The sequence below is a fragment of the Paenibacillus sp. MAHUQ-63 genome, from assembly GCF_028765165.1.
Lineage (GTDB): Bacteria > Bacillota > Bacilli > Paenibacillales > NBRC-103111 > Paenibacillus_E.
The window spans coordinates 115344-173014 of the sequence record NZ_JARADB010000002.1 but is presented as its reverse complement, the minus strand read 5'-3'; the positions used below and the strand labels follow the sequence as shown (position 1 = coordinate 173014).

Here is a 57671-nt window from a genome sequence, read left to right as displayed (position 1 = left end):
GAGACGCAGCGTATGAATATCCTTCAAACGTTCAAAATCCAGATCCACGTCTACCTCCAAACTCTGGTAGCGCTCCCTCTGGATGTGAATGTAGTTGAACATGTGCCGGATTTCCTCAGCCAGTGAAACGGTGTCCTCCGGATTGTCGATGCTGTAGCGGAATAGATCGGACAGCCATACCGTCATCTGACTAATCGGTTTGACCTTGGCGATGATCGCATACGCATTGATAACCCCCAGTGTATTATATAGAAAATGGGGATTGATTCTCGCTTGAAGCATTTGCAGCTTGGATTCTCTTTGATGAATAGCCATTTCTTTTTCCTTAAGGTGGGAGGTATGGATCATATCAATCAACCGGTTCAAATCCTCCAGCATCAGGTTAAACCCTCTGTTTAAGCTTCCAATTTCATCTTTGCGCAGCGGAGCACGTATACTCAAGTCGCCCATCTCCACTTTTTTCATCAAATTCATAAGGTGTGAAAGCGCACGGGTGATGGACAGAGAGAAGCTGAGAATCGTTACGAAGGCCAATACGATGAGCAGCAACGCAAAGCCAAGGGTGAGATTTCGAAAATAAATCAGATCCTCCATTAACTCGCGCAGCGGAACTTCGGACACGATCGTGAGTCCCGTCGATGCTGAACGGTTATACACGACAATGGTCTTACCCGCGCCAGATCCGTTCGTAAAGTAAGGTGAGTTGCGTTCTGCAAAATGGCTCTTATAGATGTCTGGCAGCTGCTGCTGTCTTCTATCCGAATCAGGGTGGTACAAATACCGGTCGTCCGTGTTCACGATGGAGATTATCCCTGTTTTGCCAAGCTGAGCTTGATTAATAATGTCGGTCGTTCGGTTCAAGGACAAATCAATGATGAGATATCCTGCCGTTACATACGTAACATTATCTATAATTCTTCGAAATACCGTGATCACCTCGGTGCCGTCGCCCGTCTTGCTGATGCCCAGAATCCGGAAGTTATCCTTGGAGTTCTCTGATAATTCTTTCCTGTATTTGTCTACCCGATCGGAGAAAGCGATATTGCTATAATAAGGACCTTTCAATGAAATGATGGACAGTCCATAGATATCATCTCGATTATATACCGTATTGGGAATGAGATCCGATTGAATTCGGGAGCTTAAATCGTAATAGTCATATTGATTATTCGGGTTTATTTTGACGAATTGCTGTACAAGAGGTTGGGTAAGCAGAGGGAGGGTCGCTTTCTTGATATCCGAAAAGTAAACATCAAGATTGTAGTTCATTTGACGCATAAGCTGCTGGCTATTATTAATGGCATTATCCTCAATGGTTTCCATTGAACGGTCATACCAGAACTTGCCGAGAACTAGAAACGGCACACAGAAGAAGCCGAAAAAGAGCAGAACCAGCTTTAACTTGATCGTCATCGTCTTGATTCGCATCACACATACCCCTTTTTCTACTTCCCTCTGTGCTTCTTAGATGTTGTATTTCATTATCTTAGCTTATTTATCGTGATCAGGGAACCCTACTGCTATTCTTTAACCGACCCCAACATAGCACCTTTCACGAAGTGCTTTTGCAGAAGCGGATAAACGATAAGAATCGGCAAGGTCGCGACTAACACGATGCCCGCTTTCATCATTTCCGGCGTAAACTGCGTGCTCAGCTGAAAATCGCTCATGCCGGTATTGGCGCCATTGTCTACGATGAGGTTACGCAGAAGAACCTGGAGCGGATATAACTCGCGTGAACGAATATAGATCGTTGCCGAGAAATAGGAATTCCATTGGCTGACGGTATGAAATAAGGTGATGGTAGCCAGTACAGGCATGGATAACGGCATCACGATTCGGGCGTAAATGCGCGACTCCCCGCACCCGTCCATTTTCGCAGCTTCAAACAATTCCCCGGGTACTCCTTGGAAAAAGGTCCGGATGATGAGAACATAGAAAGCACTCATCGCCCCGGGAATCATGAGTGACCACAGGGAATTCATCATGCCTAGCTGCTTAACCAGTAAGTAACTGGGGATCAAGGGTACAGGAAAAACAAACGTAATGACGATAAGTTTCAAAATGATTTTCCGCCCCGGCATCATAGGCCTTGTAAGTGTGTAGGCCAGAAGCGAACAAAGGAGCAGCGTCACAAGCGTTCCGACGACCGTAATATAAATACTTACGCCCATCGCCTGCCATATGTCATCTAAGACAAAAATAGATTGATAGACATCCAACTGCATGCCTTTGGGCCAAAGCCCTACCAATTTGGCATTCGCATATTCCGGAAGGCTTAGCGACACGGCCAATAAATGAATTAAGGGCGCAATCATGCTCAAACTGGCTGCAGTCAAGATCACGACATTTACAACTGAAAACCATTGAAAGGAACGAGAAATTCTCAGGTCAATCCCCTCCTGTTGTCTAGTAAACACTTTCTCCTGTTGTTTTCTTGCTGAGTGTATTAACGAAAGTTAACAGAATCAAACCGATGACGGATTTAAACAAACCGATTGCGGTGGAATAACTGTATTGACTGTCCAGCAAGCCGACTCTATAAATAAATGTATCGAATACTTCTCCGACATCTCGTACAAGCGGGTTAAGGAACATAAGCATTTGTTCAATGTTAGCATCCAGTAAATTCCCTACGCGGAGCAGCAGCAGAACAATGATGGCCGGCATAAGCGATGGCAGCGTAATCGACCATATTTGGCGAAGCCGGCTGGCTCCATCCACGGTAGCGGCTTCATACAAACTCGGATTGATTCCGGCTAGTGCGGCCAAATAGATAATGGTCCCCCAGCCGATCTCTTTCCAAATGCTAATGGATATAATCGTTCCCAGGAACGTTGTGGAATTCCCTAGAAAATCAAAGGGGCCAAGACCAATGTGCGACAGCATTTGGTTCATCCAGCCTTTAGCGTCAAGCAAATTGGAGAAAATACCGCCTACAATAACCCAGGATAGGAAATGCGGCAAATATAGCATCGTCTGTAGCGGACGTTTCAACCACATCACCCGCAGCTCATTCAACAATAAGGCCAGTATTAAAGGTGCCGGGAAACCGAATGCGATGGAGTAAAGCCCCAACTTCAAGGAGTTACGCATAATAATCCAGAAATCGTCATATCGGAACAGCGTAAGAAAATGATCCAAGCCGACCCATTTGCTGTGCAAAAAGCCTAGAAATAAGTTGTAATTCTGAAAAGCAATGACGTTGCCAACGAGCGGGATATATTTGAAAGTAAAAAAGTAGGTTAAACCGGGGATGGCCATAAGTATAAGCACCCAGGATTCTTTGAGACGGAACTGTGCAAACAGAGCGGTTCCCCCCTTATCTCTTATGAATTCGAATTGAATGGGTGGATCGAGCAGTACGAGCTTGAAGTCGGACGATGACTCGATCCACGCTTGGCCTGCGCCCGTTTACTTACTATTAAATTTGTTATACCACTCTGTTGCTTCTTTAATTGCTGCATCGCCGCCGCGCTTCTTCCACTCGGCCACAAAATTATCAAACGCTGAATCCAGCGGTTCGCGTCCCGTCAGCACTTTAGCGAACATGTCCAAGAAAAGCGTACCTTGGGCAGCGCCAATATTTAATTCCGGATGACTAGCGAGCGACTCCAGTCGAGGCATGTATTTAGCCTCATTCGGAATTAAGCTCTCTTTGGACGTGGCATATCCCTTTGTAATTTTGTCGGATTCCGGCAGCGCTTTAAGCACTAGCGGGGCTGCGAATCCGATCTCACGAGGGTTGAGAGAAACCTGATACATTTGGAAGGCATTCTTCTCAACGTTGACCGGCTGATTAATATCGTATTTAATTTGACCGTTTTCTTCCGTATAGTTCTGTCCCTTGATGCCATAAGCGAAAAATTGATCGGCTTCCGGACTGCTGTAAGCCCACTCCAAATATTTAATGATGTTCTCCGGATTTTTGGCTTTGGCCGGGATCACCCATACGAAATAAATCTCATCCGATTGCAGGGCCATTCCTTTATCACCACGAGGGCCTTGTGGAGGAGCAATCATGCTGACGGAGGCGCCCGGTTGGTTCAGGAACGTTTTTTGCGCATTATCCTTACCATACCCAGCTAAGTATTGGTAAACGGCTGCGCCCCAAACCCCAACTTCCCCTTTGGCAATCGAAGCATTCTGTTCATCTTCTTTTTTCACAAACAGATTGGGATTGATGTAGCCTTTGTCATATAGCTGCTTATAGAAAGCGATCGCTTCCTTCATTCGAGGATCGATGATATCTGGCGTGAGCTGTCCGTTCTTGAGGCTCCATTTGTTCGTATGAACGCCGAAGGCAGGCGTGAAAATGTCCGTCCAGATAATATTGTTGAACATCCCTAAACCATACTCATCATTGGGATCGCCATTCCCGTTCATATCTTCTTTCTTAACCGCCTCGAAGAAGGCCAAGTACTCCTCAAGCGTCTTAGGAGCGTCCATTTTCAGTTTATCCAGCCAATCCTGGCGAATGAAAATGGAACGGTCCGCCGGTACTCCGCGTGTAACAGGGATACCGTAAATTTTACCGTCCTTGGAAATTCGCGGGCTTTTCCAGAACTCTTCAGGTATTTTCTTCTTTAGGGTAGGCGCATATTTATCGATGAGGGGACCGAGTTCGAGAAATACACCTTGATCGACAGCACCGCTGTGAATGGTCGATACGATGCTGTCCGTCCGGATCAAATCGGCAAGATCGCCGGATGCGAAGCGAAGCGATAGCTGCTGGGCATAATCACTATGCCCCAAGAAGTCATACTTCACATTGAAGCCGGATAACCGGTTCAGTTCTTTCTTGTAAATATCGTCTTCTTTGGCTTGCTTGGCATAAGCAAATTCGGAATGCGACAAAAGGATATGAATAGGCTCAGAAGCGGATGAACTTGAAGTGGAAGTTGCTGTCGGTTCATTGGCAGAATTCCCGCATCCAGCTAGCATGACAACAGACATCAAAGCGCCGAGCATGGTGATAGCGCTATGCTTACGGAAGATACGGGAGTTTTGTGAAATTGCTTTCAAATCTTTCAACGGAAGTAGCCCCTCTCTATAACGTTATTATCATAGGCCCATGATAGTCTCCATTATATTGGCACTTCCCGTAAATTCACATGTGTTTTTCGTCAAAAATATGTGTTTATTCAAATAGCGTGACGTACATACAAATAGCCGCAATGTACGCAGCCTTGGATGAGAGTCCGAATGGAAACAGGGAGCAGTTCATGGTGAACGGCTCCCTGCATCGTATTAATCGTCCATTGCGCGTTATTCTTTGACCGCTCCGATTGTCAAACCTTGTACGATATAGCGTTGGAAAAAAGGATACGCTACAACGATTGGCCCTGTAGCCAATACGACCAGCGCCATTCTCGACGTTTCCTGAGGCATATTCTGTAGAATTGTCGTACTGATGGAAGAATTCGAAGCGTTCTGCACGATGAATTGCATGCTTGTCTCAATTCGCATCAGCATCGATTGAAGCGGTACGAGTTCGGGATCTTCAATATAAAGCAATGCATGAAACCAGTCATTCCAGTAAGCGAGTGTCGTGAATAAAGCGATCGTCGCAAGCCCCGGCATAGACAACGGCAGCACAAGCCGGCTTAGCATCTGAAATTCGCCCGCTCCGTCGATTTTGCCCGATTCGATAATCGCTCCAGGCACCATTGTGCTGAAATAGGTGCGCATAATTAAAATGTTGAAGGCGTTGACCGCCATCGGCCAAATCAGCGCCCAGACGGTGTTTTGCAAATGAAGCAGCTGCGTAACGACGATAAACGTCGGGACCATGCCGCCATTGAACAGCAGCGTGAAAACGGCGAAAAAGCTGAAAAAACGGCGATAAGCAAAGTTGCTGCGGCTTATCGCGTAAGCATAAAGCGTGGTCATCGCCACGCCGATCAGCGTACCTGTGACGGTAACGAAGATCGTAACGCCATAAGACCGAAGCAGCGCTTCGCCTGTTTGGATAATATAGCGGTATGCTTCTAAACTCCACTTGTCCGGCCAAATCCGATAGCCGTCGCGAGCCAACGTGAGCTCATCCGAGAAGGAAAGAATGATGACGAAAAGGAAGGGGAACACGCAAGCAATGGCAACTATAGCAGCCAATACATGCAATAAAATATTAACCCCTGGCGATACTTGATGAACGCTGCGGATGTTCATCGGCTTCGAATTCATACGATCTCCTCCTCCCTAGAACAACGCGTTGTCTTTGTTCAACTTGCGGACGACGTTATTGGACAACAAGACAAGCACAAAACCAACAACCGACTGGTAGAATCCAGCCGCCGTGCTCATACCGATTTCGCCCGTAGTTTTCAAACCTCTATAAACGAATGTGTCGATAACGTTCGTCGTTGAATACAACAAACCGGAATTTCGCGGTACTTGATAAAACAACCCGAAATCGGCGTAAAATATTTTTCCGACGGCCAGCAGCGTTAAAATCGTCATCAGTGTGGAAAGCTGCGGGAGCGTAATATGAAGAATTTGCTTCCATTTCCCGGCCCCGTCAATCATGGCCGCTTCGTACAATGAACGATCAATCCCCATAATGGCAGCCAAATACATCACACTGTTATATCCGACAAATTTCCATAAATAAATGATAATGAATAGATACGGCCAGTATTTCGGTTCGTTATACCAGTATATGGGTTCCAACCCTAACCATCTCATAAGCTGATTCAGCAAGCCTTTGCTAGAGCTCAGAAAACTGAAAACGAAGTAGCTAACGATAATCCAGGATAAAAAATAAGGCATGAGCATCGCCGTTTGATACGTCCTGGACAGTCGTCTGCTCGTTAGCTCGACCAGACAGATCGCGAGCGTAACGGCGGCAACAAGACCGAGGACGATAAAAGCGAAATTGTACAAAATTGTGTTACGCGTAATCATCCAGGCATCGTTAGTCTGAAACAAAAACTTGAAATTATCGAAGCCCACCCACTTGCTGTTCAAGATGCTGGCAAAAAAACCGTTTGAATCATAGCGGTATTCCTTGAACGCGATAACCGTTCCGATCATCGGCAAATAAGAAAACAGAATAAACCAAACGGCAGCGGGAAGCACCATGAGAAGCAGGGCCTTGTTGCGATTCAGCTGCTTAAACCATCTCGACGACATGATAAGACCTCCTCTGCAAAAGCAGAAAGGGCCGGAAGTTTGCTTTCGACCCTTCACGCTTGATGCTTATTTTCTGGCTTTCCATGCGTTAATCTGCTTTTGCGCTTCGGCGATAATCTTGTCCAATCCCACCGCCTTGAACTTCTCAATCGCCTTCGGTAAGTACTCCTCGGGATCAACCGTTCCCGTCATAAGCGGATACCAGAATTCTTCTTTAACGTTGGTTACTGCCGCAAGCTCGGTCGCTACATTCGTGGTATCGAAGTTGAATCCAAGCATCGGCGACGGCTTGCCCGCTGCATTAAACGTCTTAAACTCATCCCACTTGTTGTCAGGGTCACCCGGATTTAAGTAGGTCAGCATCACATTGCCTAGCGAAAATGTCGGCATGTCGTAGTTTTTCGCATCCGGCAAGTTTTCCATTTTGTTGTCGCCGACTTTCTTGTAATGCACGCCTTCGATTCCGGAATCGACCATATTGCGCAACACCGGATCGGTATTCAACAGATTCAGGAACGCCATCGCCTTTTCCGGATGCTTGGAATTCGCGGAGATGGCCTGCATGGAGCCCATTACCGACCAGTTGTAAATGACCGATTGGCCGGTAGGTGTGGATACGACCGGATAGCCGTAGGCCGTCGTCCATAGGTTGTCGGCAAACGGCATCATGGTTGAGCGGTTAACGAACCACTTGCCCGACTTGATTTTATCGTCCAACGCTGTTGTCGTCGCCACTTCCGGCGAGATGTAGCCGGCCTTGTAATAGTTGCGCATGGTCATTAGCTCTTGCTTTAATTCAGGCGTTTCAAAAATGTTGACGACCTTGAGCTCCGTGGAGTCCAGCTTGACCGCCATTGGAAAGTTGGTAATCAAATAGTCGTACGGAACGAGCGGGACAAAGGATTTATCCATCAATAGCGGAACAGTATCCGGCTTTTTTTCTTTGATTGTCTTTAATAGCGGTTCCAGGCTAGCGAGCGTCGTTGCCGACTTGATATCAAGTTTGTAGTCGTCGGCGAGGTTTTTGTTGAATTTCCATACTTCCTGCGCCGGCAGCTCTTTGTTCGCCGGAACGCCGTAGTTATGGCCATCGACCTTTGAGCCTTCGAGGAAGGCGGGATTCAGCGTCTTTACAATGCCTTGACCGTGCGTTTTGAGCAAATCGTCAATTTTGTAGAATGCCCCTTTTCTGGCATTTTGCACATAGTCAAATGCCCAAGAGGAGGTAAACAAAATGTCCATCGTCGTTCCCGAAGCGGTTAGCACCTTCATTTTCTCCGAATAATCTCCCCAGTCGATTTGGGTCATTTTCACAGTAACGCCTATTTTGGGGGCTGTATACTTGCTCACTTCCTCCATCACTCTGTTGATGTCCTTCTGCGGCGTGCCGATCGTGTACCAAATCAACTCAACCGGTTGCTCCTTCGTCATCTCCGGCGAAGAAGGAGAGCTCTCCTTCTTCACCTTGCTGCATGCGCCAAGCACAAGCGCGCAGATCGTCAGCACGACAAGCGAGAGAGCAAGAAATTTTTGTTTTATACCCATAACTACCCCTCCAATTCAATTGTAAGCTTGCTTTGTTGTAGCAGGTCTAAGTTAACATTAACGAATGTAAGGGCTTTCTTCTAGAAAAGAAACTAAACCAATCCTGTCCAAATTAAACAAAAAACCTCTTCAAGGAAGAGGATTTAACATGGCTTTGAACTCAGCGGGAGTGACGCCGACATATTTTTTGAACTGTTTATAGAAGTAGCTCGGTTCCCAGTATCCAACTTGCCTGGAAACCTCATTAATTTTGCAAGACGAATTGGCAAGCAGAGCTTTTGCCTTATCGATCCGAATTTTGTTCAGATATCCGGTGAATGCTTCATTCGTTTCTTGTTGAAATAAACGGCCGAGATAGACGGGATGAATGTGGTATTTGTAACCGAGCAGCTTGAGAGATAACTCTTCCGCATAGTGGGTTTCCAAATATTTGAGCACCTGATGGATGATGGGGCTTCCTTCCTCAATCGTCAGATCGTCGGCGTACATCTGAGCCGACGTTTTCACGAAGGCAAGCAGTTCATTTAAATCCGATGCTCGGGCCGCTTTGGCGACAAGCTCTTTATGAGACTTAACGGTGAATTGCCCGGCATGCTTGAATTTCTGCGTTTCGAGCTTCATCCTCATCATCGCTTCAATCGCCATGCCGCGTAGGATTTCCGGCGTAATGCCAGGCATCGTCTGCAAGCGGCGAAAGTCGATTTCGATTCGTTCGTACAGCTCCTCCATTTCTTTGGCCAGCAGCAATGCGCCATATTCGGCCCAATCGATTTCGCTCGTTGGCGCGTCACCCTCTCGCGCCGCAAGCAATTCGAACTGCGCGATCTCCGATTTAGCCAGCAAAATTAAAAATTCCTGCGCTTTTTTGGCGTTCTCGTAGCTATGTCGCTCCCCCCCGCCCGTTCGTTCGACGGAGCCGAGTGATAGGCCGCATTGTCCTGGCGGCAGCGCATCTTTAACATTGGACATGCACCGGATCGCCCGCTGCCTGCACGCCTCAGGGGTTGCGCCCAAAAACGCAAATACGAAATCGCCGTCCATATCCCGAAAGGGGATCACATAGTCATCTTCATTGGCTTGCCGCTTCATCTCTCCGTACAGATGCTCATGTCCGTGATGACGGACAATTCCCGCCATCACATAATCCACTTTCAGATTTATGCCCAGCAGCTTGGTCCGTTCATCCAGCTGCTCTGCATTGATTCGGTTCGTCATCCAACGGAACAGCACATTATCCCGCAAAATATCAATCTCCTCATCCGAATAGTCCGATGACTGTCGGCCGGCGTTCAGCTTCTCAACCGTATTACTCAACGTGCTATACAACTCCTCGAAGTGGATCGGCTTGAGCAAGTAGTTTTCGATCCCGAGCATCATGCCTTCCTTCAAATAGTTGAATTCATCATATCCGCTCAAAATAATAACTTTCAGTTCAGGACGGATTTGGCGCGCGCAGCGGATCAGATCCAGGCCGTTCATTACCGGCATAGAAATATCCGTAATCAAAATATCCGCCGGAACCAGCCTCAATTGATCCAACGCTTGCCGGCCATTATCAGCCGTGCCGCATAGTTCAAGACCGAAATCGTCCCAATTTACGCCATTGCTCAAACCTTCTACAATCAAAGGCTCATCGTCAACCAGAAAGACGCGGTACATCCGTCTCCTCGCTCCTCTCTATCGCCGGAAACCGCACCGTAATGCACGTGCCGGCTCCCGGCTCACTGTCGATGGTCAGTCCGTATTGCTTACCGTACATCAGCTGCAGCTTCTCGTTAACGCTGCGAATGCCGAAGGAGCCGGTCTTCGACTCATCTTCCGGCATGCGAAGCCGCTGACGGATCTGCTGTAGTTTCTCTCTGTCGATCCCTCTGCCATTATCCTTGATCACAATTCTCAGTTCATCCTCATAACGGTCCGCGGATATGGAAATCGTGTTATCGCGCCGATCCGGCCATAAGCCGTGTACAATATAGTTCTCAATGAGAGGCTGCAGCGACATGCCGGCTACGATCAATTGTCTGACCGCCTGATCCGCGTGAATCTCGTACTGGAACTTGTCTCGGTAACGAATGCGAAACAGCTCCAAATATTTGCGGCAATGCTCCAATTCCTCCTGAAGTCTTACGACATCCATCGATTTAACGAAGCTTTTGAACAAGCCGGCCAAATTGTAGATCATATCGCTAATATCATGAGCTCCGAGCGACACGGCGCGCATGCGGATGACTTCCAGCGTATTGTACAAAAAATGCGGATGGACTCTCGCTTGCAGCGCTTTAAGCTCGTTTTGCTTTTGAAGAATTTCTGCTTTGTACACGCGGTCGATATGTCTCGCCAGTTTGTCCATCATGTCGTTAAAGCCGCGGGAAATTTGCCCCAGTTCGTCCTCCTTATTATCCTGTATGCGCACGCTCATATCGCCGGTTTCGACTCTCCGCATCGAACGGGTAATGCGATGGATCCGCTTGGCAAATTTAATGACGAAAGCGGAAGGAATAAAGGTCAGCAACACGCACAGGATGCCTAGTAGGACAATCAGATTAACCAGCTCACGTGTCGAAGAGGCCAACTCGGCTTTCGACGTTACGTTGACGACGATGTAGTCCGAATTCGCGGAATGAAGCGTTGATACGTAAACTTCCGGATCCAGACTTCCTGTGCCGGTAGACGACACAAACTCATTCGCATAAGGAAACGGCTTCCCGTAGAATTGACCGGATGAATCGAATAGGACCGTTCCGTCCGGCGTCAGCACGAGGAAGTAACCCTTGGCCGAATCGTTATAGCTGGATAGAGCACGGCTGATCGCATCGGAGTTGAAATAAACATGCAGCTCTCCGACCAATTTGTACGTCGCCATATCGTTGATGGCGCTTTCAACGGCGAACAGCCGGGAATTCGATTGTCCGATTGCTTGGCGAACCCATTCATTGGACGCCGATATGCCATTGCTCGGCAAGCTCATCGCATCCGGCACGAACGACCTCCCTTTATTCGTCTCAATGAGCTTAGACCAGTTATTCTGATAATACACGAACAGAAATTCCTTCTCGGAGCTGTAGAGGATGATATTTTCTATGTCTGGATCGTCCTTTAACCTGTCCTTGAAAAAATCCAGGCCCTGGGAGGAACCATTGGTACTGCTCGAAAATTGATCGAGACGGTAAGCGATATAATCTTCGTATGAATATTTCAACAAGTAGCTGACGGTAGCCGCAAGTTGCTGGTTGCGATAGACGTTTCCCAGCATAATCTGCACCGATTCTTTTTTACGCTGGATGTAATGATCGATGCTCTTCATGATGTTAACCTGATCGTTCAATTTATTTTTCATTTCGACCCGTTTAATGTAGTAGTAAGAAAAGCAGACTAGCAAAACAATTGTCACAACCGAAATGAAAGCATAAAGAAAAATAATGATAGCGAACCCGTTGTTGCGGATATCATTGCTGTATTTGCACATCTTCCTCCCCCCCTCATAACGTGAATGCGTTCCTTTGTCGAGCTTGCGCAGCACCTCCTAATTCCAATATTAACCGAATAATATCGTTGATTAAATACTACATAAGGATTGCTTTTTGCTTAAATACGATAGAATGTTGTGTTTGACCAGTAATTGTATGGTTTGAACGCTTTATGTAAGGGCTTACATTCATTATTTTAATAGTAACCCGCAAGGGCATCAATTTGACCAGAAAGGGAGGGGACATTGTCATTCAAGGTACAAAAACAAATGGGAGGTAAATTGAATGGAACAAATTTCAGCAATAACCAAAATGGCGAAGTTGTGGCTTTCTACTGCAGTTTTATCCATGTTGGCACTTCTAGTAATTCCCTTGGCCTCAGCAAATGGTTATATCGAACCGACAAAAGGCTCTCATCAGCCCTATGCGCATGGTTATACAGCCGATGAAGTGTTGAAGTGGACTGCCGAATCCGACCCTTATGCCAAATATTTGCGGTCGCGCGTCCCGCTAGCGACAAGAATACCGGCCTTCGCGGCAACGCAGGCCAAGCCCTCGCTGAGCAGCGTGCCCAACATGTACACACTAGCCGGCGACTATGAATCCGTAAAAGCTTTAGGCTCTTTCAAAACCAACAATATTTATGCCAGGTATCTAATGAATTTCTGGCAGTACACCGATACGTATTCCGCCTGGCACGGTCTCCCAAGCTACGGTACGCCGATAAAAAATGACGGCTTCGCCACAAAATATGCCGTATTAAACCTGCCCAATCCGGGGTACACAGATGCAGCGCATCGAAATGGCGTATTGAGCATGGGCTGCTTTTTTACGCCAAGAGATCAGCAATCGCTCGATCAGTGGTTAGTACAGCGGAAGGACGGCTCGTTTCCTATCGCTGACAAGATGATTGAAATGGCGCAATACTTCGGCTATGACGGGTATTTCTTCAATCAGGAAGAAGGAGCTTCCCAGGCTACAGCAAATAAATTTAAGCAATTTCTAACCTATTTGAACGAGCGTGCGCCCGCGAACTTCCATGTTCAAATATATGACGCTCTCAGAAACGACGGCGAATTGCAATATCAGAATGCATTCAATCAAAATAATGATCAATGGCTGCTTTACGAGAACAAACGGGTTGCCGACAGCATGTTCCTTAATTACTGGTGGAACAGTCCCGGACTTACGAATTCAAGTTCATACGCAAAGTCACTCGGTTTAAACCCGCTTACCGACGTTGCGGCAGGCTTAGAGGCCGGGCTATATCAATATGAACCATTCTTCGATCCGAGTCATCTTCTGAATCCCGACGGGACAATGAAAACCGGAATAGCGCAGCTTGGAAGCGATTTTGTATGGTCCCTTTTTAAAGGCAAAGACGACCCCGCTCAGCAGGAGGAGGTTTACAAAAGGGAAAGAATCTGGTGGTCGGGACCGAATCAGGATCCGACTAACACCGGACGGAACAATACGTACAGGAAATGGGACGGGATCGCACACTATATCGCCGAACGTTCGGTTATCGGATCCTATCCCTTTGTGACAAGGTTTAATACAGGTCATGGCAAACAGTTTTTTGTCAACGGCGAGTTAGCTAGCACAAAAGAGTGGAACAACGCCAGCATACAGGACATTTTGCCTACCTGGCAGTGGTGGATGACCAGTTCGGGTACGAAGCTGGCACCTTCGTTCGACTACAACGATGCTTATGACGGAGGCTCTTCCCTTAAAATCACGGGCAAACTGAAACAACCGAATGACCTGAGGCTTTTCAAAACGAAGCTCAACGTAACAAACGGCGTTAACCTTTCCATTACCTACAAAACCAGATTGGCCAATACCGCAACAAAACTGAAAGTCGGATTATTATTTGAGGACGATCCGAGCGGCTTTACTTACCTGGATGTAGGAAACAGCGCCACGGCAGGCTGGGAAACGAAAACCTTCGATCTTTCAACGTATGCGGGCAAAACAATCGCTGTGATCGGTCTCAGATTTGACGGAACGTCCAGTTCCAATTATTCGATCAATATCGGCGAGCTCGCGCTTAAGGATGCAGCGCCGACCGCTCCTGCGGCTCCGAGTGGATTCGGCATCGACAAAACATACATCGCGACAAACACCGCAGAGTTATATTTATCATGGGACTTCAAATCATCCGACGTCTGGTATTATAATATCAACCGCGTGAAGCCGGACGGTTCAAGGGAACTGCTGGGCAGAATGTACGATGAAGTTTATTATGTTAAAGAGTTGAACAGAATCAGTAATGAGCAATCGTCGACCCTCGAGCTGACAGCCGTCGGTTTCAGCGGCGCTGAAAGCGCGCCTGCAACGACAACGTTATCGTGGACGAGCCGTTCAACGCCGGAAGCCCCATCCGGTCTTCAGGCAACCGCGTCAGGAAACGAACAAATCAATGTTACGTGGAATGCATCTGCAGGAGCGACGGGCTATGACCTTCTGGTTGACAATACGTTGGTCAGCGATGTAATCAATCCTTACTCCCATTCAGGGTTAGCTTCGGGTACCCATACGTACAGTGTAAGGGCAAAAAATGATGCGGGCGTAAGCGAGTGGAGCGTGCCTGTAAGCGCAACGGTCCAGAGATAGTTAACGTAAGTCAAATGAGCCTGCTAAATGCGGAAGAAAAGCAGCGGTACAGATACCCGCTGCTTTCTTTTGATTTAATTCGCTGGAATATCTAGCTCTTTACGTAATTCTTTCACTGTTTTTGCTGACTGACTTTTACTTAGATAGGCTTGTTGTTCTTTTTCATACTTAGCAATCTTTTTCTCAAGCTCTTCAGCTCTCTTCATATATTGACGATCTTTGGTCTCTTCGGCCATGAATTTTAGTTCACTTACCGAATCTTTCATACTGGCTATGTAACTTCGAAGTTGATTTGCGAATTGATCCTCACTATCGGGATCAACAATTTTCTCTTCTTTTGCTACTTCTTTACCTAAATTCTTCAGTTCTTTACCAGCTTTAACGGTAGCCTCAATTTCTTCTGGTGTTTGATTCGGCATCTCGTTTAATTGCTTTTTCTTTGATTCAAATGCTGACTTCAAGTCACTCAATTTCTTCATGTGGTCTACGTCCCCGAAAGCTGCTCCGGCGGTTATTAGAGTGCTTCCAAGTATAGCTGCAGCGATCACGATAACCGTTAATTTGCTTTTCATTTTTGTTCCCTTCCCCTAGTACTTTGATTGGGCGCTATAGATGCGGTAACGACAGATAAGACTTACGATATTCACCAAAAAAAGGAAGATGAATAATAAAACAACAGATGGCATCATCATCCATATTCCGCTCCAAGGCACGACCCTCCCGCCTCCGATGAATGTCAAAATTGGTGATAGGAATAAAAGAAGGATGAGAGGGGTGAATGTGATAACCGTAGCGACGATCAGCTTCCAGCGATAGCTTCTGAGCCGTTTCTTGCTCTTTTTCAACAGATAGATCGAAGCCATTTTCCAAAGAACCGCAGCCACTGGCAGTAGAATCAAGGCTGCTTCTATGTTTCGACTGTGCATGACGGAAATTTTAGCCTTTCCTCCATCCATTATTTGTGCAATTCCGCTTATAAACCCGGAATAATCAATGAAGGCATTCAACCCTGTATCAAACATCATGGCGATCCCGAGTTTCTTCTCCAAATATACGGTTTCTTCAGCCTTGTAAGTCCAAAATATTCCTGAGTGGGAGATGGTCCGCCCCCAATCGGTATCCAAAGAAGCTAGCCACCCCATACCATACGAAGTCTGTTGCTCGGCAGCATGGTACTGTTGCATGAGATTTGGGGAAAGAAGCCGAGTTGCATATTGCGCACGCATCCATTTTGCCATATCTTCAGCAGTGGATATCACCCCGGCAGGACCCTCAATAAACCACAAAGGTTCGGATGTGCTTATCGGCTTGCCGAAGAGTAAATAATGTCCACGCGCTATGACTGAATCCTCATTGATTTGTTGCGTGGTACTGACGCTAAAGGTGTCATGCATTCCGATTGGCTCAAAAATATGGTCATGGAGATACTCGGAAAAGGGCTGTCCGCTAACCTGTTCAACGAGCAATGCTAGAAATTGGTAGTTAGGATTGTGATAGCTGTAGGTCTCACCAGGATCATTGGCTAATGATAAGAGCTCCAAGGATTTCAATATCTCTTGTAAGGATTGGAATTGGTTGGATTTTGTCATGTCGGGATTCACTTTGTCATTAAGACCGCTTGTTTGATTTAGCAGATGCCGAACTGTAATACGAGCGACGCGATTGTCCGCGGCGGCAATGTCGGGAAAGTAAGAAGCGAACGGAGCGTCAAGGTCGATCAGTCCCTTATCCGCAAGCTGCAATACCGCTAGCGCCGTCATAGCTTTACTCAGTGAGGCAATTGGAAAGGGGGTCGTGGAGGTTATTCGGGCTCCATGGGCATATGCGCCGTAGCCTTGCGTATAGTAATCGTCTTCCCCATAGGTGATAGATAGAGAGGCGCCGGAAATATGGTTGACTTCCATGTTGTTCCTCACAAACTCATCAATTTCTGCCACAATCTCTTTTTTACTTTTGCTTTCAACAGCGGAGGACGGGATTGCCAAAATAAACAGAGCCAGTAGAGAGCTGATTAAGAAAGCAGGTATTATTTTACGAGCCGTAGTCATATTAGATTAGCACTCCTTATCTTGTGATAAGGAAATGCTAACGCAAAACGATCAACTATTTATCAACACGGCATAAAAAGCTTGCAGTTACTTTTCCACCGCCACGGAAATCGTTGGCAACCTGTAGGCTGCCTAGATGCTTGTCGCAAAGTACTTTGCAAATGTAAAGCCCTAACCCCTGATGCTCATTCGCTTCCGGTACCCCTCCACGATAAAAAGGGAGAACAGCCTTCCGCAAGTCATCATCCGAGAACCCGGAGCCGTCATCGGTAACCGTTATGGTAAATACGCCGTTGTCAATAAGGTAACTGACTTTAAGTAGATTGGTCGCATAACGTGCGCCGTTTGCCACTATATTTTCAAAAACTTGCATGACGAGATTCGTATCAATGGATAACGTTGTAGAATCTGAGGCTCTGTATGACTCCAATGCTTTGCCGCCTTGATCTGCGATCTTGCCCGCGTTGTTATCCAGTAAGGTGATGAACGGTTCGATTTCAGTTTCCTGTTTATTGATCGGCATATCCTCCAGCTTTTGAATCGAGTTCATATCCTCTACATAACGCTCCATACGTAAAATATGGGTTTGCATCGTTCGCAACGTGTCCAAAAGCTTTTCCTCCGAGATTCTTTTCTCCGGCAGATAGGTAGTTACAAAATCACAATAACCCTTCATAATCGAAAGCGGCGTTCTTAAATCATGAGCAAAAATGGCATTGAGCTGATTGCGTTCCTCGACCGATCGCCATAAAGCTTTGAAGTTGCCTTCCAGTTGGCTGCGCATCTTTTCAAATGCACAACAAAGCTCGCTCATTTCGTCTCTGCTGTCATAGGAAACATGAAATCCCAAATCATTCCTCGAGATTTTCTCCGAGGCACTCATTAAGATGTTCAAAGGTTTCTTCAATTTCAGCTTATAGAAGAGGCTGGCCATCAAGACTAATCCAATTCCAATCGTTAACAGCATCACGATAACCTGACCGTATAGAACCCAATCACTCCCGGAAGGATGGTTGGCAACGCGTTGTCGAATCCGATCGGACCATTCGAACTCGAACACAATGGCTGTAAAAACAACGACCAAATATACACAATTTAATGTGATGAAAGATTGCAAAATACTCATATTCTTCAATCGAAGACAGTTTATTATTTTGGCCATTTATAACCTACACCCCAAACCGTTTCTACCTTGTTTTCGCAGCCATGTTCTTTCATCTTGGATCGGATGCGCCTAATATGCTCGGCTATGACCGAACTGTCACCCTCCCCCTCTGCTCCCCATATTCGCTCATAAATACGTTCTTTATCAAAAACCATACCTGGATGCGTGGACAATAACTCCACAATGTCAAATTCTTTTTTGGCCAAATGAATGGGTATGTCGTTACAGTAAAGCGCCCGCTCTGAATAATCGATGACCAGATCATCCTTGAATCTAACCGTAGTTTTCTTCTGATTTCGCATTTCTCTTCGTAAATGAGCCTCTACTCTAGCTCCTAGTTCATGAATGCTGAACGGCTTCTGAATATAATCATCTCCGCCAGCTTGAAAGCCGGAAATAATATCCGCATCATCTACACGCGCAGTAAGAAATAAGATCGGGCAAGACACGAAACTCCGGATCTTCTTGCATAGTTCAAGCCCGTTAAACTCCGGCATATTGATATCCAGCAAAATAATGTCCGGCTGCTTCTCTACTTGTAGCAACGCCTCATGACCGTTCTTCGCCGTCAATACAAGATATCCGTTAACTTCAAAATAATCCGCCAGCAGCTTACGCAGGCCTTCTTCGTCATCAGCGATTAATATTGTCTGCATGATCATTTCCCGCCCTCCGATTATAGGATACGAACGTAATGTGGCCATTTCGTTAGTGGGGGTCGTACAATTTCTTCTGCTTATTATTGAGAAACCAATCCGGCTGCCGGCCATATTAGCAGAGTTATGAGATCGGCTATTACTTCAGTAGCGTAGCACTATTGACCTTCCGTAAGCCATACTAGAAATTGCAGTGAAACGGCATCCTGAAACAGCTGCGGGTCATAACCTGTCACTTCCTTGATCTGAGCCAACCGATAGACGAGTGAATTGCGATGAATCTCCAGCCGCTCGGCTGTTTTGGCAATGCTCAAGTTGCACTCGAGGAATACGCGCAGCGTGGCCAGCAGCTTATCAGGAAGCTTCGGCGACAGCCTCTCCACGAACCTTGCCTTGGACTTGGCGGGCACTTCGCTAAGGAGTGCTTGGGACTCCACCTCGAGATAGCCGGTAATCCCCTTGCCCTGCTTCACTCCAAGCTTAAGCGCCGCACAGGCTTCTTGGTAAGCATATGAAATGTCCTCGAATGTCTGCACAGAGGTGCTTAAGCCGATCTTCGCTTCAATCCCCTGCTTCTGGAACTGGTCCTGTAACCGCTCCATATCCCTCCGTACCCGGGCCTCCCCTCTGTCATAACAAATCATAACCCACGTATGGACATTGAGAAAGCTGCTTACCAGCCGGGTATTCGCCAGAACGAACTCCGCCAGACGGAACAGAGCGTGCGTTTGCGAGGTTCGGTTCGGCAATGAAAGAACCGCCAGCTGATAAGGGGGCTGCATATGGAGAGCCAATGTATCCAGCCGGTGAAGTGCGCTCTGGAGATTCGGGTTTTCCGTACGAATAAGCTCCTCCACGACGATGTCCATCGTAATTTGCTGCCACTCCGTTTGAAGCTTCAAATAATTTTGCTTCAGCATCATTTCCGTAATCATTTTCACCAGTTCCCCATAAGGCATAATTTCCTCCGGATTCCCCGTGACGCCAATTACACCGATCGTTCGGTTCTGGAACACGATGGGCAGATTCACCCCGACATTCACTCCCCGCCACTGCCCCTTGTTGTCCGGCGTAATCACCAGTGTCCGCCCTGTACGGATAACCTCAGCCGCCGCTTCGTGATGCGTGTCAAGCCGCACAGCATCCCCGCTTGCGATAATGCAGCCGTTCTCATCCATAATATTGATATTCCGATTTAAACGTCTCATCGTTTCTTGTACGATTTCTTCCGCCAAATCGCGTGTCAGCATCCCCGCCCACCTCGCTTATCCCATCGTATTTTGCACAATAACCAAAAAGGAACAGATTTCTTCCCTTCATTTTGTATCCCATCCATAAAGACTTTCCTTTCCACTGGAAGCTATAATTAGAAATAAATCGAATGAAAGGAGTCACCGCCATGAACGTTATTATTGCCCCGGACTCCTTCAAGGGCAGTCTCAGCTCCTTGGAGGCGGGGACTATCATGAAGAAAGCAATTCTGCGGGAAATCCCACACGCCGCCGTAACCGTCATTCCAATCGCCGACGGAGGGGAAGGGACCGTAGATACGCTGGTGGCTGCCACTGGCGGCAATCTCTTTCCCTTAACGGCAACGGGACCGCTGGGCGAACGGGCCGAAGTTCGCTTCGGGCTGCTGCCGGAAGGAACGGCCGTGCTGGAAGCAGCCAGCATATGCGGCTTGGTCATGGTTCCTCCCGCTCAGCGAAACCCGATGCATACAACTTCGCGCGGCATCGGCGAGGTCCTTCTAGCAGCCATGGACCAGGGGCACCGCCGCTTCATCCTCGGGCTGGGAGGAAGCGCAACGAACGATGGCGGATTAGGCATGCTCCAAGCGCTTGGCGGCCTCTTCCTGGATGCGAACGGGAATCCGGCAGACGGCTTCGGCGCTTCGCTGTCGGATATACGAACAGTCGACCTGGCGGGATTGGACGTCCGCTTGAAGGACTGCGACATCCAGGTCGCCTGCGATGTTACGAGCCCGCTTTGCGGCGATAGCGGAGCGACCTATGTGTTCGGTCCCCAGAAAGGCGGGACCCCGGAACATCTTCAAGTGCTTGAAGCCGCCATGCAGGCCTATGCCGCTATGGTTGAAGAGCAGCTGGAGCAGCCGGGGCTCAGCCTGCAGCCGGGAGCGGGAGCTGCCGGAGGACTCGGCTTCGCCATGCTGGCGCTTGGCGCGAAGCTGAAGCCCGGCGCGAAGGTGCTCGCGGAAGCCGTTAAGCTGCCGGAGCGGATCGCAGGCGCGGACTGGGTCATCACCGGCGAAGGCCGCAGCGATGACCAAACGCTCTACGGCAAGCTGCCGATTCACGTTGCCGAGCTGGCCCAAGCCGCGGGAGTCCCCGCGCTGCTCATCTCAGGCAGCTTGGGTGCCGGATCGGAGCAGCTGCTGAACCATTTTCGAGCCACCTTCTCCATCGTTCCCGGTCCAGTGACACTTGAAGCTTGTATGGAGAACGCCGAGACGTATCTGTATGAACGCGTACGCAATATTGCCAGATTGTTAACATAACGACAGGAGGCTGCGACAATGACAAAAGTAGGCTTTATCGGCCTCGGCAATATGGGCTTGCCGATGGCAACCAATTTAATCAAGGCCGGCTGCGAGGTGTACGGCTTGAACCGGAGTCCCGGGGCGGAGCAGCGCTTCGCCGAAGCCGGAGGGCGCACGGGTCTTTCTCTGCAATCCCTAAGTCAAGAAATGGACGTGCTGATGACCTGCCTCCCTTTGCCGCAAGATGTGGAACAAGTGTACCTCGGAGAGCATGGCATCATCTCTCATGGACGGCCTGGGCTCGTGCTTCTTGATTTCAGTACCGTATCCCCGGCCCTGAACAAAAAAATCGCGGCTGCCGCTGAGGCCAAAGGGATGGAATTTCTGGATGCTCCTGTCAGCGGAGGAACGGCAGGCGCGGTATCGGCTACACTCAGCATCATGGTCGGCGGCAAGACGGAAGTGTTCGAGTCCGTGAAGCCGCTGTTCGAAGCTCTCGGCAAGCATATCTACCATGTCGGTGAGGTCGGCAGCGGCACGGTTGTGAAGCTGATTAACCAGCTGATGGTCGGCATCCATACCCAGGCCGCCAGTGAAGCGCTGGTGCTAGGACAGCAGTTGGGCGCAAGCCTGGATACGCTGGTGCAAATCTTGAGCAACAGCTTCGCCCAGAGCCGAATTCTTGACCGGCATTATAACAGCTTCATCGCCAAGGACCAGTTCGAGGCAGGCTTTGCCCTGAAGCTGCTGCATAAGGATGTCGCCTTGGTGCAGCAGGTGGCGGACGAGCTGAATCTGGAGCTGCCGATGGGAGCCAAGGCGCTTACGCTGCTAAGTGAAGCTAAACAAACCGACCTCGCCGAGAAGGACATGTCCGCGATGTATGTGTTCCAACAAACGAAATTAAACGGAGGGAATTCTCAATGAAATACTTTGCATGTTTCCTGCCTATGTTGGATGCTCAGAAGAGCCAGACGTTCCGCCCGCAGCACCTCGACTACCTGGAGCAGAAGCGCAGTGAAGGCAAAATCTTCGCTAACGGCCGCTTCGTAGACGGCAGCGGCGGTCTGGTTATTTATATGGCCGAATCTGAAGAAGCAGCCAAGTCTTATGCCGAGAACGATCCGTTCGTCATCGAAGGCGCCAGAGGCTATGAAATCCACGAGTGGGAGATTGTCATTACCGGAAGTAAGGCATGAACAACAAGCCTTTGGCGAACTGCCAAGGGCTTGTTTCCATACCTGGCAGCTGATCACTGTCCTCGCAATGCAAGGGCATCAAAAGGAGGGCCGGTCACAGCTATACCGGCTCCTCCCTCTCGTTCATTTTACACCCGAATGACCAGGGAAGCGAAGTCTTTCAACTCGGAGAGCCGAAGCGTAACCGCTTGATCCGCGTTCCCATAATCAACCTTCGATTTCGTCACCAAATCCTCGGCGCCTCGGCATTGCCCCACCCCGCGAAGAGACAGCTCAATTCCGTACACCGGTACCGCCTCGTGATACGTGATCCCATTGAAGCCGGAAAGGTTGAGCAGATGAAGCATATACGTGTTATCATCCAGCCGATGGAAGAACACCTCCACACAAGAAGGAGCATTCGTAGCAAGCTTCCAACGCTGCGCTGCCGCATGCTCCAAGAGGTCAAGCACCACGTGCTTGTGGTCGGCGAAGCCATGCTGGTAATACAGCGTACCGGCTTGCCACGGAATGATTGCGGCGATTCCCTTCGAATTCGCGGCAATCAGCGCTCCCGCCGTCCGCTCGGAGATGCGGTGTCCGAACGCCCGCTCCGGCGGACCGTAGGTCGAGGGCTCCACGAGCGGAAGCTGGCATTTCACTCGGGCTCCAGACTGCAGGCGATAAAACGGCCCGTCAAGAAATACCCAATCCCGCTCCGGAAACCGCGAGAATATTTGCTTGTCTTCCGTCCACAGGTAGGCCGCCTCTTGGCAGTAGTGGTGAACCTCCTCTACCCTTGCATCGAATACGCGCCGCAGAAACTCCCGCTCCTCCGCGTCTTCGGTGAAAGCTCCCCCCGTAGCCAGCAGTCCGACGCCCTGCTCATGCGCCCTCTCCAATACATCCAGCTCCTCGCAAGAGAAACCGGCCGTATCCGGGATAAGGATCGCCCGGTAGTTCTTGAGACGCTCGCCATTCGCCGCGAGTGTGCTCTGATGAATGACATCGAAGAGGATGTGCTCCTCCTTCAGCATTTTGTACAAGCCGAAATATTCCTTCATGTTCTTCTGCGCCGGTCTTCCCGGCTTCACCAAGGCCACATCCGCCATGGAGTGGAACTGTCCGTAATAACGTTCGTTCTCCTTATGATACTGGAAAACGTTGGATACAACCGGCAAATTCTCCCGATCCGGATAATCCTCGAACACGCCGATGATGCAGAAGTCCAGGCCCGATCCGCTGGCCAGCCCTTCCTTCAGGCGAATGTTGATTTCATGCTTCGAGACACCCGTGAAGCGATGAACGAGATCAATCGCGTTAATGCAGCAATTGCTGACGAGCTTATCCCCCCAGCTGTCCTCCAGCGACTGCACATTCTCCGAAGCAGAGTACAACCAGACGGGCTGCGGCCGGTGGATGTCCGTATTCGACTCCTTGCGGACGATATCGACCTTATACTCGTTATAAGTGGAGATGGCGATCTCTCTATCCTTGCTTTTTACAAGCGCATGAATGCGGTCCAAAATTTGCTTCGTCGTCACCTCTTGGAACGTCTTATACAACCGGTATACAGGGTCGTCCAGACTTTCCGACGCCGGCAGCGCCAGCCCGCCGCTGAACGCCTTGAATCCGGTCTGACAGCTGTCGCAGAAGCAGATGCCGTAATGCTTGCCGCTGTAATCCTTCGTCTGATACCCGAACATGTTGAAGAAGATGCCGTCCACCTCATAGCGGGTAAGCACCTCGTCGATCATGCGGAGTGCGTACTCCCGCTGGTAGTAGCCGTTGACGCACGTATGGACAATCCCGTGATAGTTGACCTCCCTGCCCTCCTTGGTCCGGTAGAACCATTCCGGCCGCTTCTGATAGATCGATTCGTGCGCCTTGCTGAAATCGAACCGCGCGATGAATTTCATCCCGTTGGCATGCGCTTTCTCCACAGCCTCTTGGAGCAAATCCTTGCTCTGTCCGGCAGCCCGGTAATGGTACTCAAGCTCCGTCGGATAAAAAGCCACGATCCCTCCCGCATTCATCATCAGCACGTTCGCAGATAACTCTTTCAGCTTCAATAGCAACGCATCCACGTCCAGATTCGCATCGCTCTCCCGCAAATTATTTTGAATCAAACGCAGCTTATTCGTCGCCCACCAGGCCATGTCCCGACTCTCCTCTCGGATAGTGATACGGTTACCAAGGAAGTCCCCTGGTAACCGCTTCTGCTTTGCCGCTTATTTCTTGTGGAATTCCTTGTAAGCCTCGGTATTTTCCAAGAACGCTTTCTTCATCTCCGGCATATTATTCAGCTTCTCGATATACATTTTGTACTCGTCCATAGAGATTTGGCCTACGATCGCCTTCGTCACCATGGATTTAAACTCGCTCTCGTACTTCGGCCAAATGTTGTTGAAGGTCGGAGAGTATACGTAGCGGAACGGATCAACCTTGCCGATCGTATCGTACTGCTCGACTTCCTTCTTCTTCGCATCGTTGTACGCCTTGTCCCCAGACGCACTTTCTACCTTGCCCCACTTCGCATAGGCCAGAACACCGGCGCCCTTGCTTGTCGTGTTGACTTCCTTCACGCCCTGATCCGTCAATACCTTCTGCCCGCCGACGACCTTATGGTGAACGCCCTCGATGCCGTAATAGCCAAAGTCCGTCATTTCCTCGGAAGCCGTAAAGTCAAAATATTTCAGCAGCTGCTTCACTTTAGCTTCCGGCACCTTCTTGCTGATATAGTAGCCGCCGGATACCCCTGTCGACAGAACGATCGCATTGTCCTTCGGTCCCTTCAGGGTCAGGTTAAGAATCTTCGGGTTCGGCTGCGTCTTGCTGATCGAATCCTCCCACTCCTTATCCCACCATACGCTTCGCGCGTAGGAGGCCGCACGTCCGGTCTTATACAGCTCCTCCGCCTGCGTCTTCTTCATGACCGCGAACTCCTTGGAAAGCACACCGTCCGTATACAAGCCGCGGAACCAGTTTACCATCTCCGTATACTGCGGAGTCAGCCGCTTATCGATCATTCCGCCCTCGCTATTGTAGGTCGGCTCCAGAGCTCCGAAGCCGGCGGCAAACGCATCGTCACCGTCGCTGATGATAACGCCATGGCCGATCAGTCCCAGCGTATCCTTCTTGCCGTTGCCGTCCGGGTCGCTGTCGATCAGCTTCTTCAGAGCGGCGGCATACTCATCCAGTGTCGTCGGTACAGGAATATTCAGCTTATCCAGCCAATCCTTGCGGATCTTGATGCCGTTGTCGATTCGGGAACGGGAGCGCGGAACGGCATAGATTTTGCCGTCAACGGATAAGTACTTCTGCCAGTCCGGCGCCATATTCTTCTTCAGATTGGGATATTCGCTGAGATCCCCAAGGAAGGGAGTCAGATCCCAGAAGGCGCCGTTCTTGATCGCGCTGCGCAGGGTCGGCCATGTAGAATCCGGGGAGGCGACCACCTCGGGAAGGTCCGCAGAGGCGAACAGCAGATCCGCTTTCGTCTTCAAATCGCCGTCCGGGACCCATTCGATGTCAAGCTTCGTGTTCGTGCGCTTCTGCCACTCGGTCCAATAGGCATTGTTCATATCCGGCACTTCGTTATACAAGCCGGCGAAAATTTTGATCGTAAGCGGCCCGTTATCAGTCTTCGTCCCGCTTGTCTTTCCGGAGTTAGCGGCTTCGTTCGCTCCCGAACAGCCCGCCAATAAAGATAAGGCCACGAGACAGGATAGGGCTGCCGTACTTTTCTTGTGTGCTTTCATATTTACATCCCCCTTAAGGATTGTTGTAGGTCCATACTCGTACATGTGGATGTGGATACACTATTACCCATGATCATATCACGATTCGCTTGTTTCGATGAGCAAGCATTCCCAGATCTGCAGCTCCGGCACTCTCACATGAAGCATTCCCTCGCTCACGGAATATTCCAGAGGTTCTTCCCCGATCAGCGGCCTCACCGACTTGACGCTCCTGCCGTTCAACCGCAGCTTCGCGTGAATGCCATATAGGGGCAGGTGGGTCGAAAGCGGCCGTCTGCCGGCCCCGTTGACCAGATGGACAAGCAGGTTGTCGTCCTTCTTGAACGCCGTCACCTGTAGCCCTTGATAGTGGCTCGTCTCCAGCAGCTTCTCCTCGCCTAGCGCCAAATCGATGCTATTCGCCAGCAGCTGGTAATGCTCATCCAGCTTGAACTCATTGATGAGATGGCTGAGCGAGAACGGGAAGTACAAGGCTCGGCCTTGACCGGAGGCGGCTAGCAGCGCAAGCGGAATGTCGGTGTGGCTGACAGCCAGCGACGCCCGCTCCGGCGGCGCGCCTACGCTTTCCATCGGCGAGAACGGCGGCACCAGCGTCGCCAATACCTCGGTCCCCGCGTCTGCAGGCCGGGTGTATACGACCTTGCCCCGGTGCGCGATGAGCTCCGTTTGCTCCAAGCCCTTCTGCAGCGGATTGCCTGCGCCTTCGAATCTTAAATACGATGCCTTCAAATATTCGCTGCTGTGCATCTCCTGCGATATGCCCAGCAGGGACTGCAGCTCCTTCCGCTCCGGGATCGCCCCCTCGACGAGAATATGGCCTCCTGCCTGCACATAAGCCGTGACTGCCCCAAGGAATTCCTCCGTATAGGTCATGCCCTCGGGAATCACGAGCGCCTTGTACTGCAGCAGTCTCTCCGGCGTCGCCTGCTCCTGCAGCAGCACATCGAATAAGATTTGCCGGGCGATCAGCCCGTCGGCCCAGCCCTCTGCCGAAGCATCGGCCGTCCACATTAGAGCCACCTGCGCTACCGTTTGCGCGTCTTCCATGTAGGACTCTACCTTGGCCGCGTTCCGATTGAACTCGGTTACAACCTCCAGAATGCGCTTGTCCGTAATCGTTTCCGGAATGCCCGTGAGCGAATGCCAGATGCTTCCGCCATGAGCCGGAATTTGCGACAGCCAGAAGCGGTATTCGGCCGGAGGCAACCCCGTATGGCGCCAATCCATCCCCGGGCTGGAGTGCACGATGCCGAACGGTGCCGGGCGTTCAGGCAGCGACCGGCCCAGCTTGATGCTCAGCGCGGGCTTCCAGAACTCGGGGATGTGTCGATGCCCGAGCGACAAGATGTCCTGCGGCTCCGTACAGAGCATATCCGTCGTTTGCGCACGGTCAAATAAATTGTCCTTGTACAAGTTATAGTACAGGATCATCGGGACCTCCGGGCGGGTCGCCTTCATGAAGGCATACAAACGGTCCATGTTGTCTCTCATGCAGGTCGATGCCCACTCGGGAGCGAACTCCTTGGCGTCCTGCGGCAGTTCTCTGCCGTAGACGGACCGGTACTTCCTGCGGCAGCCGTCGCAATAGCAAGTCACATACCCCGGCGCATTAAAGAATATGCCGTCCACGTCATAACCCCTCAGTACCTCGTCCAGCACAGGGATGGCCACCGCTTCGCTGCGGTAAGCGCTGTTAATGCAAGTCGACATCAACAGCGACCAATTGCCCGGCCTCATAGCCCCGACGGTCAGCGGCTCACCGCTGGCTTGACGCGCGAACCATTCGGGATGGCTCAGGTAAGCCGAATCCTCGGTCTTACTGAAGTCGAACCGGGCAACGAAGCGAATATCCCGCTTATGGCACTCCGCGATCACCGCTTGAAGCAGGTCGAACGTGGCGGGCAAATGCTCATTTACCGTATGGAAAGGCACTTGTGTCGGGTACCAGGCATAGATGCCTCCAACATTAAAAACAATCGTGTTCGCTCCCATGCTCTTCATCTGCTCTGCCAGCTGTTCCGGATCTATCAACCTGGTATCCCGCACCTGCAGGTTCGGTTGGATAACGCGCAGCGGCCTTTGCCACCATTCCTTGCGATCTACACTCATAGCTTCCTCCTGAATTGGGTCACGTCAGCATGCCTGAACCGGTAACCGCTGTATTTGAGTTTCGGACGTACACTACCCCTTAACCGAGCCCAGCATCACTCCCTTGGCAAAATGCTTTTGCAGGAACGGATACACAACCAGAATCGGCGCCATCGCCAACATGATCGAGGCCATGCGGATCGTCTCTTGCGGCACCAGCCTGTCATCCCCCCCGGATTGCCCGACGCCGATGGTGTCTGAATCGATTACGAGCGTCTTAATGAGCACCTGCAAGGTCCATTTCTTCGAATCGGAAATGTAAATGAGTGCGTTGAAATAAGTATTCCAATGAGAAACGGCGAAAAACAAAGTGAAAGCCGCAATAGCCGGCAGGGATAATGGAATCACAATGCGCAGGAACACTCCCAGGTCGGAGCAGCCGTCGATCTTGGCCGCATCCTCAAGCTCGGTAGGAAGCGAGTCCATGAAGCTTTTGATGACCAGCAAGCTCCACGCATTCGTCAGCGACGGCCAGATCAGCGCCGAGTAGGAATTCAGCATGCCCAGTTGTTTGATCAACAAGTAGCTCGGGACGATTCCCGCACTGAACACGAGCGTGAAGATGACCCCGCTCAGCATCAGTCCGCGGCCAGGCAACGCTTTCTTGGTCAGTGCATAAGCGAGAGAGAACGAGACCGCCAGGTTCAAAACGGTACCGACGATGGTAATAAATGTCGTGCTCTTCAGCGCATTCAGGAAGCTGTCGGTCGACAAAATGTATTTGTAGGCGGACAGTGACCACTTCTCCGGGAATATATAAAATTCTAACGGCACATAAGCCTCCGGATCTGTGAATGAAACGCTGAATACGTAGAAAAACGGGAATACGCATATTAGTGAAATCAAGGCAAGGAGCGTGTAGTTGACATAGTCGAACAGCTCCAGCTTCTTTTTTCGTGCAATAAAGCTCATATCAGCTCCTCCTTGTTAATAGATTCCATCGTGTCCGAGTTTTTTCACGATATAGTTGGAGCTCATGACCAGTACGAACCCGACCACGCCCTTGAACATGCCTACCGTAACCCCGGCGCTGATCTGCCCCTTGAGTATCCCTTGGGTATACGCATACGTATCGAATACCTCCGCCATGGAGATGACGAGCGGATTGATCATGAGCAGAATCTGCTCGAAGCCTACGTCCGCCATTTGTCCGAGCCGCAGAATAAGCAGGATCAGGATCGTTGGGCGGATGGCCGGCAGCGTAACGTGCCAAATCTGTCTCCACCGGCTCGCTCCGTCTACGACGGCCGCCTCATAGCGCTGCGGATCGACTCCCGCCATGGCAGCCAAGAAAATGATCGTCCCCCAGCCTGCTTCTTTCCACATGTTTTGCGCCGTGATTAACCACCAGAAGTAGTTCGGGTTCGATAAGAACGCAATGCTCTCGCCGCCGGACTCCGTGATCAGCTTGTTAATGATGCCGACATCCGTCGAGAGAATGAAGAACGTCATGCTGGCTACGACGACCCAGGACAGAAAATGAGGCAGATATACGATGGACTGATTTATCCGCTTAAAGGTCTCGTGCCGCACTTCATTGAGCATCAGGGCCAATATTATCGGCAGCGGAAACATGAAGACAAGACCGAAAATATTGATCGCGAATGTGTTCCTCAACATCACATAGAAATTGCTGTCACCAAAGAGCTGGATGAAATGATTCAGCCCAACCCATTCGCTGCCCCAGAAACCGCTGTACGGATTGTAATCCTTAAAGGCAAGCAGCAATCCCCACAAGGGCACAAACTTGAACAGGATAAAATAAAGGATGCCTGGCAGCGCTAGCATATAGATGTATTTATGCTGCAGCATGCGGTCCCGCAGGCGGAACCAATAGCCTTGCTTGGGAACTGCCGCCGCCGTCAGGCGGGGTTGGGCTCTGGAAGACTCTATCATCGCTAAGCACCTCTTTCGGTTTCGGTTAGTTCGGGATCCACATTGCCCCTGTGAACTCATCATAGGACGCTGCGGAACGGCAGCATAGCGACAATCCTTGCTTTGGACAGGCCCGAACTTGTACAGGTCAAAATCTGTCTTGTGCGCTGCAGCTTGCCCGCTGAGAACAAAATGGCCGCAAGAAGGCATTCTTCGCCATTTTAACGGGATTTTCTCCTGTTAAATCCACTGAATAGAGCCGATGCGAGTAGGATAACTGTATAATCTCCTGTTAATTCAGAGCAAAATGGCCGCAAAAGGGCGTTCTTCGCCATTTTAACGGGAGTAATTCCTGTTATTCCTCCCCAAAGCCTATACGGCATAGGAATAGCGGGAGTTTTTCCTTTTATTCTGCGCTCCAGGTGAGATTTCGACGTGCAGCCCTGTGGCATACGAGGAACCCTGGTTCAGCAGGAGGCAAACCTGACCGACGGAGCGTGGGTAACGGGATTTTCTCCTGTTAAATCCACTGAATAGAGCCGATGCGAGTAGGATAACTGGATAATCTCCTGTTAATTCAGAGCAAAATGGCCGCAAAAGGGCGTTCTTCGCTATTTTAACGGGAGTAATTCCCGTTATTCCTCCCCAAAAGCCTATACGGCATAGGAATAGCGGGAGTTTTTCCTTTTATTCGGCGCTCCGGGTGAGATTTCGACGTGCAGCACTGTAACTGTATATGAAGATCCCTAGTTCCATGAGGTGGTTGGCAGGAGGTGATCCTGGCCTAAGGAGTAACGGAGCGTGGGGAACGGGATTCCGAGGAATGGAGTATTGAAACCCCCTCTTCATCCAAGGCCATGAGCAATTGTTAGTTACAAAGTGCCGCAAATCGGTCGCCATAGTTGTGCTATAAATCGATAGAACACTTGTATTCTGTCCGACTTGGCGATGCACACGGAGTTCATACCGTATCCAAGTGCCACGCAGGGCGTAATATATTGTCCTCTGACCCTGCTCACCTTCTGCGTGGATTCTATATGAAAAATCGCATATATTCCTCTCTCTGAACCGAAATTCGCTAATTCTATATGAAAAATAGAATACAATCTGCGCTTTTCCTATGAATCGTGGTAATTCTATTCGATAAATCATATAAAATTTTCGACTATCCGCCGAGTATCGAAAAAAACATAAGAAAAACCGTCAGGGAATATCGCCCTGACGGCCTTTTAAGTTTGACGAACATCGGTAAACTTGTATTCATGCCCACGAATACCTTTGTAATCATAATAACATTCGCATTTTGGACAGACTAGTGGATCCTTTCCCGTTGTTCTATGAATTCGTTCTCTCCAATTTCTGCGTTTTTGCTGCCTTTGTGCTCGTACAATCCATTTTCTCGCCTCTTTTTGCCAGTCTGTAACAGGCTTCTTACTTACCTTTTTTAGCTTCCGCGAATCCACACTGTAGTACCGAATTGTTTTAAAGTTCTCATCAGGTATGTGACGTATGACCCTTGCAATAAACTCCTCGACCGTCACTTTTCCCCGCAGGAATAAGGGTTAAGCTTCGCTCATATTACAAAAAAATCGAGACTCGACTGATGTCGAGCCTCGATCAGAATCACCTGTATGCGGAACGGAACATACTTGGTGTCATTTGGACCTTGCGCTGGAAGATGCGGGTGAGATTTCGCTCGGAATAGCCAATGAGGGACGAGATCTCGCTGATGCTCTGGTCCGTCTCCAGCAGCTGCCGCTTGACCTCCTCCACCTTGCATTCCAAGACGAAGTCGAGGAAGTTGATCCCCATTTCCTTCTTGAACAGCCGGCTGACATACGACGGACTCATCCCGACCAGCTCGGCGCACTGCACCAGCGTCAGATCCTCCCGGCAGTGTTCCCGAATATGCTGGCAGATCTGCGAGATTGCCGATTGCCCGTTATCGTTCAGCGATTCCTCTATCAATTGCTTATGCAGCGGAAACAGTACTCCAGTGAACCAGTCGATAATATCTCTCGAGGTCCGCTTGCTCTCCAGCTGTCCGAACAGATTGTGCTCCAGAATATCCAGAATGCTGCCGCCTTGCTTCTCTAAGGAAGTAATAATAGCGGACAGGAGAACGGAATAGCTCTGGTGTATAAAATGGTACGACTTCGACTGCTGTAGCGCCTTAGTGAATTTCTCAAGCGCTTGCTCCGCCATCTTCGTTTCCCCTTTGGACAGCGAGTCGACGATTGTTCCTTCCAGCTCCCTCGGGTAGCGGAAAACGGAGCGCGGTTTCGAGCTCTCCAAATCCTCGATGTAGAGAATCGAGGCCGTATCCTGATAGATCCGGTATTGCAGCGCAACGACAGCTTCCTTGTACGATACCGGGACGTCGGCAATATGCGAGTAACAGCGGCCGATGCCTACGGACACTTCGAAGGACAAGCAGCTCTGGAGCGAATCGCTCACCGCTTGGGCGAAAGCGATCATCCGCTGCGGCAGATTGCCCTGCTCCTCCATATCGTCCCAGCGAATCAGCGCTACGCCTCTTCCTTCATAAGGGAATACGTAGCCCTGCAGATCCGGATTCGTCTCCATGATCTCCTGAATGACATTCGCCAGCGTAAATGCAAGAATCGGCTTGTCGCTCGGCAGAAAACGGGTTTCCCTGATGGCGTTCTCCACTTCCACAATCATAACCCCGTAGGTCGCCTTCACCGTCAGTCCGTACATCTCACAATCGTGAAGCAGTGCGTCGCTGAGAATATAATCGCCATTAACTAGCTGCTGGAGACACCGTTCCCGCAAGGTCGGCTGTACTTTCTCCATATATTTGCCGAGTCTCTGAGATTCCTTGTTCAAGTAGTCCAGACAGGTCCGAATATAATCCAGCTCGTTCTCGCTCCCTTGAATCCGGCCGGCTCCAAGAGACCTGCTGTGCTTAATTAATTGCTCGATCGGGCTGTACACCCGCTTCGTGCTTAAATACGTAAACATCGCTGCAAGTGTGATGATAAAAAGGAGAGCCGCTATCGTCAGTACCCGAATCCACGCCAATTTATCGGCAATGATGTCTTCCGGAATGACGGAGACGTACGTACGGCCGAACATGCTTTTGATGTAGGAGACGTGCGCTTTCCTCCCCTCTTGCCAAGCTTCGTAGAAGCTGCCGATGCTGTCTTGCGCTGCGGCAATGGTCTCGTAGCCGGACCATGCTTCCAAGTTGGCGGGCTTCTCCCCCTGTCGGGGCTGCCCCAAGGCACTGAGAAACACCAGTTCTTTCCCTTTAGGAATCACAGCCGTTGACTCCGGAAGGAAGCGAACGATCTCTCCAATGTCTACCTGCAATCCCAAAATGCCTTGAGCATGATTGTTCGCGCCGACGGGCACCTTACGGACGAAGGTGATCAAGCCTTCCTGGGAGCTCGACGGCAAGTAAGTCCACTTCGTCAGACTGTCATCGTTCAGGAGCTGCTCGATATCCGCTTTGTATTTATAATGCTCCAGCTCCATGGAGCCGTAATTATTCGTAAGAACGACGCTTTCGAGCGTGCTGTAAAAATATATTTCTTTAATGAAATTATTCGTATTCTTGACCAGCGTAATTTTATTGACCAAATCCAAATGCCAGATCAGCGGCATATCTGTAATCCGGCCGGCGAACAAATCCGTCATGAGCGGATCCGCCGCCAACTGCAGAGAGTCCGTTTCAATGCCTTGGAGCAAGCGCTCCGCCCTGTCCTTGGTCATTAAGAGCGTGGATTGGCTCTCGTCAATAATCTCTTCCTTAGTCCGCTCCATAGAAAACTGGTAGTAAACCAGACCTGTAATCATAATCGGCAGACATACCGATAAGCATCCTACCCAAATCAGCCTCTGCAGATAGGTGCCGCTGCGGTCGTCGCGTCCCGAATTAAACCATTGTCTCCAGCCGTTCAACCAGTTGCCCATCGGTCCCCTCCTACGCCTACATCATCTTGGTTCATGCGAGCCTACCTTCATTGTAAAAGAAAATGCGCGATTGCAAAACCGACATTTCTTGCTTTCGGCCCCCGGACTTCGCGTGCAAATCCGATTGCTGCCTTAGAGCAAGAAACGTCCGAACAATCAGCCGGGAGGGCAAAATGTGTCCGGTGGCAGAATCTGCCTCCGGCTTTATTTAGATTTCACAATTTTATCTATTTTGGCTGTTATCCAACGATCATCTTTTTTCTCGATTGTTTGTCTTAGCTGAATGGTGCCTAAGAAAGTCTTCCGGCTAGTTAGGATTACTTTCCCGTCTGTTCTGAAAATTACATTTTCTAATTCGATCGCCATACCGCCAAATTTGTTTTTCGCCAAATTGGTCTCTATATCCGAATATCTCCCTTCCCCCACATCAACTTCACTGATTTTCTTTACATAGTTTAATAATTCGGCTTTATCTTCAGTTTTGAGTTCCAAATTATCCGTTCTAACTAATAAATAACTCATTCTGGCATCATTATAAAAATTAGCTTCTTGCTCAAATATTGTTTTCATAGCAACTTTATATATATCTAGATACTCACGACTATCGATTTTTTGGGGTTGAGTACATCCGAAGATGAATAGCGTCAGAAGAAATAGGAGTATAATTTTCTTAGTTACTTGTTCAACTTGAATCATCTGATTCCTCTCTGTCCTACATCTAACAAGTATCCTTACAGTTAGACGTTTCAAAATTACAAGGCAGCCGATTAATTTAACCGGCTGCCCAACAACACTTATCTCGTTACTCCGTTAAATCGGATACCTGCCTGTTAAGAAATTGTCGAACTGAAACATCCATGCTGAGTCCAATGGCACGGCTATATGCAGCAAGGGCATCCTCTTTGCGATGCATCCGTTTGTACAAATGACCGGCAAGCGCCCAATAAGGCTGATAGTTAATGACTTCAGAAGCTGGAATAACTTCCAATAAGGCCATACCGCGTTTCGCCCCATAGGCCTCCGCGACTGCTGCTGCTTGACCGACCAATGCGCCGAGCGTGGGGTGCAAACGGATGAGGCCTTCGTATAATTGAGCAATCGCCTCCCACTCGATACGCCCCGTCCATAGCCGCTGCGCATGCACCGATTGAATCGCAGCCATGAGTTGAAAGCGCCCGATTCCACCGGCTTGCGAAGCACTCAGCAGATAACGCTCCGCCTCCGAGATCAAGCTTCGGTTCCATCGCGCGCATTCTTGCTCAGATAGAGGGATATAGCTCCCCTTGTCATCATGTCTTGCGTCACGTCGCGCCTCACAATAAAGCATAAGCGCCAACAGACCGTAAACTTCCGGTTCGCGGGGGACGAATTGGAGAAGCAGCCTTCCGAGGTCGATCGCTTCCTCCGCCAATTTCCTGCGAGACGAACCGGCAATGGCGGCCTCGTCCCATCCACTGCCGTAAGCTGCATAGATGGCCTCCAGAACGGGTTCTAACCGTTCCAAAATCTCTTCTTCAGCAGGCATTTCAAAAGTGAGGCGTTCCGCACGAATTTTCGCTTTTACCCTAGTTAGGCGCTGACTCATGGTGGAGGGCTTGGTGATGAAGGCAGACGCAATTCGAGCTGCATCGATGCCGAGTACAGTCTGAAGCATAAGCGGAGTACGCATCGCAGGATCAATTGCCGGATGCGTACAAAGAAACATCATCCTCAGCCGTTCGTCCGGAAAGGCAGCACGGGAAGTCGTCAGATGCTGCGCATCCTCGGACATCGCCAGGAGTGCCGGCAGCGCCCGATCCGAAACACGCGCATGGCGGGCGCGGTCCATAAGCCGCCTGCGGGCAACCGAGATCAACCATGCTTCAGGCTTATTCGGAAGGCCCACCTTGGGCCAAGCTTCCAGCGCAGCGAGGAATGCATCTCCTATGGCATCTTCAACAGCCGGAACATCCCTCCAATTTACAACCAGATAGGAGAGCAGGCGGCTATAAGCATCACGTGCCGTTTGTTCAATGACCCGATAGGTGTCCATAGGACTACTTCAACGCGGGAATGTTCTGTCTGACCTCTACCGTATCGACGGGCCCCCGAGCAGCCCACTCTAATGCGGTATCCAGGTCCGGCACATCAATCACGAATATCCCGCCGAGCTGCTCTTTCGTCTCCGGGAACGGCCCATCCTGAACGGCCATCTCACCGCCACGGCGCTTCAATGTGGCCGCAGACTCCGGGGGATATAGACCCGAGCCGAATACGACGATGCCGGCCTGCCGCAATGCATGCACATAGTGCGTCCAGCTTGCCAAGTATTCTTGTTGCCGGGCCGCATCCGTTCTTGCCGCAAAGTCCTCCTGGCTCTCATAAAACATTAAGGTGTAATTCATGCGAAAGCTCCTCTCTTAAACTGCATTGGAATTTGGTTTCGTTATCATGTCGTTTTCCTTGTTTCCATTTCTACAATTACAAGATAATTTTTTATTTAAAAACTTCCCGCTTATCTAATGTCCATGAGAAAGGATGTTAATAAGTTTGCCAAATGGGTCACGGACATAGAATCGCCGAACTCCCCAAGGCTCATCAGCAAGTCCATATTCTATCTTGTATCCAGCATTCTTCATGCGTTCAAACACTAGATCGACATCATCAACCTCAATCGAAAGATCAGGCGTAGGCGTATCGGAGCCACCTTGTGAGGCGAAACTTACTTGAATGCTTTCTTTCCCGGGTAAGCCGTATGTTTCAATCCAACCATGATCCATCAATAAATCAAGCTCGAGCATGTCTTGGTAAAAGCTTTTCGCTGCCGATACATTCTGTGTATGAATATTGGCAACAATTCGTTTTACTCTCATTTGCAGACCTCGATTCTATCATTTAATGTCATTATGTTATCAGCTTGCCATCTAGTAACGGAAAACCAGTAAAATCACTCACATCGAGTATAGTGTAAACTTCTAGTAATTGGAAGTGGACATACCGATACGGCAAAAAGAGACCCACAGCAATAGCTGGGGTCTTATATATTAAATGGCGATTTAGGCGGCCCGATATTGGTATCATAGACCAGAAACCATCGTTCCACCTTGTTCACGGTTTTCAATGAAACAGTTGGATGAACAGGGGGTGCTCATCCGGGTATAACCGCTCTTAACCCCGCTCCACAAACCTCACTTCCGTGCGCTGCCTGAGCAGCTCGCGGATTCCTTCACCGATGGCCCGGATGCCGGGCTCGATGAGTTCCTCCTCCACCTGTGAGACGCTGAGGCGGAGGACGCCCTCCTGCCGGAACTCCGGCAGGTACATGCGCCGGGCCGGGTCGACCCGCACGCCGCGCTGCAGCAGGTGGTCGGCCATCGCCTGCGCCCGGAGCGGGGCCGGCAGCCCGATCGTACTGTAGAAGCCGGAGTACGATCCGGTGTAAGCCGTCCCCGGCGGCAGATGCTTGCGGTACGCTTCCTGCAGCAGCACCGCCTTGCGGCGATAGATCTGCCGCATCCGGCCGATGTGGGCGGCGAACATGCCGCTCTCGAGGTACACCTCGAGCGCTCCCTGCGTCAGCAGGGGCGAATGTACGTCGGCCGCTGCCTTCGCCCGCAGGAATCCTTCCCGCAGCCCTTCCGGCAGGACGGCCAGCCCTAGGCGCAAGCCGGGGAGCATGACCTTGGAGAAGCTCTTTACATAGATGACCCGTCCGGACGGATCAGTAGCGAACATGGGGTCGTTCCTCGAGTCTCCATCAAGGTCGCCCATATAATCGTCCTCGACGATATACACGTCATACCGCTGCGCCAGCTCCACCATTCGCTTGCGGGCTTCGTTCGTGTGGCTGTACCCGGTCGGGTTGTGGAACCGCGAGACGGTGTAGAAGAATTTGACATCCCCGTCCCGAAACAACGTCTCCAACCGCCCCAGATCCATACCGCCCTCTTCGTATGGAATGCCGTGTACTTCCCCAGCATAGCCCCGCAGCGATTCGATCATGCCGGCGTGGACCGGCTGTTCCAAGACAATGTTCCTCTTGCCGTTCGGAAAAGGCAGCCCCACCAGCAAATGTAGCGCCTGCTGAGAGCCCGTCACTACATAGATGCGCTCCGGGACCGTGAACACCTGCAAATCTCGCAGATGCCGCGCCAGCTGAAGTCGCAGCGAAGCGAGGCCTTGCCCCTCCGAATACGTGAACATGTCCTCCCGGTATCTCTCGATGGCCTCGTTCATGCAGTGCTGAAAATCCCTGTACGGCATGGCGCTCCGGTCTGGGCCCGCCCATTCGAAATCGATAACGTCCTGTACTTCCGTTCCGCCTCTTGCTTCATTCCCGCCTTGGCGGCGATGCGCGACATAATAGCCGCTCTGTGGCACGGCATAGATTCGGTGCCTCATCTCGAGCTCGGCGTACGCCCGAATCACCGTATTTCGACTGCAGCCGAAAGCTTCCGCCCCTTCCCGGATCGACGGCAGCTTGTCCCCCGGCCTCCGCTTCCCGTCCTGCATCTCCTGCAGAAGCTGCTCCACGATCGCTTCATACAGCATCCCTAGCACTCCCTTCTACCAACTGTACGGGTACAATCGCCGCAAACGGCGGTGCAGCCCAGCCGTTCATTCCTCTATACTCAGTGTTGTCGACACGAGCCTTACTGTTATTCCATTATGAAGAAGCCTAAGGAGGAATGCAATTTGCTAACCTGGTCAAAGAGAAATCAAGTCGCTCTGACATTCGCTGCCCTACTGTTCGCCGGTTCAACAGGTAGTGCTGCACTGCCCGTGAATGCCGCCGCGAAAGAGACGAAGCTCCCCTGCGAGGAACTGTTCCATGATGTACAGGGTACCCTAATCATCAAAAACCTGAAGAAGGACCGCGTCTACGTCTGCAATCCCGAACGGAGCCGGCAGCGGTTCACGCCGGAGTCTTCGTTCAAGGTGCCTAACGCGCTCATCGGTCTGGAGGCGGGAGCGGTACAGGATGAATACGACGTGAAGAGATGGGACGGCATCGTCCGGCCATTCGAGACGTGGAACCGTGACCATACGCTGGCCTCGGCCATGCGGGCATCCGCAATTTGGTATTACCAGGCGATGGCCCGGGACATCGGGGCCGAGCGGATGAAGGACTATGTGGAGCGGATTCATTACGGCAATATGGATATTAGCGGGGGGATCGATACCTTTTGGCTGGACAGCTCGCTGAAGATTTCGGCGGAGGAGCAGGTCGGCTTCATGGAAGACTTGGTGGAGGAGACGCTGCCCTTCCAGGAGCAGACGATGAAGACCGTCAAGCGGATCATGATTGATAATGACCAGGACGAGTACACCGTGCATGGCAAGACCGGCACGCGGCTGTCGGACATGGGCCTCGGCTGGTATGTGGGCTATGTGGAGCGCGGGAAGACCGACTGGGTGTTCGCCGCTAACGTGGACAGCAGCGGAACAACCGCCAAGACGGTTACGCTGGAAGCCTTGAAACGCCTTGGCATTATGTGAGGAGAGGTCAGCCAGATTGTTCTGGTTGACCTCTTTTGTTTTGATAAATAACCCCGGTCGTAATCTTCATATTTGCAGCGTAGGTCAGGAATACGTCATTCTGAAATATGTTTGACAGAAATAATTCCAGCCTGTACTCCTTTAGTGCCTCTTCACAGGTAGCACCACGGTTAACGAGATTTGCAATAAACCTTTCTTCTGCGCCTGGTTCTGCTCCGAATCCGTCTTCCTTTAATGAGTTGAAAAGGGCATCCTGTTTCCCATGTTCAGAATAAGGATCTAAGAAATTCACCTTATCGCTAACCCGGCACTCAATTTGCTTAACGCCTAGTTGGCTTAAATAGACAGGAAGCTTTATTCCGATATTCCCATCCTTGCCGCTGCGTTTACTGTCTCTTTCGAACAATTCCTGAAGAAATCCTAATTGGACGACATCTGAAGAATTGTAACCATCGAGATAATAGTTTGCCATGGCGGAGATCCAGTGTGGTTCAAAACAAATAATTCTGCCTTGATCCACCAAGCAGGATAACATTTTTTGAAGAGTCTCCTTCGGATTTTCCACATGCAATAGGAAGGCATGGCAAACCACAATATCATACTTTTGTTCAAAACTCATCTTCTGAACATCGCCAAGGATAAATTCGGTTTTAAACGGAGTGCCGGCAAATAGCTCCTTTGCATGGTCGATTAATTTGTTGCCAGCATCGACACCCGTATACGTAGAGCCTTCCGGAATCAATGGTAAAAACTTGGTTCCCAAGTAGCCATAACCACACCCAAAATCGATGATTCGAACCGGAGATGTTATTTTCCAAACACACTTAACGAGGAATTCCAAATAGTCATCATTGTAGTAGAGCGATCTCGTCTTGCTTAAGTAATCGATCTTGCTATTCCAATAGTAATCACCCATTTAGCTACCTCTCCCGAATAAACTCCAACCCATTAATATCCTCGGCTTACGTCCACCGAATGGCTAACTCGTTCCTGCCCGTTCTCCAATTCTCTTAGCACGGAAAGATAGCCGTCAACCGCTTCATCCAGTCCGGTAATTGCCGAAATGTGAGGTGTAATAACAACATTGGGATGACTCCATATCGGCGATGCAGCGGACAAAGGTTCCTCTCTAAACACATCAAGAACAGCTCTGCGAACGTAGCCCCGTTCAATCGCCCCGAATAAAGCATCTTCATCCACGGAAGCACCCCGGCCGACATTAATAAAGCCTGCACCGCGCATACAGGAAAACAACCGTTCTTCGAACAATCGATCCGTGCTCGGTGTTAAAGGGAGCGTGTTAATCACCCAGTCAGCCTGAGGTAACAAAGGCAGCACCTCGGTCACCGGATGGACCTTGTGAAAATGCCGGTTCGGAGCACCGCTGCGAGATATTCCGATAACGTTGACCCCAAATATACTCAGCATTCTCGCTACTTCTTCACCAATCGTACCCGTACCGAAAATGACGGCGTTTAGCTGCTGAAGCAGCTTCGTCTGTGAAGGCATCCATTGTCTAGCGAGCTGGTGTTGTTGAAAATTTTCATGAAGCTGTACATCGGCAAGCAGATAACTCAAACAATATTGCCCTATTTTCTGTCCGAAGCTGCCGATCGTACGCGTTAATAATACATCTTTTTTCCACTCACGATTAAATAAGAAGGCATCTACGCCAGCCCCAAGCGCATGAACCCATCGCAACTTGCCGAAATGAAACGATTCCGTCGGTTTAAATGCCACATAACCATCCGCCCAGTCGAAATGATGCGCTCTTACCTCCGCCTCCGGAAGAAACAGATACTCCCGCTTAGGATCCAGCAAAGCCAGCTTCTCTAAGTCTCGGTACATCCTTCCGGTCACCATAATTCTTCTAATATCCATCTGCCATGCCCCCTCAGAATCCATAAACCATACAGGTAAACCCATTTTACCACAGCAAGTTCACTATTTAATTAATGCCTCTTTTTTGTTAAATACCTCCCAAATAATCCCATTTATTCAGCAAATAAAAAAGCTCTCGCCCCTTGAAAATCAGAGACGTGAGCATGATTTTTTTAATCCAATGACTTCAAGTAAAACAAGATCCCTGCCCTATCAACATTGGAAAACTGCAGAGGGTCCTCATTCATCATGTATCTTAGTTTATCGACTTTGATCCATCGCGGGTTCTTCGTATCATCTCCTGAAGATAGCAGCTCACCTTGAGCCCTGCAGCGGAAATAAACACCAACAGAGTCAAAAGAACCTCTGATCGTTTGATAAGCAGCAAACGGTCTCATACATTCCACTTCGAAACCCGGATCAATACCTTTGGTATCAATCCGAGTATCCTCACCTTCAATTTCAACTACATCGAGCCCGGTCTCTTCCTTCACTTCCCTGATCAGAGCGGCTATTAAAGATTCGTACGGCTCAATTCTTCCGCCAGGAAGCTCAATTCGTTGAGGCTCCCCTGACCTATTCCTCGTTTGAACTACTATTTCTGCTTCTCCATCAACCGTTCTCTCAATTATGGCCCGAGAATTCACTAAGAACACTAAGCATCACCCGTTTCTATGAGTGTACTATCATTCCTTAAACACATCCTACAGATTACCATTATTATCTGCTGGATCTAACTAAAAGACAATAGAGTAGGAAGGAGTTATAGCTTCATGCTCATTCAATTCAAATAGGACATATATTCAAATGCCGTAGTTCCATATACACTTTTAAAATGCTTATTTAGATGAGTTAAATCTACAAACCCGCAGGCGGCTACAGCCGAATAAACATCTTTCGTTTTTTCAATTAACTGCTTGGCACGTTCGATTTTGCAATTGAGAAAGTATTGATACGGTGAAATGCCAGTATGCGCCTTGAATAATCGAATAAACTGAAACTTGGATAACTGAAGCTCGCTGCTGATTTCGTCAAGTTTAAGAACATGTTCCAGATTGGCATGGAGCATATCCTTTGCTTTACGAATGAGCGTGTTATCCTTCTTGTTGTCCGTCGAAAGCTTCGTTTGAACGAGGCGATCGGTGAGAGATAAGAACAATTCACTGCACAAAGCTTCATCTTTTTCGTTACATATCGCATTGGAGAGGCTTAATATTTGCCGCTGAAGCCGGTCGTCATACACTATCGGTTTTGAAAAACGGATGATATCCTTTTTTTCAATAACCTCCAGAAGCAATTGCGGTTCGAAGTAGAGCATGACATAGTCCAGCCCTGTCTTGTCGTGCGCCATTCCATCATGAGCCTGTTCCGGATGAAAAAGCATGATGCCATTCTGGTAGGATAATTGCAAACTGCCTTCCAAGTTATATTCTTGAATCCCGCGCAGCGTAACTCCAATCGCATATTCCTGATGAGCATGCTTCTTATACGTAAAATCGGTCATACTGGCGGACAACGCCGTAATCCCGGCACATTTTTTGTAAATAAATTTGTTCATTTTCCATCACCTCTTCATCAGCTTTACCTACTTCCATACCATGACGGCCGCATAAGCAAGAGATAACGCCATCACAACATTGACTATCTTGTTATGCTTTTGTAAAAATGCTTTGAAGCATGCACCGAAAAGCACCCATGTCATAAATGCTAAAAATCCAATTCCGATGATAGCGAAAATCCTTATCGTCACTGCGGGGCTCGAGCTGTAATAGGGTAAAATAAAAGTCGGTACGACAGTGAATGTAAATAAGATGACTTTGGGATTGAGAAACTGCATAAGGAAGCCTGACATGAAGGTAGCCGTTTGGCGTACAGTCGAATTCGTTGCATCCAATTTGTATATTTGATAGGCCAAATATAACATATATACGCTGCCAATGATCTGAATCACTATGATGATTTTCGGCAGAATCGTCATGAGAATCGAATTTAACATGGCAGAAATAACGAGTAACAGTCCAAAACCGGCAGTTGCTCCATAAGAATACTTTATTGCCTTTCGGGCGCCCGTATTTTGAACGGTGGATAATATGACGATATTGGTAGGTCCCGGTGTGAACGTAGCAATGAAGCAATAAATTAAAAAAGATGTTATGTCCATGAGATAACCCCTTTCTGGCTATTCTCATATCCTACATCTTGGATGAAAGTCCCTATAGTACATTATTGCACCATGAATCAGTTGCAGGCCCAAAACAACATAGCGTATTATTAATCTTATTAATCATAGATTTCTGCAATCATAAAATCAAACTGTACGAAGGTCGGTGCATCCATTGAAAAAATATATCATCGGCGGTTTGGCCGGATTTCTTATAGCGACAACCGTATCTGCGCATGCAGAAGAGGTCACTAATCTCATAGGCAGAACGATACAGGGAGCTTTCCCCTTCCAAATCGAAGGCAAAACGCTAGCCACTCCGGCAATCGTTGTGGACGGCACTTCATACCTGCCGGTCCGTGCTCTTGGCGAAGCAACCGGGTATGAGGTCTCTTTCGATGCGGATATGGGCATCTCGCTGAAGAAGAAAGAAACTCAGCCGATGGTCCCGACTCCGACGCCTTCCCCTTCCGCAACGCCTAAGCCGCAAGCTTCGAATGATCCGGGCAGCGGATTTCAGACGATTACGACGGCCATTCTCAGCTTAAATGAGGAAAAAGCCAAAAAAAGCACGGGAGAATTCGGACTCATCCAAGTAGATGGCGCGCAGTATGTCTCTCTTACCACCTTAAGCAGCTTCTATACCATCAGCTGGGGTGAACCCATGGTGCAGGTGAGTCTTGATGGCGAGCTTATCGGCTTATTTGCCTCCAAGAGTCAGTATTCACAAGGAACCGGATCTTTTACATATGACGGCACGGTTTACGTTAATCTGGCCATGCTGAAGCTGAAGGGAATTGTCAACGGGAAGACGCTTGTCTTGACGGACGATATTTAACTGTCGGTATAGGTCAAATAGCAAAAAGCCGCATCCTGACGGACGCGGCTTCCTTCGTTGAACCATTATTTATGTGCGGACGGCTGATAGTCACCCGGTAACATTCCCGTTGAGATTGCGATACGATTCCAACAGTTAATCGCGTTTATTGCCATAATTAAATCAACATATTGTTCTTCATCGAAATGTCTGCGAACTTTCTCAAACAATTCCTCGGGCACGCCTGCATCTGAAATTCGGGTTACAGCTTCCGTTAAGGCTAGCGCGGCACGCTCCGATTCCGTATAGAAAGGGGCTTCACGCCATGCGGTTAGCAAGTATATTCGCTGCTCCGTCTCCCCTGCCGCGCGCGCATCTTTTGTATGCATGTCTAGACAATAAGCGCAGCCATTAATTTGCGAGGCGCGAATTTTGATCAATTCCACCAGTTTGGGGTCGAGGCCGCTTTTCTTCACATATCCTTCTAATTTTAAAAGGGCTTGCAGCGATTCAGGCCGCACTTTCGTATAATCCAGTCTAACTTCCATTCGTTATTACGCTCCTTCATTTCTATCGTAACTGCCTTTGATCCACAAGGCTTCTTCCTGTTTCTAACAGAGTATCCCCTGCTGAGATCAACCTCATACGCAGGCAGCAGTCCTCCCATTCCATCATCATGAAAGATAAAACGGAGCCCACAAATCCGTGGCGCTCCGTTTATTTCTTCATCAATTCAAAGCCTCTTATTTGGACAAATCCTTAGAGGTTTCGTTCGTTATTTTGATCTTGCCTTCCGCTAACTCGTGTATGCCATCGCTCGTTCCTGCCGCATAAACATCAGATAACTGTTCATGAGTCAGGGCGTTACCTTGCAATTCCCGATCTTTCGATTTCTTATCGTTCTTCATTGCATTCACCTCCGTTTTCTTGGACCTACATCGTTAGTATTCCAAGAATCGGATCATTTACGTAAATCGGCGTCAGCTTCAAATACGAATTGCCCACATGTCATTAGTTATCAATTCGTTCGGTACTGCGGCGCAATCAATCGCATCAACATATCGGCTCTCGGAATTCGGTAGTCCTCGATCCCATTGGAATTGATGACCATGATGCCGGAGAGAACGGATAAATAACAAGCGATAAGCTCTCTGGGGTCTCCTTCCGTCAATTCTCCTGCCTGCTGTCCTTCCAGGAATAAAGGAAGCAGTTGATCAATGAAGGTATCCATCGAATACGCCTCCAGAAGAAGCTTAACCTTGTCGGGCACCCCGTCGGACGTCCGCGCTTGGTGAATGAGCATGAAATACGGCGCTCCGCTTTCATCTAGAATGTCCGCCGTCAATGCCCTTATTTTCTCGATTGGTGTGCCCGGCATTTCATGAATGCCTCGCATGGCCGCTTCCGTCTCGAGCATCGCCTCTTGAACAAGTGACAGAAACAATTCATCTTTGGATTTGTAATAATGGTACAACAGCCCGTTGCTGATTCCTGCCGTTTCTGCGATCATGCTCATCTTCGCGTTTAGGATGCCTTTTCGGGCGAATACCTGAATAGCCGCCGCCTTAATTTGCTCTCTACGTTCATCGCGGATTTGGTGTAATTGTTCATCGTTTAATGGTGCCAATGTCGAGTGCTCCTTTGCGGACGATATAGATATTTACCAGTATAACAAAACCTATATCCAAAATCGCTATTCCTTCGCCGGCTCGAAAGGCTTATCCGAGAATCGGGGCAGAAGCCCATCCAGCACGGCCTCCACAGTCTGCCCGTCTTCCACCTTAAGCTCTGCGAGAAGCTGCTTGCCTTCCTCTGTAAAGTTAAGCACTTGGACAACCGTCTGCGGGTTGAAAATATGTCTCGGTGACACGGACAACGTATTCACAGCCCAGTAAAGACCGTATAGCCGCCAATCGGGCTTGCTTATAGCGTGCTTGAGATACAGCTCCATATATTCCCGGGAGAAGGCATTCCCCTTACGTGAATCCGAACCCTCGTAGTGAACACCTTCCCACTGCAAGTCGGCCGAGCAGTTAAGCCAGAACGCCGGCTCGATGGCTTCTTTGATTCGGCGAAGCACACTGTGCTCCCAATCAGGCTGGTATGCAGCGTGTCGTTCTCGCAAACTGGCTGCCAGAATTTCGGCAGCGATCGCGGCGACCGTCATGCCCTGGCCGAAGATCGGATCATAGATGCAGTAAGCATCTCCCAAGACCAGCAATCCGGCAGGCCAGCGGGACATCTGTTCATAGCGGTGACAATATAATTCCGGAACGCGGAAGCCTCGAGGCGAAGTGATGGGTTCAAGGTCGCGTACGATTTCCGAGATGATCGGGTTCGGCAGCTGCGCCACAGCCAATTCGAATTCGGCGGCATCCGTAGGAGGGTAATTCCCGCCTGGGCGGTAGAGCAGCACTTCGGCAACCTGATTCTCAATGAAAGAGAACACACCCGTATAAGTGCCGGCTGCTGGCTGCCCCTGGAGGTTAATGACGTCCCATTTATCGATGAGGTGGGTCAGATGGGCAGGCACCTTATAGCGGCGGGTACTGTAACCGAGCGAAACTTTCAGACGATCCGGCTGCGGCACTTCGTAGCCTAGCTCCGTAAGCCATCCCGACAGTTTCGAGGAACGTCCGCTCGTATCCACAACCAGATCGGCTGTCAGAACCTTCTCCTCTTTGGGATCATCTCGATCTCTGGCTTGAACGCCGATAACCGCTGAGCGGTCGGGGGAGGTCACCAACCGTACGACATCGTGCCTGGACAAGAAGCGTACGTTAGGAATGCCTTCTACACGTTGACGGATGACCCACTCAAGTACCGCTCGACTAAATTTGATATCATTCCGTTCATACTTTAGTTCCAGGCTCCCGTGCTGGTTCATGAAATAAACGGCTTTGTTCAGAGACGAAGGGGAGCCTTGCGCCACTAAGTCATGCTCATAGCCAGGAAAAAGCCGCTCCGTAATCGATTTCCCGCGCGTCGTGAAGCGATGCGGATGGAAAGCCTGCGGAGTCCCGGGACGCAGATCGGGGCCCGCGGGAAAATCGTCTTTCTCGACGATCAGCACCTCCGCGTAATAATCCGAGAGTACGCGCGCGGTCATTAACCCGGCCATCCCCCCGCCAATGACGATAGCTTTGCTTTGGTTAAGATGAGTTGTCATCACCATTTCCTCCTCGTTGTTGATTGACTAGATCAGTCAATATTATTATAAAAAAATATGCAGCGAACCTAATTTGAATCTGACTTTAGATTGAACGGTTCAGTCAATGTTATTATGCCGGGGCAGTTAATTTTTGTCAACCGTTTTTTTATAGGCATTCCACATGGAAAACATTGCGATAATCCTTTTAGGATCAAACAGGCTTATATGCATATAACTATGTACGAATCTCAGGAAAGGAGCATGAGAACATGGCCGATACCATAAAGCCCAATGGCTCACAGCACGCTGCACCTCCATCGGATGATCCGAAGAAGCAAGGCCGATCTGCCGCAAAGAAGAAATCCAAGTAAATAAATAGGCTGCCGGTTGATGCTCGCATCATCCAGGCAGCCTTGCTTATCCTATCCCCTTATCGAGGATTGGTTGGTGTCGGTACGGCGGGTTCGTTCTCTCCGCCCATGCGGCGGCGCGACGTCTCCATATGGCCAACGGCGGGAAGATGTTCCGATACTTTGGCCAGCCCAAACACCGGCATATTGCCATATACACACTCATACTCGCCGGCTCGGATTTTGTACGTTTCATGATAGATACCAACGGTTCCGTCCGTTCCGACTTTGCGGTTGAAATTCCGCCAGGCGGTAAGATGCTGTCCGCCGCGGGCGTACGCTTCCAGCTGCTCGTAAGAATCCCAATATTGCAGCAAATGAATGGTACGCCATCCCCACATAAACTCCGTTCCACGGAAGCCGAGCTTGCGGTTCGTGTAGAGCTCCCGGATCATCGGTCCCATTGCTTGAAGCACCGGCAGCCACTTGTGGATGGCCCATACCCGGTTGACACGCATGCCAATCAGAAAAACAACGAAATCCCCTTCCACTCGCGCCGTGTATCTTCCCGGAATAACTTTCGCCACTGGTCCTCATCTCCCTTAACATTTCATTCAAGGTAATTATTCATTCTCACAATTAGGGGACAGCTCGGGCAGCTCCAGCACTTCGGACATAACCGCGACCAGCCCGAGGCCAATGAAGCTGGACGCTTGAAAGCCGGGCTGCGGAATGTCAGCGAGCTCGAATTTCTCCTTCACCACCTGATGAATATGCGCGAAGCCTTCCTGAACCTGTTGCCGTATAAGCGGTTCAGCTGTTGTGAACGCCTGCATCGACAGCAGCGTTTCGTCCCGGTGAGTCCCCAGCAATTGATAGAAGGCGGCGCCCATCCGATCTGCCAATTGCTCCGCCGGCGCTTCAACCTCTCTAAATTTCCCTGCAATACGCTGGATGGATTGCTGCAGTACTTCGATGAACAGTTCTTCCTTCGTTTTAAAAAAATGAAACACATAAGGCTGTGTAACTCCCACCGCCTGTGCGATATGTGCGGTCGTCGTCTTGTGAAATCCCTGTTTGGCGAAGACGGTTACGGCTGCATCGATAAGTTGTTGTTTGCGGTCTTCTTTGGCCAATTTCTGATGTCTCCCCACATTTATTTATTAATTAATAAATAAATGATTTTCCGTAAATTGTCAACCGTTTTTTTCCAGTGAAACACAAAAAAACGCAACCCGCCAAGGATAAATCCCTAGCAGCTTGCGTTTTATCATTATTTTATCTGTCCGTAACTTTACGTCTAGAGCCCAATAGGCCCATAAGTCCGATTAATCCAAGCCAGCCCCAATTCGATGTTGAGGAGACGTTATGGCCTACATCATTCGTGCGAATGGCAAAATCCGTACTCGACGTGGCGTTATAACTTAAATTGCGGATCCCGTTTGCATCAGAAGCGGCACTGCTATTCAAGTACCCACTCCGCATAGAGGCATCGTTGCTTGTCCCGACTGCCGGAGTTCCTGTCCCTGATCCGACACTTGTGCCATAAGCTCCGGAAGTACTTAAGCTACTATAAATCCCTGTCGTATCCGTACCTGTGGTTGCATTCATACCAACCCCTGAATGACCTTGTGCACCAACTGTTTCTGCCAAGCCATAAGTGCAAGATGAAATGAAGGCGAAAGTTACTATAAGCTTGTGAAGTTTATTCATGGCTTATTCCCCTTTCTTTGAAACTAAAAGTATATTCAAAGTTAGGATGCTCCGCAGGATCACGTTTAAACAGGGACTTACAGGGGACGCTTCAGATTCGCCCTCTTTCCTAAATGTGATAGGAACCCAACAAGGAGTAAATAATAAGGACATTGATAAACAGCAGGAACCACAAAACGCCCGCAAATGCGGAACCGTCCACATTGACGGGCCTCTCAACCGCAGCGATACGGAGCTTTAACGGGCCACTGCTTCTGCACCGGCAGCCTTCAGCCAGGCCTTGGCGATCAACGAATGGCCTGCTGCCGAAGGATGCACGCCATCCGGGGCCCAATAGCTTGGCGGCGCGGTCATTGACGCCTGAGCGAACAGGCCGTCCAGCGGAATCAGCAGCGCGCCGAATTCGCGCGCGAGCTCCCGCACGACGGCGATCTTCGGATCGAGATCCTCCCGCCACTGCTTCCGGTCATCCGGCACCGGCAGCACGAACGGCTCGATCAGAATCAGCTTGGCGTCCAGCGCCGACTGCGTCCGGACGAGCAGCTCCCGGTATCCGCTTGCGAATTGTTCCGCAGACGTCGGATCGTTACGGTCATACCGGCGCCAGCAATCGTTAATTCCGATATAAATGGATACCCAATCCGGCTGCAGCTTCAGGCAATCTTGTTCCCAGCGGGCTTGCAGATCTTTGACCCGATTCCCGCTGATACCGCGGTTTATGAAGGATAACTGCAGATCGGGGCAGGCCGCTGCCAATAATGCCGCCGTTATGAGCGGGTATATCCCCTGCCCAAGTCCATAGGAACGTCCCGGACTCTTCCCGCGTCTGTGATGCTGTCACCCTGAAACAACACAGTGTCTCCTTGTTTAATACGCATATTTAAACCTCCACGATCAATGGGATGAATGAAATCCATAAAGCCGCCACGGTTTATGTCCGCCATAATACCGTACCACCTTGCCGGCTTCTTCGACTGGACGCACAAGCAGCTCCGGAGCCTTATCGCCCGGATACAGAACAGCCTCTTCGCCTGCGCCTATATCCAGCGAGATCTCATCGTGAATGACCGCTTCACCGGTGCTTTTTACCGCACCGTCCGCACCGCGGATATCCCAGCGAATACGCCCGTTCCACCCTGTCTTGATAAGACAAGGTTCTCCGGCTAAGCTCTTCACCCGGATCCACTGCGTAGCGCCCTCCTTGCGGACCGCGCTTACCAGGAACGCGCCTTCCGCCCGCAAATCGTGGTAAGCCAGCTCTGCCCACGCCTCCGGCACGGCCGGCAGCACCCGGAGCTTGCCGCCCCAGCTCTGCAGCAGCATATCGTGAATCGATTCCGCGCCGGCCAGCGGCGTCTCGATAACAGGTCCCGCTTCCTTGTACATCGTATTCGGCTTGATGATGTGCAGCAAGGCTTGCAGCAGCCGAAGCGCCTCATCCCCCCAACCGATACTTGCGGCAATCGATGCGGCGCCTGTCATACTGAAGCCGCGCAGATCGCCTTCCTTGGCCAGCCAATGACGCAGGGAGGTTGCGATTAAAGCACGCTCCACCTCCGTCTCTCCTCCAATGAGATGCAGCGGGAAGACCGCCAGCAGGTGACTGAAATGACGGTGTCCGTACGCCAGCGGCATATCTCTTCCGACCATCCAACCTGTCTCGTCGACAGGCAGCGGAACCAGCCGCGCCAGAATGTCTTCCCACTGCGGAATCAACGGATCGCCGGTCCCCAGCCGTCCGCAAATGGCAAGCAGTGTCTCGCATCCCCAGCGCAGCAAGGCTAGATCATAGTGGCAGTCCGGAACGGTGGTCCGCATGAACGAGCCATACTCCGGAGAAATCGTCGCCGGCAGATGCAGGAACCCGTCCACTCCCTCCTCCAGGAGATGTCTGTAATAGTTCACGCTTCCTCTTAGAATCGGGAATAGAACGTCTCTCAACAGGTCATCGTCCATCGCATACCGGTAATGCCGCCATAGGCAATGACAAATCCACGTCAAATTACCTACCTCATCCTCTACATCAGCCCGCAGATCGAAGCTGCAGCTGCGTCCCAACCCGGCGGAGTCGTGCCGGCATGCTTCCGGGACATTCAGTACCAGATGATCCCTGTTGGCATCCAGCGAACGGACCAGCGATTCCCCTATTTCCAGACGATTGGCTGTATAGACCGGCGAATAGCTCATCTGCACATTCATATTGAACCAAACGCCAGGCCAAGGTGTGGATGTGAGCCAAGGCCCCTGATTATCGATCAGCGGCTTGTCCGCTCGCGTAGCCGATGCCAATTTGTACATCTGAATCCAGTAAAAGCTTTCCATTCGGCCATCCGGCAGCGAGACGAAGCTTTGACGGTAATACCGGTGCCACCATGCCCGGTGAGCTTGCACCCACGCTTCAAAATTCACAGCCGAAGCTTGCGCCACCGCTTCCACGGCCTCGGCTCTAGCCGCATCGTCATGCCCACGGGCGACGGATAGATAACAGATCCGGCGATTCGGCCCAGCCTGCACATCCTTCCAGGCGGTAACACAGCCGTCCCCGCCCGAATACCGCTGCGTGCACACGCGTATTCCGCCCTCCTCCTCCCCTTGTTCCACTTCCGTAACCGGCATATATTGATTCATATTCAAGCCGTCCGCGTTCTTCAACACAGGGTCGACTTCCGGATAGGCATACCACGCACACCGGGCACCGCTTTCACCCTCTGACGTTTCGATCTCTACGGCTATCACCGGATAGAGACTGTGTACCAGCGAGCGAAGCTTAACTTCCCCGCTCGTCGTGGTCAAGGTTGCCTGCAGCTCCGCATCCCACAAGCAGACCCGCATATGCGTCGGGTGATAGATCTTCCCTTGCAATTCCAGGTCCAGCTCACCGAGCGGAACGCGGGGCGGGAATCCGGGTCTGTCCGTCCGGATAGCCGTTACGTCCGTACGACCAGTCACCATGCGGAGCACATGCCGTTTGCTCGCATGCTCCTCCCCGTACACCATCGTGCCCAGCAAGCCATTGCCGAGGAACGCCCCTTCATCCCAACTCACAGGCTTGACGACCCACTCCATATCGTTAGCCGCCATGAAGCTCTCCCAATTCACATCGAGCTGAACGGCCGATCCGCCGCTGTCTTTCATGCGAGTGTCCTCCCCTAACCTTTGATCGCTCCGATCAGAGCGCCTTTGACGAAATATTTTTGCAGAAACGGATATACGAATAGAATCGGAACCGTAGCGACAATGATCGTCGCGTACTTCAAGGTAGCGGCAAGCATAGCCGCATCGCCGTCGGAAGCGCCCGAGTTGGCGTTCGCTTCCCCTTGCAGCAGAATTTCCCGCAGAACCAGCTGCAGCGGATAGAGCGAACGTTCCTGCAGGAAAATCATCGCGCTGAACCAGGAGTTCCAATGACTTACGCCATAATACAGCAGCATGACGGCGATGACAGGCATGGAGAGCGGCAGCACAATCCGGAATAAAATTACGAAATCGTTCGCCCCGTCCATTTTGGCCGACTCTTCCAGCGCATCGGGAATGGCTTCGAAGGCCGTCTTCATGAGAATCAAGTTAAACGTATTAATGGCCTGCGGAATAATTAGCGCCCATAAGGAATCGAGCATGCCCACCCCTTTCACCGTCAAGTAAAGAGGAATCAAGCCTCCGCTGAAGAACATCGTGAAAATGATGAACAGCATGAGCGGCTTGCGGTACTGCAAGCTCTTCCGTGAAAGCGCGTAAGCTCCGAACGAGGTCAGCACAATATTCAGCGCCAAGCCGATCAGCACGACAAACAGCGTATTTCCATAGCCTTTGAGTATCATCGGATTGCGAAATACATTGGTATAGGCATCAAGCGAGAAACCGATGGGACGCCACAATATGCCTTTGTGCCCCATCAGGCTTCCTGCGTCACTGACGGAAGCAAACGCTACATAAATAAGCGGGTATATGGTAAGGACAATCAACAGGAGCATCAACAACGTATTGCAAAAATCGAAACATTTCTCTGAAAAGCTCGCTTTATTCAGCATGATCACTCTCTCTCCTTTACCACAAGCTCGTATCGTTAAATTTGCGGCTTATCCAGTTGGAAGAAATGAGCAGGACAAAATTGATGACCGAGTTAAACAAGCCCACCGCTGAACTGAAGCTATAGTTGAAATCTTGCAAACCGACGCGGTACACATAGGAGGAAATGACGTCAGCCGTTTCGAATGTGCCTGGATTATACAGCAAAATGATTTTCTCAAACCCGACATTCATCATCCGCCCGATATCGAGAATGAGCAGAATGACGATGGTTGGCATCAGTCCCGGCAGCGTGACGTGCGTCATCTGCTTCCAGCGGCCGGCCCCGTCGATTTTGGCTGCCTCGTACTGCTCTTGATCGATCCCGGTTAAAGCCGCCAGAAAAATGATCGTTCCCCAACCGATATTTTGCCAAATGCCCGAAGAGACATAGACGCTGCGGAATAAACCGGGTTCAAGCAGAAAGGTCATCCGCTCCCCGCCGAAGAAGGCGATGATATCGTTAATGACGCCCTCGCTGGAGGTGAAATCCTTCAGTATCCCGCAGATAACAATCAAGGAAATAAAGTGCGGCATATAAGTCACGGTCTGTACCGTTCGTTTGAACATCGCATGCTTCAACTCATTCAGCAGCAGAGCCAGGATAATCGGCGCGGGGAATCCGAATAACAGCTGATAGAAGCTGATCAGCACCGTATTTTTGATCGTTCGCCAGAAATAAGGGCCAGTGAAAAATTCGCGGAAATGTTCGAATCCGACCCAATCGCTCCCCCAGATGCCAAGTCTCGGTGTGAAATCCTTGAAGGCGATCACGGCCCCGTACATAGGCGCATAGTGAAACACGATATAATACAGAAGAACCGGCACTAGCATCACATATAGCAGTTTATTTTTGCGGATATCCAGCAAAATCCCGAAACGGAATTTCCTCTTCTCTCCGAAGGCTGGCATCGGCTTGGTTTTGGAAATCATGGTGTTCATCGCGTCACCCTCTCCTGCCACGGCCACGTCCAGCGGATGGTAGAAAAGGTTCCTCCCTCCGCCGGATTCGCCGCCGGCTAATTATCTCTTATTGTATCGATCCAGTGCGCCTTGATAGATTTGGGTCACTTTGTCGATGCCCATTTCTTTGATCCGTTTCACATAGTCATCGAACTTGTCGATCGGCTCTTTGCCCATCACGAATTTAACGAACATTTCTTCTTTATAGCTGGCGATCGCGGTATTCAATTTGGCCAACTCCTTGCTTTCTTCAGCAGTCGGCGTCAAGAAGAGCGGCATCACATGCTTGGCGGCATCCGTCTGTTCCCAAATCTTGATGGCTTCATCCTGCTCCTTGAACGTATTGAAACTTTTGCGGCTATCGCCCAGGAACGGTCCGTTCGGCTTCGTATACTGGGAAACCATTTGCTGGAGGTTATATTTGGAATCCTTCGTGATTTTATCGGAAAACTTCGGAACACCGTTCACCATGGAGTAGCTCTCGCCTTCGATACCGAAGTTGAACAGCAAGCTGCCTTTCTCGCTATATGCATAATCCATCCATTTCACGGCCAGTTCCGCGTGCTTGGAATCCCCGGAAACAGCTTTGCTTGCAGCCGGATTATATTTGAAATCACGCTGTCCGATGAAGGCGCGTTCCCCTTTATTAAGCGTCGGATATGGAGCTGCGACCAATTGGAATTTCGGATTTTTCTTCTTGCCTGTATCCGTCCATCTGCCCATACCGCCGCTTAGCAAGCCGACAGTCGCCCCCGAAGCATCGCTCATTAATTTCGTATCCAGCGATTTGGAGTCCGTGTTCAGCGCGAAGTCTTTATCCAGTAATCCCTCGGCGTACCATTTGTGCAGCAAGCTCAGGGCATCCTTGAATTGAGGATCCACAGGCCCGTATTTCACTTTGCCCTGATCGTCGATATAGAAACGGTTGGCTGTTTTGAAAGCGCCGATGAACGCATCCTGGATATTCAATTCATTGCTGTATTGAGCCGTAAATGGCGCGGTTGCCCCTTTTTTCTCCTTGAAAGCCTTAAGGACTGTATACCATTCGTCGATCGTCGTAGGCACCTGAAGATTCAGTTCATCCAACCAGTCCTTGCGGATCATCGGCCCCCGGAACACGAGTCCGTTATCCGGCCGAATCATCGGGAAAGCGTAGTAAGTGCCGTTGTCCGTTTTGATCATTTTGTCCAATTCTTTGTCCTGCTGCAGCAATTTCTTTAAGTTCGGCGCACTCTTATCGATTAAATCGTTAAGAGGAAGGATGACCTTGTCTGCGATCGCTTTCTCCGGTCCGCCCGGATATGCTGCCGATCCGCCTCCTCCCCAGTTATATTCAATGACATCCGGCAAATTGTTCGATGCAATCAGCAGGTTGAATTGATCCTTCGATTGACCGTCGGCCGGGTGCGTATACTTGACCTTCACCCCGGTCTCACTCTCTAAGCGTTTGCCGAACGGCGAATCAGCAAGGTTGGGGACGAAAGACGCCAGGTTCGTGTCCATCTGTTCCCAGGATGTTAGGGTCTCCTGCGTACTAATTGGATATTGGCCTGCTGCGGCTGCCGGTGCAGCCGTCGTTTTCGCCGCTCCCGTTGGGCTTGAGCTCCCCGTGCTATCTTTGGAGCATGCGACGAATAGACTGGAAGCTGCCACAACGCTCAGGGCCAGGCTTATTGATTTTTTTGCGGATTGTATTCTCATGTGAATCCCCCTCATATGATCTAGTGCAAATTCCCTTGTTGCAGCACCGTGCCTTTAGTATGGATGGCGAACCGCCCTTTTGAATATCGTCAAAACTGCAAAACGCTCTTTAAAATCCGTAAAAAGCAATCATCAGAATCTGCAATCGTCATGCAAAAAATGAAAAGCCGCGCAAGCAAGCTTGTACGACTTTCACTAACCGTCCATACGGTTCATTTCAGTTCTTTGTATTTGCCCGGCGTAATGCCTTCGAACTTCTTAAACGTCCGGTTGAACGTATTGATGTCGGCATAGCCGACTCTGCGGGCGATCTCCATAATGGAGAGGGGCTGCTCGGCTAACAGCTTTTTAGCCTCTTCCAACCGTGTCCGGCTTATGAAATCAAGCAGAGAGTCGCCGGTTTGCATTTTAAATTGCTTGGATAAATAGGAAGGGGTCATCCCGAATTTATCTCCGATCATCGAGATGTTCAGATTTTCTTCGGCAAAGTTCGCTTTCACATATGCGCTGACAAGCTCGCCAAGCGGGCTGCTCTCCTGTTTGCGATCAGCTTGGATGGACTGGCAGACCTGCTCGAGAATCGAGAGAATTTCCTTCTTCATCTCATTCATCGTTTCGCATCCGGACAGCCGTTCGACCGGATTAAATTGCTCCATGAAAAACTTTCTGTTGCCTTGCGATCCGATTTCATTCATGGTTTTCAGCATCGTGCTGGCAAGATCGAACATCAGGCATTTGCCCAGCGGCACGGACAGGACCGCATTGGAGACGTTCGTTTCAATGATTTGCTCAATAATTGAACTCGACTTCTCATAATCGCCGGTCTTGACGAAATTAATCAATTGCTGCTCCACGTGCAAAGGATAATAATAATTGCCGGCCTGCCGGACAGCCTCCGAACTCGGCAGCTCGTCGTATCGAATGATGGCTCCGCTTCCTGTCACAAGCCGGTAAGCCATCGCCGACAGCGCTTCTTGATAGGCTTCGGCAATCCCGAACAGATCGGTGTGAATGCCGCTGATGGACACCGTCAGTTGTACATGGAAATGATCCAGCAGGAACAATTTCACCTCTTCGGCAACTCGCCGCAGCTCATCCGGGTCTTGCCCGCAACCGTAATTAAAAATGCATGCCTGCATATCGTCAATTTCCGTCGTGAACCCCCTGTGATGGCTGCCGATCACTTCTTCCACCACATTCATGAGAATGAACTGCATCAGCTTCACCTTCTGCGGATCTATCGTCATATCATCCTGCAGCTTGCCGAAATGATCGATATGAAAGAGAAGGACGGCAACCTGCGGAGAGACCAGCCGGATATCGTGAGCCGAGAGCGATTCATGAACGGGAATGTCCTGC

The 57671-nt window shown here is 50.0% G+C and carries 48 protein-coding genes and 2 pseudogenes (2 of these 50 cut by a window edge); 6 read left to right on the top strand and 44 right to left on the bottom strand.

Annotation, left to right across the window (positions count from 1 at the left end; translation table 11 throughout):
- The 9 genes from PUT07_RS09105 to PUT07_RS09065 form a co-directional block, all read right to left on the bottom strand.
- Positions 1-1428, bottom strand: the 5' portion of a protein-coding gene (locus PUT07_RS09105) for a sensor histidine kinase (protein ID WP_274467641.1). The gene continues 363 nt to the left of window position 1, outside the view; the window shows 1428 of its 1791 coding nt (coding positions 1-1428); it begins with the start codon at positions 1426-1428; the stop codon falls past the left edge of the window.
- A 92-nt stretch (positions 1429-1520) separates the two neighbouring features.
- Entirely contained in the window at positions 1521-2420 is a 900-nt protein-coding gene (locus tag PUT07_RS09100; RefSeq protein WP_274467640.1) for a carbohydrate ABC transporter permease, read from the bottom strand.
- A complete protein-coding gene (locus tag PUT07_RS09095; protein ID WP_274467639.1) occupies positions 2410-3264 on the bottom strand; it encodes an ABC transporter permease in 855 nt (284 codons plus the stop codon). The genes PUT07_RS09100 and PUT07_RS09095 overlap by 11 nt, the downstream gene beginning before the upstream one ends.
- 150 nt (positions 3265-3414) lie before the next feature.
- Entirely contained in the window at positions 3415-5034 is a 1620-nt protein-coding gene (locus PUT07_RS09090; protein ID WP_274467638.1) for an extracellular solute-binding protein, read from the bottom strand.
- 234 nt (positions 5035-5268) lie between these two features.
- On the bottom strand, positions 5269-6186 hold the full coding sequence (locus PUT07_RS09085) for a carbohydrate ABC transporter permease (protein ID WP_274467637.1): 918 nt from the start codon (positions 6184-6186) through the stop codon (positions 5269-5271).
- A gap of 15 nt (positions 6187-6201) precedes the next feature.
- Positions 6202-7134 (bottom strand): ABC transporter permease, encoded by a 933-nt coding sequence (locus PUT07_RS09080; RefSeq protein WP_274467636.1) that lies wholly within the window; start codon positions 7132-7134, stop codon positions 6202-6204.
- Between the two features lie 66 nt (positions 7135-7200).
- The gene (locus tag PUT07_RS09075; RefSeq protein WP_274467635.1) at positions 7201-8679 is read right to left on the bottom strand and encodes an ABC transporter substrate-binding protein; all 1479 of its coding nucleotides are present in this window, start codon (positions 8677-8679) and stop codon (positions 7201-7203) included.
- A gap of 129 nt (positions 8680-8808) precedes the next feature.
- The gene (locus PUT07_RS09070; protein ID WP_274467634.1) at positions 8809-10338 is read right to left on the bottom strand and encodes a response regulator transcription factor; all 1530 of its coding nucleotides are present in this window, start codon (positions 10336-10338) and stop codon (positions 8809-8811) included.
- Complete coding sequence (locus tag PUT07_RS09065) at positions 10316-12145, bottom strand: sensor histidine kinase (protein ID WP_274467633.1); 1830 nt, start codon at positions 12143-12145, stop codon at positions 10316-10318. The genes PUT07_RS09070 and PUT07_RS09065 overlap by 23 nt, the downstream gene beginning before the upstream one ends.
- 286 nt (positions 12146-12431) lie before the next feature.
- Between PUT07_RS09065 and PUT07_RS09060 the strand changes: the two genes are divergently transcribed.
- A complete protein-coding gene (locus tag PUT07_RS09060) occupies positions 12432-14762 on the top strand; it encodes an endo-beta-N-acetylglucosaminidase (RefSeq protein WP_274467632.1) in 2331 nt (776 codons plus the stop codon).
- A 74-nt stretch (positions 14763-14836) separates the two neighbouring features.
- Here PUT07_RS09060 and PUT07_RS09055 read toward each other — a convergent pair whose 3' ends face one another.
- The 5 genes from PUT07_RS09055 to PUT07_RS09035 all read right to left on the bottom strand — a co-directional run bounded on the left by PUT07_RS09055 (position 14837) and on the right by PUT07_RS09035 (position 19881).
- Positions 14837-15334 carry a hypothetical protein gene (locus PUT07_RS09055; protein WP_274467631.1) on the bottom strand — a complete coding sequence of 166 codons (498 nt, stop codon included), beginning with the start codon at positions 15332-15334 and terminating at the stop codon, positions 14837-14839.
- A 15-nt stretch (positions 15335-15349) separates the two neighbouring features.
- Positions 15350-16810 (bottom strand): serine hydrolase domain-containing protein, encoded by a 1461-nt coding sequence (locus PUT07_RS09050; protein ID WP_274467630.1) that lies wholly within the window; start codon positions 16808-16810, stop codon positions 15350-15352.
- Between the two features lie 55 nt (positions 16811-16865).
- Complete coding sequence (locus PUT07_RS09045; protein ID WP_274467629.1) at positions 16866-17972, bottom strand: ATP-binding protein; 1107 nt, start codon at positions 17970-17972, stop codon at positions 16866-16868.
- Positions 17960-18637 carry a response regulator transcription factor gene (locus PUT07_RS09040; protein WP_443147234.1) on the bottom strand — a complete coding sequence of 226 codons (678 nt, stop codon included), beginning with the start codon at positions 18635-18637 and terminating at the stop codon, positions 17960-17962. The genes PUT07_RS09045 and PUT07_RS09040 overlap by 13 nt, the downstream gene beginning before the upstream one ends.
- 152 nt (positions 18638-18789) lie before the next feature.
- The gene (locus PUT07_RS09035) at positions 18790-19881 is read right to left on the bottom strand and encodes a CdaR family transcriptional regulator (RefSeq protein WP_274467628.1); all 1092 of its coding nucleotides are present in this window, start codon (positions 19879-19881) and stop codon (positions 18790-18792) included.
- A gap of 149 nt (positions 19882-20030) precedes the next feature.
- On the opposite strand from PUT07_RS09035, the gene PUT07_RS09030 reads away from it, so the two are divergent.
- The 3 genes from PUT07_RS09030 to PUT07_RS09020 are packed head-to-tail and all read left to right on the top strand — an operon-like array spanning position 20031 to position 22330.
- Positions 20031-21149 (top strand): glycerate kinase family protein, encoded by a 1119-nt coding sequence (locus PUT07_RS09030; RefSeq protein ID WP_274467627.1) that lies wholly within the window; start codon positions 20031-20033, stop codon positions 21147-21149.
- A gap of 18 nt (positions 21150-21167) precedes the next feature.
- Positions 21168-22058, top strand: coding sequence for an NAD(P)-dependent oxidoreductase (locus PUT07_RS09025; RefSeq protein ID WP_274467626.1), 891 nt, complete (start codon positions 21168-21170; stop codon positions 22056-22058).
- Positions 22055-22330, top strand: a complete 276-nt coding sequence (locus PUT07_RS09020) for a YciI family protein (protein WP_274467625.1) — start codon at positions 22055-22057, stop codon at positions 22328-22330. The genes PUT07_RS09025 and PUT07_RS09020 overlap by 4 nt, the downstream gene beginning before the upstream one ends.
- Positions 22331-22458: 128 nt before the next feature.
- Here PUT07_RS09020 and PUT07_RS09015 read toward each other — a convergent pair whose 3' ends face one another.
- The 12 genes and pseudogenes from PUT07_RS09015 to PUT07_RS08960 all read right to left on the bottom strand — a co-directional run bounded on the left by PUT07_RS09015 (position 22459) and on the right by PUT07_RS08960 (position 38562).
- The gene (locus PUT07_RS09015; protein WP_274467624.1) at positions 22459-24468 is read right to left on the bottom strand and encodes an alpha-amylase family protein; all 2010 of its coding nucleotides are present in this window, start codon (positions 24466-24468) and stop codon (positions 22459-22461) included.
- 72 nt (positions 24469-24540) lie between these two features.
- Positions 24541-26070, bottom strand: coding sequence for an extracellular solute-binding protein (locus PUT07_RS09010; protein WP_274467623.1), 1530 nt, complete (start codon positions 26068-26070; stop codon positions 24541-24543).
- Positions 26071-26148: 78 nt separating this feature from the next.
- Positions 26149-28179, bottom strand: a complete 2031-nt coding sequence (locus PUT07_RS09005) for an alpha-amylase family protein (RefSeq protein WP_274467622.1) — start codon at positions 28177-28179, stop codon at positions 26149-26151.
- Between the two features lie 72 nt (positions 28180-28251).
- Positions 28252-29130 carry a carbohydrate ABC transporter permease gene (locus tag PUT07_RS09000; protein ID WP_274467621.1) on the bottom strand — a complete coding sequence of 293 codons (879 nt, stop codon included), beginning with the start codon at positions 29128-29130 and terminating at the stop codon, positions 28252-28254.
- Between the two features lie 15 nt (positions 29131-29145).
- Positions 29146-30114, bottom strand: coding sequence for an ABC transporter permease (locus tag PUT07_RS08995; RefSeq protein ID WP_274467620.1), 969 nt, complete (start codon positions 30112-30114; stop codon positions 29146-29148).
- Positions 30115-31367: 1253 nt separating this feature from the next.
- Positions 31368-31637 (bottom strand): annotated as a pseudogene (locus PUT07_RS08990) (transposase); the annotation flags it as partial.
- Positions 31638-31716: 79 nt separating this feature from the next.
- Positions 31717-34032 carry a helix-turn-helix domain-containing protein gene (locus tag PUT07_RS08985; RefSeq protein ID WP_274467619.1) on the bottom strand — a complete coding sequence of 772 codons (2316 nt, stop codon included), beginning with the start codon at positions 34030-34032 and terminating at the stop codon, positions 31717-31719.
- Positions 34033-34236: 204 nt separating this feature from the next.
- Positions 34237-34728: a hypothetical protein gene (locus tag PUT07_RS08980; RefSeq protein WP_274467618.1), complete on the bottom strand. Its 492-nt coding sequence runs from the start codon at positions 34726-34728 to the stop codon at positions 34237-34239.
- A gap of 106 nt (positions 34729-34834) precedes the next feature.
- Complete coding sequence (locus PUT07_RS08975; protein ID WP_274467617.1) at positions 34835-36064, bottom strand: RNA polymerase sigma factor; 1230 nt, start codon at positions 36062-36064, stop codon at positions 34835-34837.
- A gap of 4 nt (positions 36065-36068) precedes the next feature.
- Complete coding sequence (locus PUT07_RS08970) at positions 36069-36416, bottom strand: YciI family protein (RefSeq protein ID WP_274467616.1); 348 nt, start codon at positions 36414-36416, stop codon at positions 36069-36071.
- Between the two features lie 114 nt (positions 36417-36530).
- The gene (locus PUT07_RS08965; protein ID WP_274467615.1) at positions 36531-36884 is read right to left on the bottom strand and encodes a VOC family protein; all 354 of its coding nucleotides are present in this window, start codon (positions 36882-36884) and stop codon (positions 36531-36533) included.
- Positions 36885-37179: 295 nt separating this feature from the next.
- On the bottom strand, positions 37180-38562 hold the full coding sequence (locus PUT07_RS08960) for an aminotransferase-like domain-containing protein (RefSeq protein WP_274467614.1): 1383 nt from the start codon (positions 38560-38562) through the stop codon (positions 37180-37182).
- A 144-nt stretch (positions 38563-38706) separates the two neighbouring features.
- Here PUT07_RS08960 and blaOXA point away from each other — a divergent pair, with 144 nt between their 5' ends.
- Positions 38707-39510 (top strand): class D beta-lactamase, encoded by an 804-nt coding sequence (blaOXA, locus tag PUT07_RS08955; protein ID WP_274467613.1) that lies wholly within the window; start codon positions 38707-38709, stop codon positions 39508-39510.
- A gap of 7 nt (positions 39511-39517) precedes the next feature.
- On the opposite strand, the gene PUT07_RS08950 is transcribed toward blaOXA, so the two are convergent.
- The 5 genes from PUT07_RS08950 to PUT07_RS08930 all read right to left on the bottom strand — a co-directional run bounded on the left by PUT07_RS08950 (position 39518) and on the right by PUT07_RS08930 (position 43552).
- Positions 39518-40426, bottom strand: coding sequence for a class I SAM-dependent methyltransferase (locus PUT07_RS08950; protein ID WP_274467612.1), 909 nt, complete (start codon positions 40424-40426; stop codon positions 39518-39520).
- A 32-nt stretch (positions 40427-40458) separates the two neighbouring features.
- Positions 40459-41391, bottom strand: a complete 933-nt coding sequence (locus PUT07_RS08945) for a D-2-hydroxyacid dehydrogenase (protein WP_274467611.1) — start codon at positions 41389-41391, stop codon at positions 40459-40461.
- A gap of 173 nt (positions 41392-41564) precedes the next feature.
- Positions 41565-42047 carry an NUDIX hydrolase gene (locus tag PUT07_RS08940; protein WP_274467610.1) on the bottom strand — a complete coding sequence of 161 codons (483 nt, stop codon included), beginning with the start codon at positions 42045-42047 and terminating at the stop codon, positions 41565-41567.
- Between the two features lie 125 nt (positions 42048-42172).
- Positions 42173-42949 carry an AraC family transcriptional regulator gene (locus PUT07_RS08935; protein WP_274467609.1) on the bottom strand — a complete coding sequence of 259 codons (777 nt, stop codon included), beginning with the start codon at positions 42947-42949 and terminating at the stop codon, positions 42173-42175.
- Between the two features lie 27 nt (positions 42950-42976).
- Positions 42977-43552, bottom strand: a complete 576-nt coding sequence (locus PUT07_RS08930) for a LysE family translocator (RefSeq protein WP_274467608.1) — start codon at positions 43550-43552, stop codon at positions 42977-42979.
- A 175-nt stretch (positions 43553-43727) separates the two neighbouring features.
- On the opposite strand from PUT07_RS08930, the gene PUT07_RS08925 reads away from it, so the two are divergent.
- The gene (locus PUT07_RS08925; RefSeq protein ID WP_274467607.1) at positions 43728-44390 is read left to right on the top strand and encodes a hypothetical protein; all 663 of its coding nucleotides are present in this window, start codon (positions 43728-43730) and stop codon (positions 44388-44390) included.
- A gap of 65 nt (positions 44391-44455) precedes the next feature.
- Here PUT07_RS08925 and PUT07_RS08920 read toward each other — a convergent pair whose 3' ends face one another.
- The 13 genes and pseudogenes from PUT07_RS08920 to PUT07_RS08860 form a co-directional block, all read right to left on the bottom strand.
- Entirely contained in the window at positions 44456-44917 is a 462-nt protein-coding gene (locus PUT07_RS08920; protein WP_274467606.1) for a carboxymuconolactone decarboxylase family protein, read from the bottom strand.
- Positions 44918-45112: 195 nt separating this feature from the next.
- Positions 45113-45277, bottom strand: a complete 165-nt coding sequence (locus PUT07_RS08915) for a YozQ family protein (protein ID WP_274467605.1) — start codon at positions 45275-45277, stop codon at positions 45113-45115.
- Positions 45278-45387: 110 nt separating this feature from the next.
- Positions 45388-45996, bottom strand: a complete 609-nt coding sequence (locus PUT07_RS08910) for a TetR/AcrR family transcriptional regulator (protein ID WP_274467604.1) — start codon at positions 45994-45996, stop codon at positions 45388-45390.
- 66 nt (positions 45997-46062) lie between these two features.
- On the bottom strand, positions 46063-47538 hold the full coding sequence (locus tag PUT07_RS08905; protein WP_274467603.1) for an FAD-dependent oxidoreductase: 1476 nt from the start codon (positions 47536-47538) through the stop codon (positions 46063-46065).
- Between the two features lie 412 nt (positions 47539-47950).
- The gene (locus PUT07_RS08900; protein WP_274467602.1) at positions 47951-48457 is read right to left on the bottom strand and encodes a DUF4188 domain-containing protein; all 507 of its coding nucleotides are present in this window, start codon (positions 48455-48457) and stop codon (positions 47951-47953) included.
- Positions 48458-48493: 36 nt separating this feature from the next.
- A complete protein-coding gene (locus tag PUT07_RS08895; RefSeq protein WP_274467601.1) occupies positions 48494-49006 on the bottom strand; it encodes a TetR/AcrR family transcriptional regulator in 513 nt (170 codons plus the stop codon).
- Between the two features lie 142 nt (positions 49007-49148).
- The gene (locus PUT07_RS08890) at positions 49149-49481 is read right to left on the bottom strand and encodes a WGxxGxxG-CTERM domain-containing protein (protein WP_274467600.1); all 333 of its coding nucleotides are present in this window, start codon (positions 49479-49481) and stop codon (positions 49149-49151) included.
- A 339-nt stretch (positions 49482-49820) separates the two neighbouring features.
- Positions 49821-50461 (bottom strand): annotated as a pseudogene (locus PUT07_RS08885) (SGNH/GDSL hydrolase family protein).
- Between the two features lie 16 nt (positions 50462-50477).
- Positions 50478-52718, bottom strand: a complete 2241-nt coding sequence (locus PUT07_RS08880) for a glycosyl hydrolase family 95 catalytic domain-containing protein (RefSeq protein ID WP_274467599.1) — start codon at positions 52716-52718, stop codon at positions 50478-50480.
- 14 nt (positions 52719-52732) lie between these two features.
- Entirely contained in the window at positions 52733-53611 is an 879-nt protein-coding gene (locus tag PUT07_RS08875; protein WP_274467598.1) for a carbohydrate ABC transporter permease, read from the bottom strand.
- Between the two features lie 16 nt (positions 53612-53627).
- Complete coding sequence (locus PUT07_RS08870; protein ID WP_274469259.1) at positions 53628-54560, bottom strand: ABC transporter permease; 933 nt, start codon at positions 54558-54560, stop codon at positions 53628-53630.
- 111 nt (positions 54561-54671) lie between these two features.
- Entirely contained in the window at positions 54672-56312 is a 1641-nt protein-coding gene (locus PUT07_RS08865) for an extracellular solute-binding protein (RefSeq protein WP_274467597.1), read from the bottom strand.
- Between the two features lie 212 nt (positions 56313-56524).
- Positions 56525-57671, bottom strand: the 3' portion of a protein-coding gene (locus tag PUT07_RS08860) for a helix-turn-helix domain-containing protein (RefSeq protein ID WP_274467596.1). The gene runs 1169 nt beyond the window's last position; 1147 of the gene's 2316 nt are visible here — the last part of the coding sequence; its start codon lies off the right edge, out of view; its stop codon occupies positions 56525-56527.

Coding starts and splice junctions, on each gene's coding strand:
- PUT07_RS09095 (WP_274467639.1), bottom strand. CDS start 3,264: ATGGCCATCCCCGGTTTAACCTACTTTTTTACTTTCAAATATATCCCG.
- PUT07_RS09085 (WP_274467637.1), bottom strand. CDS start 6,186: ATGAATTCGAAGCCGATGAACATCCGCAGCGTTCATCAAGTATCGCCA.
- PUT07_RS09080 (WP_274467636.1), bottom strand. CDS start 7,134: ATGTCGTCGAGATGGTTTAAGCAGCTGAATCGCAACAAGGCCCTGCTT.
- PUT07_RS09075 (WP_274467635.1), bottom strand. CDS start 8,679: ATGGGTATAAAACAAAAATTTCTTGCTCTCTCGCTTGTCGTGCTGACG.
- PUT07_RS09070 (WP_274467634.1), bottom strand. CDS start 10,338: ATGTACCGCGTCTTTCTGGTTGACGATGAGCCTTTGATTGTAGAAGGT.
- PUT07_RS09065 (WP_274467633.1), bottom strand. CDS start 12,145: ATGTGCAAATACAGCAATGATATCCGCAACAACGGGTTCGCTATCATT.
- PUT07_RS09060 (WP_274467632.1), top strand. CDS start 12,432: ATGGAACAAATTTCAGCAATAACCAAAATGGCGAAGTTGTGGCTTTCT.
- PUT07_RS09055 (WP_274467631.1), bottom strand. CDS start 15,334: ATGAAAAGCAAATTAACGGTTATCGTGATCGCTGCAGCTATACTTGGA.
- PUT07_RS09050 (WP_274467630.1), bottom strand. CDS start 16,810: ATGACTACGGCTCGTAAAATAATACCTGCTTTCTTAATCAGCTCTCTA.
- PUT07_RS09045 (WP_274467629.1), bottom strand. CDS start 17,972: ATGGCCAAAATAATAAACTGTCTTCGATTGAAGAATATGAGTATTTTG.
- PUT07_RS09040 (WP_443147234.1), bottom strand. CDS start 18,637: ATGATCATGCAGACAATATTAATCGCTGATGACGAAGAAGGCCTGCGT.
- PUT07_RS09035 (WP_274467628.1), bottom strand. CDS start 19,881: ATGCTGACACGCGATTTGGCGGAAGAAATCGTACAAGAAACGATGAGA.
- PUT07_RS09030 (WP_274467627.1), top strand. CDS start 20,031: ATGAACGTTATTATTGCCCCGGACTCCTTCAAGGGCAGTCTCAGCTCC.
- PUT07_RS09025 (WP_274467626.1), top strand. CDS start 21,168: ATGACAAAAGTAGGCTTTATCGGCCTCGGCAATATGGGCTTGCCGATG.
- PUT07_RS09020 (WP_274467625.1), top strand. CDS start 22,055: ATGAAATACTTTGCATGTTTCCTGCCTATGTTGGATGCTCAGAAGAGC.
- PUT07_RS09015 (WP_274467624.1), bottom strand. CDS start 24,468: ATGGCCTGGTGGGCGACGAATAAGCTGCGTTTGATTCAAAATAATTTG.
- PUT07_RS09010 (WP_274467623.1), bottom strand. CDS start 26,070: ATGAAAGCACACAAGAAAAGTACGGCAGCCCTATCCTGTCTCGTGGCC.
- PUT07_RS09005 (WP_274467622.1), bottom strand. CDS start 28,179: ATGAGTGTAGATCGCAAGGAATGGTGGCAAAGGCCGCTGCGCGTTATC.
- PUT07_RS09000 (WP_274467621.1), bottom strand. CDS start 29,130: ATGAGCTTTATTGCACGAAAAAAGAAGCTGGAGCTGTTCGACTATGTC.
- PUT07_RS08995 (WP_274467620.1), bottom strand. CDS start 30,114: ATGATAGAGTCTTCCAGAGCCCAACCCCGCCTGACGGCGGCGGCAGTT.
- PUT07_RS08985 (WP_274467619.1), bottom strand. CDS start 34,032: ATGGGCAACTGGTTGAACGGCTGGAGACAATGGTTTAATTCGGGACGC.
- PUT07_RS08980 (WP_274467618.1), bottom strand. CDS start 34,728: ATGATTCAAGTTGAACAAGTAACTAAGAAAATTATACTCCTATTTCTT.
- PUT07_RS08975 (WP_274467617.1), bottom strand. CDS start 36,064: ATGGACACCTATCGGGTCATTGAACAAACGGCACGTGATGCTTATAGC.
- PUT07_RS08970 (WP_274467616.1), bottom strand. CDS start 36,416: ATGAATTACACCTTAATGTTTTATGAGAGCCAGGAGGACTTTGCGGCA.
- PUT07_RS08965 (WP_274467615.1), bottom strand. CDS start 36,884: ATGAGAGTAAAACGAATTGTTGCCAATATTCATACACAGAATGTATCG.
- PUT07_RS08960 (WP_274467614.1), bottom strand. CDS start 38,562: ATGCTGTATGAAGCGATCGTGGAGCAGCTTCTGCAGGAGATGCAGGAC.
- PUT07_RS08950 (WP_274467612.1), bottom strand. CDS start 40,426: ATGGGTGATTACTATTGGAATAGCAAGATCGATTACTTAAGCAAGACG.
- PUT07_RS08945 (WP_274467611.1), bottom strand. CDS start 41,391: ATGGATATTAGAAGAATTATGGTGACCGGAAGGATGTACCGAGACTTA.
- PUT07_RS08935 (WP_274467609.1), bottom strand. CDS start 42,949: ATGAACAAATTTATTTACAAAAAATGTGCCGGGATTACGGCGTTGTCC.
- PUT07_RS08930 (WP_274467608.1), bottom strand. CDS start 43,552: ATGGACATAACATCTTTTTTAATTTATTGCTTCATTGCTACGTTCACA.
- PUT07_RS08920 (WP_274467606.1), bottom strand. CDS start 44,917: ATGGAAGTTAGACTGGATTATACGAAAGTGCGGCCTGAATCGCTGCAA.
- PUT07_RS08915 (WP_274467605.1), bottom strand. CDS start 45,277: ATGAAGAACGATAAGAAATCGAAAGATCGGGAATTGCAAGGTAACGCC.
- PUT07_RS08905 (WP_274467603.1), bottom strand. CDS start 47,538: ATGACAACTCATCTTAACCAAAGCAAAGCTATCGTCATTGGCGGGGGG.
- PUT07_RS08890 (WP_274467600.1), bottom strand. CDS start 49,481: ATGAATGCAACCACAGGTACGGATACGACAGGGATTTATAGTAGCTTA.
- PUT07_RS08880 (WP_274467599.1), bottom strand. CDS start 52,718: ATGAAAGACAGCGGCGGATCGGCCGTTCAGCTCGATGTGAATTGGGAG.
- PUT07_RS08875 (WP_274467598.1), bottom strand. CDS start 53,611: ATGCTGAATAAAGCGAGCTTTTCAGAGAAATGTTTCGATTTTTGCAAT.
- PUT07_RS08870 (WP_274469259.1), bottom strand. CDS start 54,560: ATGCCAGCCTTCGGAGAGAAGAGGAAATTCCGTTTCGGGATTTTGCTG.
- PUT07_RS08865 (WP_274467597.1), bottom strand. CDS start 56,312: ATGAGAATACAATCCGCAAAAAAATCAATAAGCCTGGCCCTGAGCGTT.